This is a genomic window from Stenotrophomonas sp. SrG (assembly GCF_050031795.1).
Taxonomy (GTDB): Bacteria; Pseudomonadota; Gammaproteobacteria; order Xanthomonadales; family Xanthomonadaceae; genus Stenotrophomonas; species Stenotrophomonas rhizophila_A.
In genome coordinates this window covers 146,213-202,733 of the sequence record NZ_JBNBBE010000005.1, presented here as the reverse complement: position 1 = coordinate 202,733, position 56,521 = coordinate 146,213, and the positions used below count along the sequence as shown (strand labels likewise).

General features: G+C 65.2%; 51 protein-coding genes (1 of these 51 only partly in view). 28 read left to right on the top strand and 23 right to left on the bottom strand.

The genetic code is table 11. The annotated features are described in order from the left end of the window. Both ACQG3P_RS06860 and ACQG3P_RS06855 read right to left on the bottom strand, forming a co-directional pair. Positions 1-698 carry the 5' portion of a dipeptidase gene (locus ACQG3P_RS06860; protein WP_217537876.1) on the bottom strand. 538 nt of this gene lie to the left of the window's left edge, so the window shows 698 of its 1,236 coding nt (coding positions 1-698); its start codon is at positions 696-698; the stop codon falls past the left edge of the window. Between the two features lie 114 nt (positions 699-812). After that, a complete protein-coding gene (locus ACQG3P_RS06855) occupies positions 813-1,985 on the bottom strand; it encodes a class I SAM-dependent rRNA methyltransferase (protein WP_210132876.1) in 1,173 nt (390 codons plus the stop codon). A 277-nt stretch (positions 1,986-2,262) separates the two neighbouring features. Between ACQG3P_RS06855 and ACQG3P_RS06850 the strand changes: the two genes are divergently transcribed. Beyond that, positions 2,263-3,219 (top strand): TerC family protein, encoded by a 957-nt coding sequence (locus ACQG3P_RS06850; protein WP_184126365.1) that lies wholly within the window; start codon positions 2,263-2,265, stop codon positions 3,217-3,219. A gap of 99 nt (positions 3,220-3,318) precedes the next feature. Continuing rightward, a complete protein-coding gene (locus tag ACQG3P_RS06845; RefSeq protein ID WP_426804602.1) occupies positions 3,319-4,098 on the top strand; it encodes a rhomboid family intramembrane serine protease in 780 nt (259 codons plus the stop codon). Positions 4,099-4,250: 152 nt separating this feature from the next. Here the strand turns inward: ACQG3P_RS06845 and ACQG3P_RS06840 are convergent, their stop codons facing one another. From ACQG3P_RS06840 to rpmH, 6 genes are all read right to left on the bottom strand, one after another. Next, positions 4,251-5,288: a glycerophosphodiester phosphodiesterase gene (locus ACQG3P_RS06840; RefSeq protein ID WP_306990563.1), complete on the bottom strand. Its 1,038-nt coding sequence runs from the start codon at positions 5,286-5,288 to the stop codon at positions 4,251-4,253. A 154-nt stretch (positions 5,289-5,442) separates the two neighbouring features. Beyond that, on the bottom strand, positions 5,443-6,786 hold the full coding sequence (gene mnmE, locus ACQG3P_RS06835) for a tRNA uridine-5-carboxymethylaminomethyl(34) synthesis GTPase MnmE (protein ID WP_068848010.1): 1,344 nt from the start codon (positions 6,784-6,786) through the stop codon (positions 5,443-5,445). Positions 6,787-6,789: 3 nt separating this feature from the next. After that, positions 6,790-9,468, bottom strand: coding sequence for a polysaccharide deacetylase family protein (locus tag ACQG3P_RS06830; RefSeq protein ID WP_426804601.1), 2,679 nt, complete (start codon positions 9,466-9,468; stop codon positions 6,790-6,792). 90 nt (positions 9,469-9,558) lie between these two features. Beyond that, positions 9,559-11,250: a membrane protein insertase YidC gene (gene yidC, locus ACQG3P_RS06825; RefSeq protein WP_068848015.1), complete on the bottom strand. Its 1,692-nt coding sequence runs from the start codon at positions 11,248-11,250 to the stop codon at positions 9,559-9,561. Continuing rightward, positions 11,250-11,738, bottom strand: a complete 489-nt coding sequence (rnpA, locus tag ACQG3P_RS06820; protein ID WP_083214014.1) for a ribonuclease P protein component — start codon at positions 11,736-11,738, stop codon at positions 11,250-11,252. The genes yidC and rnpA overlap by 1 nt, the downstream gene beginning before the upstream one ends. Positions 11,739-11,743: 5 nt before the next feature. Continuing rightward, complete coding sequence (gene rpmH, locus ACQG3P_RS06815) at positions 11,744-11,884, bottom strand: 50S ribosomal protein L34 (protein ID WP_006404565.1); 141 nt, start codon at positions 11,882-11,884, stop codon at positions 11,744-11,746. A gap of 253 nt (positions 11,885-12,137) precedes the next feature. On the opposite strand from rpmH, the gene dnaA reads away from it, so the two are divergent. The 11 genes from dnaA (at position 12,138) to ACQG3P_RS06760 (ending at position 25,003) form a co-directional block, all read left to right on the top strand. Then, positions 12,138-13,472 carry a chromosomal replication initiator protein DnaA gene (dnaA, locus tag ACQG3P_RS06810; protein WP_068848017.1) on the top strand — a complete coding sequence of 445 codons (1,335 nt, stop codon included), beginning with the start codon at positions 12,138-12,140 and terminating at the stop codon, positions 13,470-13,472. A gap of 276 nt (positions 13,473-13,748) precedes the next feature. Continuing rightward, entirely contained in the window at positions 13,749-14,849 is a 1,101-nt protein-coding gene (gene dnaN, locus ACQG3P_RS06805; RefSeq protein WP_068848019.1) for a DNA polymerase III subunit beta, read from the top strand. A gap of 797 nt (positions 14,850-15,646) precedes the next feature. Then, complete coding sequence (gene recF / locus ACQG3P_RS06800; RefSeq protein ID WP_426804600.1) at positions 15,647-16,744, top strand: DNA replication/repair protein RecF; 1,098 nt, start codon at positions 15,647-15,649, stop codon at positions 16,742-16,744. Between the two features lie 110 nt (positions 16,745-16,854). After that, positions 16,855-19,314 (top strand): DNA topoisomerase (ATP-hydrolyzing) subunit B, encoded by a 2,460-nt coding sequence (gene gyrB / locus ACQG3P_RS06795; protein ID WP_093535451.1) that lies wholly within the window; start codon positions 16,855-16,857, stop codon positions 19,312-19,314. Positions 19,315-19,387: 73 nt separating this feature from the next. Then, complete coding sequence (locus tag ACQG3P_RS06790; RefSeq protein WP_426804599.1) at positions 19,388-20,227, top strand: CPBP family intramembrane glutamic endopeptidase; 840 nt, start codon at positions 19,388-19,390, stop codon at positions 20,225-20,227. A 68-nt stretch (positions 20,228-20,295) separates the two neighbouring features. Then, positions 20,296-21,102, top strand: coding sequence for a M48 family metallopeptidase (locus ACQG3P_RS06785; RefSeq protein ID WP_093535447.1), 807 nt, complete (start codon positions 20,296-20,298; stop codon positions 21,100-21,102). A 132-nt stretch (positions 21,103-21,234) separates the two neighbouring features. Further along, positions 21,235-22,440 (top strand): tetratricopeptide repeat protein, encoded by a 1,206-nt coding sequence (locus ACQG3P_RS06780; protein ID WP_093535445.1) that lies wholly within the window; start codon positions 21,235-21,237, stop codon positions 22,438-22,440. A gap of 145 nt (positions 22,441-22,585) precedes the next feature. Next, positions 22,586-23,254 carry an energy transducer TonB gene (locus ACQG3P_RS06775; RefSeq protein WP_068848031.1) on the top strand — a complete coding sequence of 223 codons (669 nt, stop codon included), beginning with the start codon at positions 22,586-22,588 and terminating at the stop codon, positions 23,252-23,254. An 84-nt stretch (positions 23,255-23,338) separates the two neighbouring features. Beyond that, on the top strand, positions 23,339-24,100 hold the full coding sequence (gene exbB, locus ACQG3P_RS06770) for a TonB-system energizer ExbB (RefSeq protein WP_068848033.1): 762 nt from the start codon (positions 23,339-23,341) through the stop codon (positions 24,098-24,100). A gap of 57 nt (positions 24,101-24,157) precedes the next feature. Further along, positions 24,158-24,583: an ExbD/TolR family protein gene (locus ACQG3P_RS06765; protein WP_068848035.1), complete on the top strand. Its 426-nt coding sequence runs from the start codon at positions 24,158-24,160 to the stop codon at positions 24,581-24,583. 3 nt (positions 24,584-24,586) lie between these two features. Next, positions 24,587-25,003, top strand: coding sequence for an ExbD/TolR family protein (locus tag ACQG3P_RS06760; RefSeq protein WP_068848037.1), 417 nt, complete (start codon positions 24,587-24,589; stop codon positions 25,001-25,003). 199 nt (positions 25,004-25,202) lie between these two features. Here the strand turns inward: ACQG3P_RS06760 and ACQG3P_RS06755 are convergent, their stop codons facing one another. Continuing rightward, a complete protein-coding gene (locus ACQG3P_RS06755) occupies positions 25,203-25,832 on the bottom strand; it encodes a hypothetical protein (RefSeq protein WP_426804598.1) in 630 nt (209 codons plus the stop codon). A 116-nt stretch (positions 25,833-25,948) separates the two neighbouring features. Here ACQG3P_RS06755 and cls point away from each other — a divergent pair, with 116 nt between their 5' ends. The 6 genes from cls (at position 25,949) to ACQG3P_RS06725 (ending at position 31,728) form a co-directional block, all read left to right on the top strand. Then, positions 25,949-27,418 (top strand): cardiolipin synthase, encoded by a 1,470-nt coding sequence (gene cls / locus ACQG3P_RS06750; RefSeq protein WP_095362392.1) that lies wholly within the window; start codon positions 25,949-25,951, stop codon positions 27,416-27,418. A 63-nt stretch (positions 27,419-27,481) separates the two neighbouring features. Beyond that, the gene (locus ACQG3P_RS06745; protein WP_184126359.1) at positions 27,482-27,766 is read left to right on the top strand and encodes a hypothetical protein; all 285 of its coding nucleotides are present in this window, start codon (positions 27,482-27,484) and stop codon (positions 27,764-27,766) included. Further along, positions 27,763-28,506, top strand: a complete 744-nt coding sequence (locus tag ACQG3P_RS06740) for a pyridoxine 5'-phosphate synthase (protein ID WP_426804597.1) — start codon at positions 27,763-27,765, stop codon at positions 28,504-28,506. The genes ACQG3P_RS06745 and ACQG3P_RS06740 overlap by 4 nt, the downstream gene beginning before the upstream one ends. Before the next feature lie 257 nt (positions 28,507-28,763). Continuing rightward, on the top strand, positions 28,764-29,855 hold the full coding sequence (locus tag ACQG3P_RS06735) for a PA0069 family radical SAM protein (protein WP_426804596.1): 1,092 nt from the start codon (positions 28,764-28,766) through the stop codon (positions 29,853-29,855). 940 nt (positions 29,856-30,795) lie between these two features. Further along, positions 30,796-31,053 carry a hypothetical protein gene (locus ACQG3P_RS06730; protein ID WP_426804595.1) on the top strand — a complete coding sequence of 86 codons (258 nt, stop codon included), beginning with the start codon at positions 30,796-30,798 and terminating at the stop codon, positions 31,051-31,053. 282 nt (positions 31,054-31,335) lie between these two features. Continuing rightward, on the top strand, positions 31,336-31,728 hold the full coding sequence (locus tag ACQG3P_RS06725; RefSeq protein WP_426804594.1) for a hypothetical protein: 393 nt from the start codon (positions 31,336-31,338) through the stop codon (positions 31,726-31,728). Here ACQG3P_RS06725 and ACQG3P_RS06720 read toward each other — a convergent pair. Further along, positions 31,715-32,272 (bottom strand): transglycosylase domain-containing protein, encoded by a 558-nt coding sequence (locus tag ACQG3P_RS06720; RefSeq protein ID WP_426804593.1) that lies wholly within the window; start codon positions 32,270-32,272, stop codon positions 31,715-31,717. The two genes, ACQG3P_RS06725 and ACQG3P_RS06720, sit on opposite strands and share 14 nt — an antisense overlap. Positions 32,273-32,469: 197 nt before the next feature. Between ACQG3P_RS06720 and ACQG3P_RS06715 the strand changes: the two genes are divergently transcribed. Together ACQG3P_RS06715 and ACQG3P_RS06710 are read left to right on the top strand one after the other, a co-directional pair. After that, positions 32,470-33,525: a hypothetical protein gene (locus ACQG3P_RS06715; protein ID WP_426804592.1), complete on the top strand. Its 1,056-nt coding sequence runs from the start codon at positions 32,470-32,472 to the stop codon at positions 33,523-33,525. A 196-nt stretch (positions 33,526-33,721) separates the two neighbouring features. Continuing rightward, positions 33,722-33,985, top strand: coding sequence for a hypothetical protein (locus ACQG3P_RS06710; RefSeq protein WP_426804591.1), 264 nt, complete (start codon positions 33,722-33,724; stop codon positions 33,983-33,985). Positions 33,986-34,003: 18 nt separating this feature from the next. Here ACQG3P_RS06710 and ACQG3P_RS06705 read toward each other — a convergent pair whose 3' ends face one another. After that, a complete protein-coding gene (locus ACQG3P_RS06705; protein ID WP_426804590.1) occupies positions 34,004-34,924 on the bottom strand; it encodes a polysaccharide deacetylase family protein in 921 nt (306 codons plus the stop codon). 185 nt (positions 34,925-35,109) lie between these two features. Here ACQG3P_RS06705 and ACQG3P_RS06700 point away from each other — a divergent pair, with 185 nt between their 5' ends. Then, positions 35,110-35,514, top strand: coding sequence for a hypothetical protein (locus ACQG3P_RS06700; RefSeq protein ID WP_426804589.1), 405 nt, complete (start codon positions 35,110-35,112; stop codon positions 35,512-35,514). A gap of 82 nt (positions 35,515-35,596) precedes the next feature. Then, a complete protein-coding gene (locus ACQG3P_RS06695; protein WP_426804588.1) occupies positions 35,597-35,863 on the top strand; it encodes a hypothetical protein in 267 nt (88 codons plus the stop codon). A 1-nt stretch (position 35,864) separates the two neighbouring features. Here ACQG3P_RS06695 and ACQG3P_RS06690 read toward each other — a convergent pair whose 3' ends face one another. From ACQG3P_RS06690 to ACQG3P_RS06655, 8 genes are all read right to left on the bottom strand, one after another. Next, positions 35,865-36,101: a hypothetical protein gene (locus ACQG3P_RS06690; protein ID WP_426804587.1), complete on the bottom strand. Its 237-nt coding sequence runs from the start codon at positions 36,099-36,101 to the stop codon at positions 35,865-35,867. Between the two features lie 65 nt (positions 36,102-36,166). Further along, positions 36,167-39,595, bottom strand: coding sequence for a response regulator (locus tag ACQG3P_RS06685; RefSeq protein ID WP_426804586.1), 3,429 nt, complete (start codon positions 39,593-39,595; stop codon positions 36,167-36,169). Positions 39,596-39,670: 75 nt separating this feature from the next. Further along, positions 39,671-40,072, bottom strand: a complete 402-nt coding sequence (locus ACQG3P_RS06680) for a GFA family protein (protein ID WP_426804585.1) — start codon at positions 40,070-40,072, stop codon at positions 39,671-39,673. Positions 40,073-40,210: 138 nt separating this feature from the next. Continuing rightward, positions 40,211-40,591 carry a tautomerase family protein gene (locus ACQG3P_RS06675; protein WP_426804584.1) on the bottom strand — a complete coding sequence of 127 codons (381 nt, stop codon included), beginning with the start codon at positions 40,589-40,591 and terminating at the stop codon, positions 40,211-40,213. A gap of 99 nt (positions 40,592-40,690) precedes the next feature. Further along, positions 40,691-41,011, bottom strand: a complete 321-nt coding sequence (locus tag ACQG3P_RS06670; protein WP_426804583.1) for a SymE family type I addiction module toxin — start codon at positions 41,009-41,011, stop codon at positions 40,691-40,693. 320 nt (positions 41,012-41,331) lie between these two features. Then, positions 41,332-42,042, bottom strand: coding sequence for a 2OG-Fe(II) oxygenase (locus tag ACQG3P_RS06665; RefSeq protein WP_068848069.1), 711 nt, complete (start codon positions 42,040-42,042; stop codon positions 41,332-41,334). Between the two features lie 101 nt (positions 42,043-42,143). Beyond that, positions 42,144-43,157: a class 1 fructose-bisphosphatase gene (locus ACQG3P_RS06660; RefSeq protein WP_426804582.1), complete on the bottom strand. Its 1,014-nt coding sequence runs from the start codon at positions 43,155-43,157 to the stop codon at positions 42,144-42,146. Between the two features lie 155 nt (positions 43,158-43,312). Next, positions 43,313-44,515, bottom strand: a complete 1,203-nt coding sequence (locus tag ACQG3P_RS06655) for an aromatic amino acid transaminase (RefSeq protein WP_068854474.1) — start codon at positions 44,513-44,515, stop codon at positions 43,313-43,315. Between the two features lie 149 nt (positions 44,516-44,664). Between ACQG3P_RS06655 and ACQG3P_RS06650 the strand changes: the two genes are divergently transcribed. Then, complete coding sequence (locus tag ACQG3P_RS06650) at positions 44,665-46,800, top strand: TonB-dependent receptor family protein (RefSeq protein ID WP_426804581.1); 2,136 nt, start codon at positions 44,665-44,667, stop codon at positions 46,798-46,800. 21 nt (positions 46,801-46,821) lie between these two features. On the opposite strand, the gene ACQG3P_RS06645 is transcribed toward ACQG3P_RS06650, so the two are convergent. Then, positions 46,822-47,163, bottom strand: a complete 342-nt coding sequence (locus ACQG3P_RS06645) for a hypothetical protein (protein WP_426804580.1) — start codon at positions 47,161-47,163, stop codon at positions 46,822-46,824. A 154-nt stretch (positions 47,164-47,317) separates the two neighbouring features. On the opposite strand from ACQG3P_RS06645, the gene ACQG3P_RS06640 reads away from it, so the two are divergent. The 3 genes from ACQG3P_RS06640 (at position 47,318) to ligD (ending at position 51,330) form a co-directional block, all read left to right on the top strand. Further along, entirely contained in the window at positions 47,318-47,716 is a 399-nt protein-coding gene (locus ACQG3P_RS06640) for a hypothetical protein (RefSeq protein ID WP_426804579.1), read from the top strand. Positions 47,717-47,812: 96 nt separating this feature from the next. Next, positions 47,813-48,769: a Ku protein gene (locus ACQG3P_RS06635; protein ID WP_426804578.1), complete on the top strand. Its 957-nt coding sequence runs from the start codon at positions 47,813-47,815 to the stop codon at positions 48,767-48,769. 5 nt (positions 48,770-48,774) lie between these two features. Then, positions 48,775-51,330, top strand: coding sequence for a DNA ligase D (gene ligD, locus ACQG3P_RS06630; RefSeq protein WP_426804577.1), 2,556 nt, complete (start codon positions 48,775-48,777; stop codon positions 51,328-51,330). 14 nt (positions 51,331-51,344) lie between these two features. On the opposite strand, the gene ACQG3P_RS06625 is transcribed toward ligD, so the two are convergent. The 3 genes from ACQG3P_RS06625 to ACQG3P_RS06615 are packed head-to-tail and all read right to left on the bottom strand — an operon-like array spanning position 51,345 to position 53,375. Further along, positions 51,345-51,728 (bottom strand): hypothetical protein, encoded by a 384-nt coding sequence (locus ACQG3P_RS06625; RefSeq protein WP_426804576.1) that lies wholly within the window; start codon positions 51,726-51,728, stop codon positions 51,345-51,347. 5 nt (positions 51,729-51,733) lie between these two features. After that, a complete protein-coding gene (eda, locus tag ACQG3P_RS06620) occupies positions 51,734-52,372 on the bottom strand; it encodes a bifunctional 4-hydroxy-2-oxoglutarate aldolase/2-dehydro-3-deoxy-phosphogluconate aldolase (RefSeq protein ID WP_068848083.1) in 639 nt (212 codons plus the stop codon). Next, positions 52,359-53,375 carry a sugar kinase gene (locus ACQG3P_RS06615; RefSeq protein ID WP_426804575.1) on the bottom strand — a complete coding sequence of 339 codons (1,017 nt, stop codon included), beginning with the start codon at positions 53,373-53,375 and terminating at the stop codon, positions 52,359-52,361. The genes eda and ACQG3P_RS06615 overlap by 14 nt, the downstream gene beginning before the upstream one ends. A 274-nt stretch (positions 53,376-53,649) precedes the next feature. On the opposite strand from ACQG3P_RS06615, the gene ACQG3P_RS06610 reads away from it, so the two are divergent. Further along, positions 53,650-56,409: a TonB-dependent receptor gene (locus ACQG3P_RS06610; RefSeq protein WP_426804574.1), complete on the top strand. Its 2,760-nt coding sequence runs from the start codon at positions 53,650-53,652 to the stop codon at positions 56,407-56,409. Positions 56,410-56,521 lie beyond the last annotated feature (112 nt).

Sequence of the window (56,521 nt, the reverse complement as noted above, 5' to 3'; positions counted from 1 at the left end):
CGCTGGATCAGGTCATCGAAGACCGCATCGGAGGCATGCGACTGGTCGATCACGATGCCGAGCCGTACCGCTTCGTCCACCAATGCCTTGCCGGCCGGGCTCAGGCCCTTCCATTCGGCGCCTTTGGTGTCGGTGGCCGAATCGGCGAACTCGTTGTTGGCGAAGTGCACCGTGCTGAGCAGGCGCAGGCCGGCCTGGTGGTAGAAGCTGAGCAACGTGGGGTCGTCGACCAGCGGACTGGCGTTTTCCATGCTGATGTACACCACGCGCTTGCCGGCCGCCTTGATCCGGGCGGCGTCGGCGGCGGTCAGTGCCAGCGCGAAGGTCTCCGGATGCGCAGCGAGCATCTCGCGGATTTCCATCAACCGCAGCAGGCCCGCATCGCGGTCGTGCTGGTGTGCGGCCGGGCTGCGGTCGCCCTGGTCGGTGTATATGGCCCAGAACCCGCCATCCAGCGCGCCGTCCACCATACGCGGCAGATCCACCTGCGACAGCGCGTTGTGGTCGTGTCGCTGCTGGATGTCGAAGCCTTCCCGGTGGAAGTTCGCCGGCGTGTCCAGATGGCTGTCGAGGGTAAGCAGTTTCTTCTGCAGGGTGGCAGCGCGCGCAAGCTCCTGCGCGCTGAACTCGATGGCGTGGGCCGACAGCGGCGCACACAGCGCCAGTGACACCAGCAGGGACAGGCTGCGCAACGTCATGACGCCTCTCTTCGGATGGGAATGCGTCAGACCATAGCAAAGCGTACCGACCAACGGTCGGTATCTACCCTGCCATTCCGCGATGGGTGCCGACCGTTGGTCGGCACGCGAAGGTCAATCGAGAACGCGGCAGAACACGGCCTTGAGGTAACGCGATTCCTGCACGTGGGCCATGAACGGATGATCCGGGCCGGCGCCGGCGACCTTCAGGATCTGGATGGTGCGCCCGGAGTAGAACGCCGCGCGACGCAGCATGTCCAGGAACTGGTCCTCGGCCACCAGGCCGGTGCACGAGAACGTGGCGAACAGGCCACCCGGCTTGACCACGCCCAGCGCCAGCTTGTTCATGTCCAGGTACTTCTTCAGCGCAGTGATCACCTGGTCGCGGTCGCGGGTCATCTTCGCCGGATCCAGGATCACCACGTCGAACTGCTCGCCGCGGTTGGCCGCGTCGCGCAGCCACGGGAAGATGTCGGACTGCACGAAGCGTGGGCGCACGTTGTTCAGGCGCGCATTGCCCTTGGCGATGGCGATCACGTCTTCGTCGATGTCGATGCCCAGCACATCAGAGGCACCGCGCGCGGCCGCGTACACCGCAAAGCCACCGGTGTTGCAGCACAGGTCCAGCACCGACTTGCCTTCCACTTCCTGGCTCAGCCACTGGCGGTTTTCGCGCTGGTCGGCGAAGAAGCCGGTCTTGTGCGCACCGGCCGGGTCGGCGCGGAACTTCACGCCGTACTCGGTGATCACCGCTGCTTCGGTGGTGGTGTTGCCGTGGAAGTCGAAGCTTTCCTGCTTCTGCACGTGTTCGTCGGCGAAGCTGTGGAAGCGGCAGCCTGGGAACTGCTCGCGCAGCGCCTCGTAGACCCATTCGCGGTGGCGGAACATGCCGGCGGCGAAGAACTCCACCACCACCAGGTCGCCGTAGCGGTCCACCACCAGGCCGGACAGGCCGTCGCCCTCGCTGTGCACCACGCGCCAGGCATCGGAAATCGTGTCCAGCTTCAGGACATCACGGCGCAGCGACACCGCCTGGGCGATCTTCCGCGAGAACCAGCCGGCATCGACGGGGACGCGCTGGTCGGTCTCGAGGATACGCACGGCGATGCGCGAATGACCGTTGTAGAAGCCACGCCCGATCCACTCCCCATCCACGCCGACCACGTCGACGATGGCGCCGGGTTTCGGGCGGACGGCGGGCTTTTCGACCAGTTTCTGGAAGATCCACGGGTGGCTGGAGCGCCAGGCGTTTTTAAGGCGGACAACGGGATTGGGGACGGTATTCATCTGCCTATTGTAGACGGGCCCCATGGCCCGGCAGGCCGCCGATTTGACGCCAACCCATTCAGCCCGCAGAATCGGCCCCAGAAGGGGAGTAGCTCCCAGACGTTGTCGCCGTCAATTCGAGCCCGCAGGCTCCGGTGCAACGGCAGTCCCACCCGGTGGGACTGCGAGCGAGACCTTCGCCGTATGGCGAAGCTCTGTCCCCGGATCCCCTCCGATCCTCCGTTGCAGATCCTCGCCGTCCGGCTTGAGGCATTTCATTCATTCAACGGACAAACTCATGCAGACGATCGGTAATTTGTGGTTATGGGGCGGCTTCGGCGCGGTGGTGATCATCGCGCTGCTGGTCGATCTGGTACTGATGCGACACGGCGGCCCGCACAAGGTGACCTTCAAGGAGGCCCTGTGGTGGTCGATCGGCTGGGTGGTGCTGGCCCTGGCCTTCAACGGTGGCCTCTGGTACTACCTGAACGAGACCGCCGGCCAGGTGGTGGCCAACAAGGTCGGCCTGGAGTTCCTGACCGGTTACCTGGTCGAGAAGGCCCTGGCGGTGGACAACATCTTCGTGTTCCTGATGATCATGGGTTACTTCGCGGTACCCGAGGAACAGCGGCAGAAGGTGCTGATCATCGGCATCCTGGGTGCGATCGTGCTGCGTACGATCATGATCTTCGCCGGCAGCGTGCTGCTCACCAAGTTCCATTGGCTGCTCTACGTGTTCGGCGCGTTCCTGCTCTTCACCGGCTGGAAGATGTGGTTCTCGGCCGGCCAGGAGCCTGACCTGGAGACCAACCCGGCCCTGCGCTGGATGCGCAAGCACTTGCGCCTGCTGCCCGATTACGCCGGCAATGCCATGAGCGTCATGCGCGACGGCAAGCGCTGGTACACCCCGCTGTTCGTGGTGCTGATCCTGATTGCCGTCACCGACGTGATTTTCGCGGTGGACAGCATCCCGGCGATCTTCGCCATCACCACCGACCCGTTCATCGTGCTCACCTCCAACGTGTTCGCGGTGCTGGGCCTGCGCGCCATGTTCTTCCTGCTGGCCGGCATGGCCGATCGCTTCCACCTGCTGCCGTACGGCCTGGCTCTGGTGCTGGCCTTCATCGGCGCCAAGATGATGCTGATCGACATCTTCAAGATCCCCACCCCGATCTCGCTGGGCGTAGTTGCGGTGATCATCGCCGCCACCGTGGTGCTGAGCCTGAAGAACCCGCCGAAGACCGGCGACGCGTAACCCCTGATCGCCGCCGGCGGGATTGTCCCGTCGGCGGCACCTCTGTCTCCCGTCGCGTTGCCCTTGTGTTCAGGCTGGCGCGACGCAATCCCTTTGGGTATGAACGCCAACCTGCCCCTGCCTGCCGGCGAGCCGCCGGTCTCTCCCCGCAACGACCGCGGCCGCGTGGTGCGGGCGTTCAACCTGAGCCTGGCCTTCGTGCTGGTGCTGGTGGCGGTATTCACCGCGCAGGGCCACTTCGATTGGCGCCCCTGGGCTGTGGCCCCGCTGGAAAGCGACGGCCTGCTGGGCATCCTCGGTGCGCCGCTGCTGCATGGTTCGGTCCAGCACTTGGCCGCCAATAGCTTTGCTCTATTAATTCTTGGCACTTTGGCAGGCAGCGTCTATCCAAAGGCGACCCTGCGGGCCTTCCCGCTGCTGTGGATCGGCTCCGGGCTGGGCGCCTGGCTGCTCGGCGATATCGGCAGCCGCCACCTGGGCGCCAGCGGCATCACCCACGGCCTGATGTTCCTGGTGTTCGTGCTGGGCCTGCTGCGTCGGGACCGCCCCGCCATTGCCGCCGGCCTGATCGCCTTCCTGTTCTACGGCAGCATGCTCATCACCATCCTCCCGCATGAGCCGGGTGTGTCCTGGCAGTCGCACATGGGTGGCGCCTTCGCCGGCATCATCAGCGCGCTGCTGTTCCGCCTGTCCGACCCGATGGCCCCGCGCAAGCGTTACAGCTGGGAAGAGGAAGACGAGGACGCGCTGGAGGCACAGCGCGACAGCGACCTCGAGCCGCCCTCCCCGCACCACGTGCCGGTGCTGTGGCAGCCGCGCGAAGGGCAGGATTTCGTCGTGTTGCCGTTCCGCCCGCGGGATTCGGATTCCTCCCGGTAGGCATCGCAAGGAACGGTAATGCCGTTCCTAACGTCGCTTGCGACGGCCCGAAGGGTGCCCGCCAACGGCGGGCATACCGTTGGTCGATGCGCTGCGTGCCGATCATTCTCCGTACCGACCAACGGTCGGTACCTACCTGCGCGGCGTCGTTTTTACGGGGTGCCATCCACCGCTTTGCGCCCCAATGCCGGATCATCGGTGAAAAACGCATCGATCCCGGTGGCCAGGTAGGCGCGCATCTCCGCCACCGACCCGTCGGGATTGCGCGTGTTGGGCTCACCCTTGCGGAATTCGGCGGCCATGAAGGCATTCTCCGGCCGGAACGTATACGGCACCACCATCAGGCCTACCGCGTGCGCATCGCGCACCAGTGACGTCGGTGGGCCGAGGCGACCGTTGGCATCCAGCGGAATCACCATGCGCAGGCTGGGTCCAATGCCATCGGCATAGCCGGCGATCTGGTCCAGCCCGGCGGGCGTGATCATGTCGACATAGCGCTGGCTGCCCTTGGCGGCGAGCACGTCGCCCGGCTGCTGCTTCGGGTCGCCCAGCAGTTGCAGCAGGCGGATGTTGCTGTCGCGGCCGAGCTTGGCGCGCAGATAGCGCAGGTTGCCCACCTCGAACGACTGGATCGTCACCGGGGCCACGCGGGTATATGGGTTGGCCTGGAGGGTTTTCACCAGCAGGTCTTCCATCGGCAGGCCGATGCCCTTGAAGTAGGTGCCGTGCTTGATCTCCGGCACCAGCCCGATCCCGCGCCCGGCGCGACCGGCCTGCTGGACCAGGAAGGTGACGATCTCGTCCAGCGTGGCAATGCGGAACTGGCCGTCGAAGGCAGTGCTGCGCAGCTGCGGCAGGCGCTCGCGGGCGTAAAGGGTCTTCAGCTCGGCCAGGGTGAAGTCTTCGGTGAACCAGCCTTCGATGCGTTCGCCATCGATGGTCTTGGTCGTTCTGCGGCTGGCGAACTCGGGATGGGTGGCCACATCGGTGGTGCCACTGATCTCGTTCTCGTGCCGCGAGACCAGCACGCCGTCCTTGGTCATCACCAGGTCCGGCTCGATGTAGTCGGCGCCATCGGCAATGGCCTGCGCGTACGCGGCCAGGGTGTGTTCGGGCAGCAGCGCGCTGGCGCCGCGATGGCCGTACACCGCCGCCTTGCGCGGCGCGGGTGGGGAAGATTCAGCGCTCATGGCCACCGATGGTGCCACGGCCAGCGAGAACAGCAACGCACAACCCCACAACGACTTCGACACTGCAAACCCCTGTTGGTACCGCCCCGCCGACGCGGCGGGGCCGGAGACGTGGCGCATTCTGCCAGCGCGGTGTTACAGCCGAAAGAAGACGTTACTTCCCGATACAGAAGCTCGAGAAAATCCGCCCCAGCAGGTCATCGGCGCTCATCCGTCCGGTGATCTCGCCCAGCGCCTCATGCGCCAGCCGCAGTTCCTCGGCGGCCAGCTCCAGGTGTTCATGCACCAGCTCTGCTTCGGCGCGCTCGGCGTGGCCGATCGCCAGGGTGATCGCTTCCACGTGGCGGGCGCGCGCGGAAAATTCGCCCTCCACGCTGTCGCCGGCGCTGCCGCTGGCCAGCTCGCGCAGGCGTGTGTGCAGGCGGTCGAGGCCCTGGCCGGTGGCGGCCGAGACGTGCACGACGTTGGCATCGATGTCGGCCGGCAGTGCCTCCAGCAGGTCACTCTTGTTGTGGATCCACAACTGCAGCGGCACCCCGGCGATGGCATCGGCCACGGCGGCATGGCCGGCCTGCGGGTCGCGCGCGTCGAGCACGATGATGGCCAGGTCGGTGCGCTGCATCTCCGCGCGCGCACGCCGCATGCCTTCGCGTTCAATGGCATCGCCGCCGTCGCGCAGGCCGGCGGTGTCGACCAGGGTCAGCTCGAGCCCATCAATGCGGATGGTTTCGCGCAGGGTGTCGCGGGTGGTACCGGCAATGTCGGTGACGATCGCGCGTTCGCTGCCAGCCAGTGCATTGAGCAGCGAGCTCTTGCCTGCGTTGGGCGGGCCGACCAGCACGGCGTGCAGGCCATCGCGCAGGCGGCGGCCGCGTTCGGCGTCGTCGCGCAGCGTCGCCAGCGCCAACTGCACTTCGCCCAGGCCCTGCCGAACCTGATCGCCTCCCAGCGTATCCAGCGGTTCGTCGGCGAAGTCGATCGCGGCTTCCACATGGATGCGCAGGCGCACCAGCTGCTCGCCGGCGTCTTCCACGCGGCGCGAGAACACGCCGTCCAGCGAGCGCCGCGCCGCGCGCGCGGCACGGGTATCGCTGGCCGCGATCAGGTCGGCGATGGCCTCGGCCTGGGCCAGGTCGAGCTTGCCGTTGAGGAAGGCACGTTCGCTGAACTCCCCTGGCCGTGCCTGTCGCGCGCCGAGCGCGATGCAGCGGCCGACCAGCTGCTGCAGTACCACCGGGCTGCCGTGGCCCTGCAGCTCCACCACGTCTTCGCCGGTGAAGCTGCGCGGATTCGGGAAGTACAGGGCGATGCCGTCATCCAGCACTTCGCCGGCGGCATCGCGGAAGCGCGCGTAGTGCGCGTGCCGCGGCTGCAGTTGCGGGCAGCCCAGATCCACGGCAATGCGCAGCGCCTGCGGGCCGGACACGCGCAGCATGCCCACGCCCCCGGCACCGGGCGCGGTGGCGATGGCAACGATGGTGTCGGTGGCGGCGTTCATGGCTCAGAGCTTCTCCAGCTGTGCGCGGGCCTGGGCAGCGCCGCTGCCTTGCGGCTGCAGCGCCAGGTAGGTGGTGTAAGCCTGCCTGGCCTTGGTCTTGTCGCCGGCGTGGAAGTAGGCATCGCCCAGGTTGAGGTGGGCTACCGCGCGTGACGGGTCGATCTTCAGCGTGTTTTCCAGCCAGCGTGCCGCTTCAGCGTAACGCTGCTGGCGGTAGTAGACGAAGCCGAGGTTGTTGGCCGCCTGGGCGAAGTCCGGTCGCAGCTTCAGCGCTTCGGTGAACTGGGCAACGGCCTCGTCATAGCGCTTCTCGCGGTACAGCTGCAGGCCCCGGTCGTTGGCCTGCTGCGCGCGCTGGCGGTCGGAGGTCGGCACGGCGGCCGGCACCACCAGCGTGCTCTTGCCGCCCTGCAGGTCGGCCACGGTCACCGGCGCCTCGCCAGCGGGCTTGGCGTCCTGCGCGGCATCCACCCGGTTGTTGAGCGCGATCGCGTCCGCCGAGAGCTGGCGGGTATCGGCAGTGAGGTATTCCTGGCTGTCGGGCACCTGGAACACGAACTCACCGCCCTGCGACCCGGGCAGGCTGCCGAACGCCGGGGTCTGCCGCGACACCGCCGATACCGCCGGCGCCACGTAGGCCGCCAGCTCGGTGCCGGTGATCAGGCCATCGCCATTGAGGTCGCCCTTGCCTGCAAGCGCCTGCAGCAGCACCCAAGTGAACACCGAATGGCCGTTCGGGCCGCTGTCGGCCACCTGCTGGTCGCTGCCACCGGCGGTGAGCATCTGCCGCGCGCTGCGCTTGGCGTTCTCGCGCAGGAAGGCCGACGACGAGGGGCCGCCACGGGTCAGGCCCAGGCCGCTGTAGCAGGCATCCATCACGAACATCACGTGCTTGGCCTGCATGCTTTCGGCGATGTTCTGGATGTCGGTCATCGCGATGGCATCGGTGGCGAACTCGTTGGGGTCCGAATCCACCGGGATGATGTAGCCCAGGTCGCGGCCCGACGCCAACCGCCGCGTGGCGCCATGGCCGGCGAAGAACACGAACACGCGGTCGTTGCGCCCGGTGCGGTCATCGGCCAGGCGGTCGTGGAAGGCGGCCAGGATGTTGTTGCGGGTGGCCTGTTTGTCCTTCAGCACGATCACCTGCGAGGACGGGAACCTGAACTGCCCGGTCAACGTATCGGCGATGGCCTGCGCATCGTGGCTGGCGTATTCCAGACGCGGCCACTTGGCGTACTCGTCGATGCCGATCACGATCGCCCACGACTTCTCGTAGCCGGTGGTCACGGTGGCTTCGCTGGCAGCCGCGCTGCGCGGGCGGCTGACGGTGAACTCGCGGCCATTCCAGCCGGCGAACTGGTAACCCTCTGCAATCAGCCGGTCCAGGATCTGCGGCAGTGCCTTCACCGCGCGGTCGTGGATGTCGTGGAACAGGATGATCCCGCGCTGTTCCTTCTGCACCTGGCCCAGCACGCGCTGCACGATCGATTCGGGCACCGGGTCGGCCCAGTCCATCGAATCGATGTTCCACATGATCGACTTCAGGCCGGCCTCGTTGAGCAGCTGCAGGCCTTCGGCATTGCGCGCGCCATAGGGGAAGCGGAACAGCGGCGCGCGGCGCTTGTCCACGTCCTTGAGCAGCGTGTCGGTCACCAGCACCTGCTGGCGCAGCGCCTCGCCGGTGGTGCGTGACAGCTGCGCGTGGGTCAGGCTGTGGTTGCCCACCGCGTAGCCCTGTTCCATCAGGTTGCGGCTGATGCCGGCCATCGGACCCAGCTTCACGCTGCCATCGGCATGCACTTCGCCCAGGTTGCGGCCCACTTCGAAGAACACGCCTGGCACGTCGTAGCGCTTTAGGATGGCCACCACTTCGTCGGTGTAGGCCTTGTGGGGGCCGTCATCGAAGGTGAGCACCACGGTCTTGGGCGGCAGGTCGCGGCCGAAGATCTCGCGGTCGCTGTCCTTCATCGACATCGGATAAGGCTCGATCACGCCGTAATCGCGCAGGATCGCCTCGCGGCTGTACTGCTTGTGCAGGTGGGCCAGGTAGTCGTCCCACCTCTCGCGCTTGAGGGTGATCGCGCGGGTGCGGTCGAAGCGGCTGAAGATGTTGGTGATTTCCTGGTTGTAGTTGCGCTCGATCTCATCGAGCGCGTCCAGGTCCTCGCCCACGCGCTGGTGCAGCTTCACCGCCGGCAGCGAGGAATCGGTGCCGATGCGCTCGTGCAGGTCGCGCAGCACTTCGCGGAACGCCAGGCGGTCGGCGTCGTACAGCTCCGGCGCCGATTCGATGTAGTCCAGCACCGTGCCCAGGGTGGCAAAGCGCTGCGGGCTGCCGTCGCGCAGCAACGCATCGAATTGGGTGGCAATGGCCTGGCGCTGGTCCAGCCCGTCGTGGAACAGCTGCTGGCCGATGCGGCTGGAGGTGTCACGGTCACGCGCGGACTGCTGCGCTTCGTCGGCCAGCAGCACGATGATGCGGCGGTGGCCGTCGAGCTGCTTCTGCAGGGCGGTGAGCAGCGGCGCGGCCGCTGGGTCGGCGGAGGCCGCAGCCTGCGCGCTGGGCTGCGTCGGGGTCGGCGTTGCCGGGGCGGCGGGGTCGTTGTTGCCGCAGCTGGCAACGGCAAGGGTCAGCAGCAGCAGGGACGGCAGGCGGAACAACGATGACGCACGGGGCATGGGGGGCTCGGTGAGGTGCTGCGGGTAGAATGCAGGCGATTGTATCGCCGGCAAAGAAAAACCCGCCGGAGGGCGGGTTTTTCAGGGGTTTTATTTTTTGGCGGTGGCCGGGACCGGGTCGCCGCCGTGGCGCTTGGTCATCCACCACTGCTGCAGCAGGCCCAGGCCGCCGTTGACCACCCAGTACAGGACCAGGCCGGACGGCATGAAGGCCATCATGACGCCGAAGATCAGCGGCATCATCTGCATCATCTTGGCCTGCATCGGGTCCATGCCCGGCGCCGGGGTCAGCTTCTGGGTGGCCCACATCACCGCCACGTTGATCACCGGCAGGATGAAGTAGGGGTCGCGTGCGGTCAGGTCCTGGATCCAGCCCAGCCACGGGGCCTGGCGCAGTTCCACCGATTCCACCAGCACCCAGTACAGGGCGAAGAAGATCGGCATCTGGATGAGGATCGGCAGGCAGCCGCCCATCGGATTGATCTTCTCTTTCTTGTACAGCTCCATCATCGCGGTCTGGAACTTCTGGCGGTCATCGCCATAGCGTTCCTTGAGCTGCGCGATGCGCGGCTGGAAGCGACGCATCTTGGCGCCGCTCTTGTACTGCACCGCCGACAGCGGGTACAGCACCAGCTTCAGCAGCACCACCAGGCCCACGATGGCCCAGCCCCAGTTGTTGACGACCTTGTGGACCTGGTTCAACACCCAGAACAGGCCCTGGCCGATCACGGCCATGATCGAGAAGCGGCTGTAATCGACAACGCGATCCAGGCCCGGCACATCTTCCTTGGCGATCTGGTTGACCAGCTTCGGGCCCACCCACAGGCGTGCCTCGCTGCTCACCTGCTGGCCCGGGGCCACGGTGAACGCCGGGCCGGTGGCCTGGATCTGGTCGCGGCCATCATGCTGGGACAGCGAGTAGTTCGCGGCCTGGTCCTTCTGCGGCACCCACGCGGTGAAGAAGTGGTGCTGCAGCATCGCCACCCAGCCACCGGTGACCTGCTGGTTCAGCGGGCCATCGTCCAGGTAATCCTTGAAAGCCCGGCGCTGGTACTTGCCGTCCTTGTCGAACCAGGTGGCGCCGTTGAAGCTGAACGAGTCCGGGTTGGTCATGCTGCGCGACAGGATCGTCGGCGTGCGGTCCAGGGTGCGGTACACGTAGCCGCTCCACGGGGCGGTGCCGGCGTTGATCACTTCGTCCTTGACCTTGACCGCGTATTCATTGCGGTTGACGGTGAAGGTGCGGCGGATGCTCACGCCATTCGGACCATTCCACACGAACGGGATCTGCAGTTCGTTCTGGCCCTTGGCCAGCACGAAGTCCTTGGCATCGCCCACCAGCGTGAAGCCGTTGGCTTCCGGCACCGGCATGCTCTTGTCCTGGCTGGTCCAGCCGGTCACCGCGCGGTACGGGTGGGCCGGGTCTTCGGTCAGCAGGCGCACCGGCGGGCTGCCGTCGTCCTTGGTCTGCGGGAACTGCAGCAGCTCCGCATCCAGCACGGAGCCGCCGTCGAGCACCAGTCGCAGCACGTCGGTGGTCACGGTCACGCGCGGCGCGCCGGCCTGGGCCTGCGCGGTCGGCTGGGTGGCCGGGGCGCTGCCCGGGGCCTGCGGCACGTTGGCAGCGGGCACGGCGCCCGTTGCACCCGGCACCGGTGCCTGGGTCTGGGCGGCCACCGGCGCGGTGGGCGCCGGCTGGGCCTTGTCGCTACCCCACTGCATCCACAGCAGGATGGCCACCATCAGCCAGGCAACAATCAGGAAAACGCGGGTCTGGTTCATCAGCGTGCAGGCTCGACGGGGCCGGCAGCAGGTGCCGGCTCGGACTGGGAAAGGGGTGCAACCCCGGGCGGCGGCATTGTGCCGTCCGCGCCCGGCATGGGCAATGCGCCCAGCCGGCGCAGCAGGCGCTCGAAGGCCTGGCGGATCTCGGAATTACTTGCGGTACGGGCGGAACTGCGGGCGACCACGACGTAATCGCCGGACGTCATCCACGGCCGTAGGTGGCGGGTGGCGTCGCGCAGCACTCGCTTGATACGGTTGCGACCCACGGCTCGGGGATCGACTTTGCGCGAAACGGCAAGACCCAGCCTGGCCGGCGTGTCGCTCTTCAGCCAGTGCAGGGTCATCAGCGGTTCGGACACACGGCGGGCGCCGTTGAAGACCGTTGTATATTCGGCACGCGTACGAACCCGCGCAGAGCGAGGAAATCGCTTGCGCGGGTCGGAACTGCTCACAGTCAGGATTGCGTCTGCCGCGGGAAGCGGCATTGCAATCAAGCGCTCAGGACTTTACGGCCCTTGGCGCGGCGACGCGACAGGATCTTGCGGCCGTCAGCGGTCTTCATACGGGCACGGAAGCCATGGTCGCGCTTACGCTTGAGGTTGCTGGGTTGGAAAGTGCGCTTGGTGGCCATGCGGGCCTCTATATGAAGGGGACGGAAAGAACCGGAAATTCTATAGACCTACCCCGGGGCGCGTCAAGCCCATGTCACTACGGGATTTCACCGGCCTGTGCAATAGCTGTGGATCATTTTGTGAATAACTTCGGGACAACCATTCCCGGCACCCCGCGTCGGTGGTAGGCTGCGCCATCCATTCTTTCCCCTTCCGGCCTGCGGCACGGCGGCTTTCTGCGCCCCAACCGCCGGCCCCAGACGATTATTGCCGATGGATGCCTGGTCCCGTTGTCTCGAACGCCTTGAGGCGGAGTTCCCGCCCGAAGATGTTCACACCTGGTTGAAGCCGCTGCAGGCCGATCTGCGCGCGGACAGCCTGGTGCTTTATGCGCCAAACGCCTTCATCGTCGACCAGGTGCGCGAGCTGTACCTGGCGCGGATCAAGGAACTGCTGGCGCACTTCGCCGGTTTTGGCGACGTTTTTCTTGAAATCGGCTCGCGTCCGCGGGCCGTGGAGGCGCAGATCGCGCCGATTCCGGGCCATTCGGCGCCCGCTGCGCCGGTTGAGCCGCTGGTGCCGTTCGCCGGCAACCTGGATTCGCACTACACCTTCACCAACTTCGTGGAAGGCCGCAGCAACCAGCTGGGCCTGGCCGCAGCGTTCCAGGCCGCCCAGAAACCGGGCGACCGGGCGCACAACCCGCTGCTGCTGTACGGCGGCACCGGCCTGGGCAAGACCCACCTGATGTTCGCCGCCGGCAACGCCATGCGCCAGGCCAATCCGGCCGCCAAGGTGCTGTACCTGCGCTCGGAACAGTTCTTCAGCGCCATGATCCGTGCGTTGCAGGAAAAGACCATGGATCAGTTCAAGCGCCAGTTCCAGCAGGTGGACGCGCTGCTGATCGATGACATCCAGTTCTTCGCCGGCAAGGACCGAACCCAGGAAGAGTTCTTCCACACGTTCAACGCCCTGTTCGACGGCAAGCAGCAGATCATCCTCACCTGCGACCGGTACCCGCGCGAAGTCGAAGGGTTGGAAGCGCGCCTGAAGTCGCGACTTGCCTGGGGCCTGTCGGTGGCCATCGAGCCGCCGGACTTCGAAACGCGCGCCGCGATCGTGCTGGCCAAGGCCCGCGAACGCGGTGCTGAGATTCCCGACGATGTGGCGTTTCTGATTGCCAAGAAGATGCGCTCCAATGTCCGCGACCTCGAAGGTGCGCTCAATACCCTGACCGCCCGTGCCAACTTCACCGGCCGCGCGATCACCACCGACTTCGCCCAGGAAACACTGCGCGACCTGCTGCGTGCCCAGCAGCAGGCCATCAGCATTCCCAACATCCAGAAAACCGTGGCCGACTACTACGGGCTGCAGATCAAGGATCTGTTGTCCAAGCGCCGGACCCGCTCACTGGCCCGTCCGCGACAGGTCGCCATGGCCCTGACCAAGGAGCTGACCGAGCACAGCCTGCCGGAAATCGGCGATGCCTTTGCCGGTCGCGACCACACCACGGTGCTGCATGCGTGCCGGCAGATCCGGACGTTGATGGAGACCGACGGCAAGTTGCGGGAAGACTGGGACAAGCTGATCCGGAAGTTGAGCGAATGATGCATGTACGCCGCATAGGCGTCATCGCATAAAACGGTGCAAAATCCGGGTGTAAGCGAGGGACAGGCTGTGGATAAAAAACCGGTTTGAGTTGGCGGGATTTTTATCCACAGGCTTCCCCACCCCTTGGGGGGTAGTAGTGCAGAGGGTTTCGAGGCCATAAAAGCCTTTATTTACAAATACTTAGATGTGTTTTCCCGCAATTCTGGCTCTACCATCACCACCAAGCTTTTGATTTATTCCACATCTTTTTAAAGCATAGGGGCACGGAACCACATGCGTTTCACACTGCAGCGCGAAGCCTTTCTCAAGCCGTTGGCACAAGTCGTCAACGTGGTCGAACGCCGCCAGACCTTGCCGGTTCTGGCTAATTTCCTGGTCCAGGTCCAGAACGGGCAGCTGTCGCTGACCGGTACCGACCTGGAAGTGGAGATGGTGTCGCGGATCGCGGTGGATGATGCCCAGGACGGCGAGACCACCATCCCGGCACGCAAACTGTTCGAGATCATCCGCGCCCTGCCCGACGGCAGCCGGATCACCGTCTCGCAGACCGGTGACAAGATCACCGTGCAGGCCGGCCGCAGCCGCTTCACCCTGGCAACGCTGCCGGCCAACGACTTCCCGTCTGTGGACGAAGTGGAAGCCACCGAGCGCGTGGCGATCGGCGAAGCCACCCTGAAGGAGCTGATCGAACGCACCGCGTTCGCGATGGCCCAGCAGGACGTTCGCTACTACCTCAACGGCCTCCTGTTCGACCTGCGCGGCGATGCGCTGCGCACCGTTGCCACCGACGGCCACCGCCTGGCGCTGTGCGAAACCGATCTGGAAAAGGCCAGCGGCGCCAAGCGCCAGATCATCGTGCCGCGCAAGGGCGTAACCGAACTGCAGCGCCTGCTGGAAAGCGGGGATCGTGAGATCGAGCTGGAAGTCGGCCGCAGCCACGTGCGCGTCAAGCGCGACGATGTGACCTTCACCTCCAAGTTGATCGATGGCCGCTTCCCGGATTACGAGGCCGTGATTCCGATCGGCGCCGACCGTGAAGTGAAGGTGGATCGCGAAGCCCTGCGTGCCTCCTTGCAGCGTGCCGCGATTCTGTCCAACGAGAAGTACCGCGGCATCCGCGTGGAAGTCTCGCCGGGCAACCTGAAGATCAGCGCGCACAACCCGGAGCAGGAAGAAGCCCAGGAAGAGATCGAAGCGGATACCACCGTGAGCGATCTGGCCATTGGCTTCAACGTGAACTACCTGCTGGATGCCCTGTCCGCACTGCGCGACGAGCACGTGGTCATCCAGCTGCGCGACTCCAACTCCTCGGCCTTGGTTCGCGAAGCCAGCAGCGAGAAGTCGCGCCACGTGGTGATGCCGCTGCGTCTCTGACCGCATGCTTGGTTCCACGTGGAACCGCGGTAACCAGGAAGCCCGGCCAAGCGCCGGGTTTCTTTTTGCCCAGACGTTCCACGTGGATCATCAGGCAAGCAGCACGAGGAGAGCCACGCCGTGCGTGGCTGCTTGTGATCTTGCTTCTTGCCGCTGCGGTTGTACAACCGAACCTTCTCGCGGCAGGGGACGTTCGAATCTCACGACAAGATCGGCCAAGCAGGTCATGGTTCACCAGATTCGCACAAAGTGTGGGTTTGCCCCCTGATTCCCAGCTCTAAGCTTTTAAAAACTGTATATAAATCTAAAGCTAGGTGGTGGTGGTAGGGCCAGATTTGGTTGAAAAGTACCTTATCTGATTGAATTTAAAGGGAAATGCGGTACTGAAACCCCCGGTAAAACAGGGTCTGAGCCTGGGGTTCAACCTGTGGATATCTTTCAGAGGTACCCAAGGTGCCTTTTTTATCCACAGATTGCGCAGAGATTGTGCATAAGTCATACAGACCCCCTGTGGATAGCCAGAAATGGAAGACATCAATCTCGCGAGATCTGAGAACGCCTACCCTGCCCCGCGTTTCAGATTTCAAAGAATCGAGCGGGTAATCGCATCGGGCCCTCGGGCACCCCATCCCGACAGCGCGCCAATTTCTTGAAATTTGCACGGCTTCACCCTTGACGCTCTCTCAGATTTCAAAGAATTCACGGCGTCTCGAACGTGCGGCGAATCCACCCCGATGCAGTAAGCTGATCGATTCCCCCAGCCCCTCTTGCCGCATCTGCGGCGCAGATTCGATCGCATGCACATCCGTCGTCTGTCCCTGCACCAGATCCGCCGCTTCGACAGCGTGGAACTGGCCCCGCAACCGGGCATCAACCTGATCACTGGCGACAATGGCGCAGGCAAGACCAGCGTGCTGGAAGCGCTGCACGTGATGGCCTACGGGCGCAGTTTCCGCGGTCGGGTGCGGGATGGGCTGGTGCGCCAGGGCCAGGACGCGCTGGATGTCTTCGTTGAATGGGACGAACAGCGTTCCGGGGCGGAATCGGCAACGCGCCGCAAGGCCGGGCTGCGCCACAGCGGGCAGGAATGGAAGGGACGGCTGGATGGCGAAGACGTTGCGCAGCTGGGCAACCTTTGCGCGGCCTTGGCCGTGGTCACGTTTGAGCCGGGGAGTCACGCGCTGGTCAGTGGTGGCGGCGAGCCGCGTCGCCGGTTTCTGGATTGGGGTTTGTTCCACGTGGAACCAGACTTCCTCGCCCTCTGGCGGCGGTACTCGCGGGCGCTGAAGCAGCGCAATGCCCTTCTCAAGCAAGGCGGGCACCCGAATGCACTGGATGCATGGGACCGCGAGCTGGCGGAAGCCGGCGAACCGCTCACCACCCGGCGCCAGCACTACCTGGACCGCCTGCAGGACCGAACCATTGGCCTGGCGCAGGATCTGGCCCCGAACCTGGGCATTCAGTCACTGACCCTGAGCCCCGGCTGGCGCAAACACGAGCTTTCCCTGTCCGACGCCCTCCTGTTGGCCCGGGAACGTGACCGGTTGGCGGGCTACACCTCCGTGGGCCCGCACCGGGCCGACTGGAGCGTGGGGTTTGCCAGCATTCCCGGCCGCGACGCGCTCTCGCGCGGGCAGGCCAAACTCACCGCCCTCACCTGCCTGTTGGCCCAGGCGGAAGATTACGCAGAACAGCGCGGCGAATGGCCGGTAATCGCGCTGGATGACCTCGCGTCCGAGCTGGATCGGACCCATCAAGCGCGGGTACTGGATCGTCTGCGCGCAGGCCCGGCGCAGATATTCATCACCGCCACCGAAACGCCCGCCGCGCTGCAGGACCGCACCGATATCACCCGGTTCCACGTGGAACATGGCCACGTCCAGCTTGTGCCATAGTGCCGGCAGGGGCCGAAGCGCCCGGCTGGTATAATTGCTGTTGCAACCCCTTATCCATCGGCGCCCCGCTTCCCGCGGCGGCCCGAACTGCGGAGCCTATGGCAAGCGCAATGACTGAAGAACAGAACACTCCGGCACCTACCGGCAATTACGACGCCAACAGCATTACCGCCCTGGAAGGCCTGGAGGCGGTCCGCAAGCGGCCCGGCATGTACATCGGCGACGTCCATGACGGCACCGGTCTGCACCACATGGTGTTCGAAGTCGTCGACAACTCCATCGACGAAGCGCTGGCAGGCCACGCCGACCACGTGGCGGTGACGATCCACGCCGACGGCTCGGTCTCCGTGTCCGACAACGGCCGAGGCATTCCCACCGGCAAGCACGGACAGATGAGCCAGAAGCTCGGCCGCGACGTGTCCGCTGCCGAAGTGGTCATGACCGTGCTGCACGCGGGCGGCAAGTTCGACGACAACAGCTACAAGGTTTCCGGCGGTCTGCACGGCGTCGGCGTCAGCGTGGTCAACGCGCTGTCGCAGAAGCTCACCCTGGATATCTTCCAGAGCGGCTTCCACTTCCACCAGGAATACGCCGATGGCGCGGCGGTAAGCCCGCTGGACCAGGTCGAAGCCAGCACCAAGCGCGGTACCACCCTGCGCTTCTGGCCGTCGGTGGTCGCGTTCCACGACAACGTCGAGTTCCACTACGAGATCCTGGCGCGGCGCCTGCGCGAACTCTCGTTCCTGAACTCCGGGGTCAAGATCGTCCTGGTCGATGAGCGTGGCGATGGCCGTCGTGACGACTTCCACTACGAAGGCGGCATCCGCAGCTTCGTGGAGCATCTGGCGCAGTTGAAGACCCCGCTGCACCCGAACGTGATCTCGGTCACCGGCGAATCCAACGGCATCACCGTCGACGTGGCGCTGCAGTGGACCGATTCCTACCAGGAAACGATGTACTGCTTCACCAACAACATCCCGCAGAAGGACGGTGGTACCCACCTTGCCGGCTTCCGCGGCGCGCTGACCCGTGTGCTCAATAACTACATCGAGCAGAACGGCATTGCCAAGCAGGCCAAGATCAACCTGACCGGCGACGACATGCGCGAAGGCATGATCGCCGTGCTCTCGGTGAAGGTGCCCGACCCCAGCTTCTCCAGCCAGACCAAGGAAAAGCTGGTCAGCTCGGATGTGCGTCCGGCCGTGGAAAGCGCGTTCGGCCAGCGCCTGGAAGAGTTCCTGCAGGAAAACCCGAACGAAGCCAAGGCCATCGCCGGCAAGATCGTCGATGCCGCCCGCGCCCGCGAAGCCGCGCGCAAGGCGCGCGACCTGACCCGTCGCAAGGGCGCGTTGGATATCGCCGGCCTGCCCGGGAAGCTGGCCGACTGCCAGGAGAAAGACCCGGCGCTGTCCGAACTGTTCATCGTCGAGGGTGACTCCGCAGGTGGTTCGGCCAAGCAGGGCCGCAACCGCAAGAACCAGGCCGTGCTGCCGTTGCGCGGCAAGATCCTCAACGTGGAACGTGCCCGCTTCGACCGGATGCTGGCCTCCGACCAGGTCGGTACGCTGATCACCGCGCTGGGCACCGGCATCGGCCGCGACGAGTACAACCCGGACAAGCTGCGCTACCACCGCATCATCATCATGACCGACGCCGACGTCGACGGCGCGCACATCCGCACCCTGCTGCTCACCTTCTTCTACCGGCAGATGCCGGAGCTGATCGAGCGTGGCCACGTCTACATCGGCCTGCCGCCGCTGTACAAGATCAAGCAGGGCAAGCAGGAGCTGTACCTGAAGGACGACCCCGCGCTGGACGCCTACCTGGCCAGCAACGCGGTCGAAAACGCCTCGCTGATTCCGGCCGAGAACGAGCCGGCCATCGAAGGCGTCGCCCTGGAAAAGCTGCTGCTGGCCTACGCCTCGGCGCAGGAAGCGATCGGCCGCAATGCCCATCGCTACGACCGCCAGGTGCTTGAAGCCCTGGTCGATTTCACTCCGATGGACCTGGAGCACCTGCGCAAGGCAGGCGCCGACGAAGGCCTGGCCGCACTGGCCAAGCGCCTCAACCAGGGCAGCCTGGGCTCGCCGCGCTTCAGCCTGGAATTGCAGGAACCCACCGAAGAGCGTCCGGCTGCGCTGCTGGTCACCCGTCGCCACATGGGCGAACAGCTGATCCAGGTGCTGCCGCTGTCGGCCTTCGAAACCGGTGAACTGCGTGCCCTGCACCAGTCCTCGCTGCTGCTGCACGGGCTGGTACGTGAAGGTGCCAAGATCGTCCGCGGTGCCAAGTCGTCGGAGATCGGTGGTTTCGCCGATGCCCGCAACTGGCTGCTGGACGAAGCCAAGAAGGGTCGCCAGATCCAGCGCTTCAAGGGCCTGGGCGAAATGAATCCCGAACAGCTGTGGGACACCACCGTGAACCCCGATACGCGCCGGCTCCTGCAGGTGCGCATCGAGGACGCCGTGGCGGCCGACCAGATCTTCAGCACCCTGATGGGTGACGTGGTGGAACCGCGCCGCGATTTCATCGAAGACAACGCGCTGCGGGTCGCCAACCTGGATATCTGACACAATCGGCTCAGGGCCGGCCGGTTGCGACCTGCAACCGGCCTGGCCACCGCCTATTGCTGCCAGGAACCCGATGTCCGCTACCGCCCCGGCGTCCACCACGCCTCCGCTGCCGCCCGCCCTGCCCAAGGCGCCCCAACGGAAACCAGGCTCCCCGATCGCGGGATTCCTGATCGATCTCGGTATCGCCACGCTCTCGCTGCTCGCCTTGAGCATGGCCAGCGGCCTGCTATGGGGCCTCTACCGTGCCGTGATCGTGGTCCGCGACACCGGCGCGCAAGCGGCCGATGCGCTGGCCCAGCAGATGGGCCAACCTGGCGCGCTCGCGCAGATCCTGATGGCCGTGTTCGCCACCGGCGGCGCTGCGATTTTCCTGTACTTCCTCAGGCGCCGTGCCGACGCCACCGAGCGCCGCGCCTCCTTTGAGGCGGCCCGCCGGCCGTCCACCTGGGGCTGGACCGCGTTGGTTGCGCTGGGCGTGATCATCGGCAGCAATGGCATCGCCTGGCTGGCCCGGCAGGCGGGCATTGAACCGGTACCCACCAACCTGGCCCTGATGGAACAGGCGCTGGCCCGCTTCCCGTGGTTCCTGGCCCTGTTCGCGATCGTGCTGGCCCCGGCCTACGAAGAACTGCTGTTCCGCCGCGTGCTGTTCGGCCGCCTGTGGCAGGCCGGTCGCCCATGGCTGGGCATGCTCCTCAGCAGCCTGGCGTTCGCGCTGGTCCACGAAGTGCCCGGCACCAGCGCCAACGGCCCGTGGGAAATCGCCCAACTGTGGCTGGTGTACGGCGGCATGGGCGCCGCGTTCGCGTGGCTGTACCAGCGCACCGGCACCTTGTGGGCCCCGATCGTGGCGCATGCGTTGAACAACGCCATCGCCCTGGCCGCGCTGGTATTCCTGGGCTTGCACTGACCCGACGGTTTGACAAAACCTTACATTCGGCCCGCCACACTGCAGACATGAACACGGGAGTCCCCGCCTTGAAACCCTTGCTGCTCGGACTTGTCATCACCTTGGCGCTCAGCGCCTGCGCCACCACCACCTCGCCCACCGGGCGCAAGCAGATGGTGGGCGGTGTATCGCAGGCCGAGCTGGACCAGCTTGGCGCGCAGGCCTTCGCCGAAACCAAACAGAAGCAGAAGATCAGCAGCGACGGCCGCCAGAACGGCTACGTGCAGTGCGTGGTCAATGCGCTGGTCGCGCAGCTGCCGCCTCAGTACCGTGGCGTACGGTGGGAGACCGCGGTATTCGTCGATGCCGAGCCGAACGCCTTCGCCTTGCCCGGCGGCAAGGTCGGCGTGAACACCGGCATCTTCACCGTGGCCAAGAACCAGGACCAGCTCGCCGCCGTGATCGGGCATGAGATCGGCCATGTCATCTCGCGCCACCACGAAGAGCGCCTCACCCGCCAGATGGGCGCGCAGACCGGCTTGGCCGTGCTTGGTGCGCTGGCCGGCGCGGCATACGGCGACGGCGCGGCCAGCACGGTCAACCAGCTCGGCGGTGCCGGCGCACAGGCCGCCTTCCTGTTGCCCGGGTCGCGCACCCAGGAAAGCGAAGCCGACGTGGTCGGCCAGCGGCTGATGGCCGAGGCAGGGTTCGACCCGGCCCAGGCGGTCAACCTGTGGCAGAACATGATGGCCGCCAGCGGCGGGCGTTCCCCGCAATGGCTGTCCACCCACCCGGACCCGGCCAACCGGATCCGGGAGCTGCAACGCGATGCCCCCGCCCTGACCGGTGTTTTCCAGCAGGCCCAGGCCGCTGGACGGCGCCCGAAGTGCGGGTGATTCGACTAAAGGATGCTGTATTGCAGCATCGGAAACGATTTCTCACGCCATCGGTTTCTGATACGTTTGGCGGCTCAGATTTTTCTGACAGTCCGTTTTGATGCCGCCGCGGCGGTTCGATCGAGGTGAAAGATGATTTTCCGCAACCACAAGCAAGCCGTGCTTTCCGTCCTCATCGCGACCGCCATTGGTGGCGTTGTGGTCACTGACGCCGTCGCCCAGACCCGCTCCACCGATCGCAGCGCCGATCGCCGTGGTGGCAAGAAGGACCAGGCCAAGGCTGAAGCGCTGTACCCGCAGGCCACCCGCGCCGAGCCGGACATCAAGGCATCGCCGAAGCTGGGCAAGCAGCTGCAGAAGATGATCGACAGCTACAACGATCAGAAGTTCCCCGAGACGCTGGCCGCGGCCAATGAAATCCTGGGCAACAGCGCCGCCAATGCGTACGACAAGTCGCTGGCCGCGCAGCTCGCCTCGCAGGCTGCCTACAACACCGACGACAACGCCGCTGCCAAGAAGTACCTGCTGCAGGTGCTGGAATTCAACGGCCTGGACAACAACGGCCACTTCCAGTCGATGCTGATGCTGGGCCAGCTGCAGATCCAGGACGACCAGCTTGCCGAAGGCCTGGCCACCCTGGACAAGTACTTCGCTGAAACCAAGTCGACCAAGCCGGAAGAGCTGATCATCAAGGGCCAGGCCCTGTACCAGCTCGAGCGCTACCAGGAAGCAGTGCCGGTGATCCAGCAGGCCATCGCCGGTGCCACCGAGCCGAAGGACAACTGGAACCAGCTGCTGATGGCCGCCCTGTCCGAGTCCGGCCAGACCGGTGAAGCAGTGAAGCAGGCTGAAGCCCTTGCCGCCAAGAACCCGGCCGACAAGAAGGCCCAGATGAACCTGGCCAGCATGTACCTGCAGGCCGACCAGATGGACAAGGCTGGCGCGGTCATGGACAAGCTCTTCAAGGGCGGCCAGCTGACCGAGGAGCGCGAGTACAAGCAGGCGTACTCGATCTACGCCAACTCGGACAAGAAGGAAGCCGAGGTCATTGCCGTGATCAACGACGGCCTGCAGAAGGGCATCCTGAAGCCGGATTACCAGGTCTATCTGGCCCAGGCCCAGGCGTACTACTACTCGGAACCGCCGCAGGTCGAAAAGGCGATCGAAGCGTGGCAGAAGGCCGCCCCGCTTTCCAAGGACGGTGAAACCTACTTGAACCTGGCACGTGTCTTGCATTCGGAAGGTCGCATTCCGGAGGCCAAGACGGCCGCCCAGCAGGCGCTGGCGAAGGGTGTGAAGAATCAGGCCGATGCCAAGAAAATCATCAACCTGAAGTAAGTAGGAATAACGCCTGAACGCCTGCGTGAGTGATGCGCAGGCGCTCAGGATTGGTATAAGCTTGGAGGTTCCTGCGGTGTCATGCACCGCTGATCATGGGCTATCTGTCCCCAGGTACCCGGCCCCACTAATGAGCTCTTGGCGCATGACGGAACAACTAGTCGTTCACAGGTACGAACAACGCGATGACACCGGCCTCAGCTGGCCGCGCATCGTGGGTATCGCCTTTGTAATCGCATTGCATCTCGCCGCCTTGATGCTGCTCCTCATCCCCGCCGTGGCCCCCAAGGCCGTGACGGAGAAGGAACGCAACATCATGGTGACCCTGGTCGACGCTCCGCCGCCGCCCCCACCGCCGCCGCCGCCGCCGCCGCCGACTGAAACGCCGCCGCCGCCGGTCAAGAACCTGTCGCCGCCCAAGCCCTCGCCGGTGCCGCCGCCGCCGCAGGCGCCGGTGATCGACGTGCCGGAACCGCGTCCGAACGACATCGTCACGCCGCCGAGTCCGCCGAGCCCGCCGCAGCCGCCGAGTTCCATCGAGGCCAGCGTCGATATCTCGTCCAAGGCCATGAATCCCCCGCGTTACCCGCCGGCCGCGTTCCGCGCAGGTATCCAGGGTGAAGTGATCCTGATCATTGATGTCGATGCCAACGGCAACGTCACCAATGTGTCGGTCGAAAAGTCCAGCCGTAACCGCGATCTGGACCGTGCAGCGATGGAAGCCGCCCGTAAATGGCGCTTCAACGCAGCCGAATCGGGCGGGAAGAAAGCTGCAGGTCGCGTCCGCGTCCCGGTCAACTTTGCGCTGAATTGATGGGCCGGGTGGCCTGCCGGCCACCCTCCTGTCACTTGAACCTAGCTACAACATTCATCACCACACACAACAAAGGTAAGCGTCATGCTGCAGGAACTCTTCATCGCCGCTGCTGCCGGGGGCAACCCGTCGAATGCCCTCTCGCAGATGGGCTTCGAGCATCTGATCCACGAAATGACCTCCAAGCCGGGCGACTTCGCCGTCTCCTGGGTCGTGCTTCTGACCCTGGTGATCATGTCGGCCATGTCCTGGTACTGGACCGTCATCAACATCTTCCGTGCTACCCGCCTGAAGAGCGCTGCTGACAAGGTCGTGAGCCTGTTCTGGGATACCCCGAACGCACAGGACGCCATCCGCGCCATGGAAGAACAGCCGGCTTCGGAGCCGTTCTCCAAGATCGCCCTGGACGCAGCCCAGGCTGCTGCCCACCACCAGCGTGCCGAAGGTGGCGCCACCGGTGGCCTGGGTGAAAACCTGAGCCGTTCGGAGTTCGTCGACCGCGCCCTGCGTCAGGCCGTGACCCGCGAAAGCAACAACCTGCAGTCGGGCATGACCCTGCTGGCCACCGTCGGTGCAACCGCTCCGTTCGTCGGTCTGCTCGGCACCGTGTGGGGCATCTACGGCGCGCTGATCAAGATCGGTGCAACCGGTTCGGCCTCCATCGACGCCGTTGCCGGCCCGGTGGGTGAAGCTCTGATCATGACCGCCATCGGTCTGTTCGTGGCAATCCCGGCCGTGTTCGCCTTCAACTTCTTCAGCAAGATCAACAGCGCCACGATCAGCAAGTTCGATACGTTCGCTCACGACCTGCACGACTTCTTCGCCACCGGTTCGCGCGTCCGCTAATTGCGACGCGCTGTACCCAGCGAGAACGTAGTCAACACGATCTAGACGGAGCCCGTTATGGCTTTCAGTAGTGGTAACAGCGGCGGCCCCATGGCCGACATCAACGTTACGCCCCTCGTGGACGTGATGCTGGTGCTGCTGATCATCTTCATCATCACGGCGCCCCTGATGTCCCATAAGGTCAAGGTCGACCTGCCTGAGGCCAACCTGGTGCAGAAGCCGGAAGATGCGGCTGATCGCAAGGGCCCCATCACCCTGGCGGTGAAGGAAGACGGCTCGATTTACTGGAACGACGAAGAGATCGACAAGCAGACTCTCGAGTCCCGCCTGGCGACCGCCGCCCAGCAGACCCCCCAGCCCCCGCTCAATCTGCGTGGTGACCGCACCACCAAGATGCGCGTCATCAACGAGATGACGAAGGTCGCGCAGGAGCAGGGCATGCTCGACGTTGGCTTCGTGGCCACCAAAGAGAAGGGGCAGTAAGCCATGGCATTCAGTTCTGGTGGTGGCAAGGGCCCAATGGCCGACATCAACGTTACGCCCCTCGTGGACGTGATGCTGGTGCTGTTGATCATCTTCATCGTTACCGCGCCGATCATGACGTACCCGATCGCCGTGGACCTGCCGCAGCGCGTGCTCAACCCACCGCCGCAGCTGGTCGAACCGCCGCCGCCGATCGAGCTGCGGATCGACGCCAGCAACCAGGTGTTCTGGAACAACAGCCCGGTTGCAACGGCTGAGCTCCAGCAGCGTATGGAACAGGAAGTGCAGCGTGACCCGACCAATCAGCCCGAGCTGCGCATCGACGCCAGCCCGGACTCCGAGTACGACGTGATGGCCAAGGTTCTGGCCGCCGCGAAGAACGCGCAGATGAAGAAGATCGGGTTCCAGCAGCAGCAGTAAGACGCAACACCAAGTCATGACGCGACTGGAAAGCGCCCCTGGAAACAGGGGCGCTTTTTTTGTTGGCGCGTTCGGCCATTGACATCAATCCGGGGCCGTTCCACCATGGTTACGCGCAAGCAACACATAGCCGAGCCATTGCGCATCCCACCTGGTCACCAGGTCCCGGCCGGCCCGGGTATATCCAAGGGAATCGGACTCACGGAGCCTCGCCCAGCATCGCTGGCCGGGGCTTTCGTTCTTGAGGCGCCTCCAGTACATCCGCGAATCGTCTTGGATCGGGTTCATCGTCCTGCTTTGCGCGTCCCCGCAGGATCTCTCCCAATAAAAGATTGAAGGAATAGCGTCCCTTGCCGGGATGCGGCTTGCGCGGATCAAGCGGATACGCGGATTGCACCAGCAGCAGCACACTGTTCGAGCCGTGCCGCTTCCACCGTTTAAGATTGAAGAAGACGCCATAGCGTTCGCCGCTGTCCAGCCGCACGGCAACATAGTTGTCCGCTGCGGTGCGCTCGCAGGATTGTCGCCCTTCGATCACGTGGCGAATGATCTCCGGAAGCCGCTTCGACAACGTGTATCGAACACCATCAAATGCGCGGCACTCGCGATTGTCGGAAATCATGTCGTCATCAGCGCCACGACGCTGCACAGAGAAGCAATGAAGCCCAAAGCCGACATACAGGACGACTTCCCGGCCGGGGTGCCCCTTAGCGGCAAGCAGGGCGTAGTTGAGACGAAAGGGATGCAGGTGATTCAAGGGGAAGGCCTTGCCCTGCCTGTCCCTGTGGGGCATCCAGCGGATTAGACCGCCTGACCAGTTGACCGCCATCCCTTGCTCCATGACACCCTGTTGTGCGTCAAGAGACTCGGGCTACAGGCGCCCCGACTTCAAGGCCAAAACAGTCACGCATGCGTCGGACACCCGCGTCCGGCTATGATCCGCGGATGCTTGCCACCTACCCCGCGCTTGCCGACTGGCTCCACTGGCTGGATGCCTTTCCGCACCTGCGCCCGCTGCTCATCGCCGCCTACGTGCTTTACCTGCTGTGGTTGATCGGCTGGATCATGCTGCAGAAGCGCGAGCCGGTGGCCACGCTCAGCTGGATCCTTTCGCTGGCCGCCCTGCCCTACCTGGGCCTGTTCGTGTACTACCTGCTCGGGCCGCAGAAGGTGAAACGGCAGCGCCTGCGCCGTGGCCGCGCGCGTTCCGGCATGGAGCACTACAGCAGCGTGTGCCCGCCCGACGCGGACTGCACCGAACTGGCGAAGATCGCCCAGGCCACCACCGGCCTGGCGCCCAGCTCGGCCACCGAAGTGGAGTGGCTGGTGGACGGCGCGCAGACCTATGCCGCGCTGTTGAAGGCCGTGGCCCAGGCGCGCGACCACCTGCACGTGGAGTACTACATCTTCAATCCCGACCACGCCGGTACCGCGCTGCGCGATGCCCTGGTCGAACGCGCCAAGGCAGGCGTGCGCGTGCGCCTGCTGCTGGATGCGGTGGGCTCGTCCGGCATCCGCACGCGGTTCCTCAAGCCGCTGCGTGATGCGGGCGCCGAAGTGGCCTGGTTCCACCCACGCCAGCTGCTCAAACCGTTCAAGCGGCCGTGGATGAACATGCGCACCCACCGCAAGCTGGTGGTGATCGATGGCCGCGTCGCCTTCACCGGTGGCATCAACATCACCGACGAAGAAGACGAAAGCCGCCGGCCCGATGCCTACCGCGACCTGCACATGCGCCTGACCGGCCACGTGGTGCGCAGCCTGCAGCTGGTGTTCGTCGAAGACTGGATCTACGCCACCGGCGAGCCCAAGGAGCGCTTCAACATCGCCCAGCTGTGGCCCACCGACATGCCGGGGCGCCAGGACGGCGCCATCAACGCCCAGGTGCTGGTCTCGGGCCCGGACTCGGGCTGGGAAACCATCCACCGCCTGCAGGTGGCCGCCATCCACGAAGCGCGCGAACGCGTGTGGCTGGTCACGCCCTATTTCGTGCCGGGCGAAGCCGCGCGCATGGCGCTCACCTCGGCCGCACTGGGCGGGCTGGACGTGCGCCTGCTGGTACCGAAGATGAGCGATTCCTGGTTCGTCACCCAGGCCGCGCGCTCTTACTTCGACGAGCTGCTGCAGGCCGGGGTGAAGATCTACGAGTACGGACCGCGCATGCTGCACACCAAGGCGTTCATCGCCGACCACGACGTCTGCATCGCCGGCAGCGCCAATTTCGACCACCGCAGCTTCCGGCTCAACTTCGAACTGTCGATGATGATCAGCAGCCCCGAGTGCGTAGCGGAACTGGAGAAAATCCTCATCGCGGAGTTCGCCGCTTCCACGCCCGTGCGCAACGACCGCCAGCGCTCGCTGTGGCTGCACCGGGTGCCCGAGGCGTTCGCCCGCCTGGCCTCCCCGCTGCTGTAGCCGCCACGTGGAACCGCCCCCCACCCCGGCGCTACACTGCGCAGGTCAACGGGGAGAATGACAATGTATTGGCTGTTCCTGCTGCTGTCGCTGGGCTGTTTCACCTTTGCCATCAAGACACCGTCCACCGGCATGATGATGTTGTGGCTGGCCGGTGCACTGGTGTTCCTGCTGGCCTGGATCCGCGGCCGCTACCTGGCCAGCTTTGGCGGCAGCCAGCGGGATGCGGCCGGGTCGCACGACATCTACAACGCGATCGACCCTGCCGAGCTGCGCCGGCTGCGCGAGCAGGCCCAGGCCCGCCGTGACGCCGACCGCGACCCGAATGACCTTCCCCCGAGCCTATGACCCACCTCAGCGTCAACGTGAACAAGATCGCCGTCCTGCGCAATTCCCGCGGCGGCCAGGACCCTGATGTACTGCAGGCGGCCACCGCCTGCCTGGACGCCGGTGCCCACGGCATTACCGTGCACCCGCGCCCGGATCGCCGGCATATCCACGCCGAGGACGTGCTCGCCCTCTCGGCGCTGACCACCGCGCGCGGCGTCGAATTCAACATCGAAGGCAACCCGTTCGCCCCGCCGCGCCCGGGTTACCCGGGCCTGCTGCCGCTGTGCGCGCAGACCCGCCCGGCCCAGGCCACGCTGGTGCCCGACAGCGACGGCCAGCTCACCTCCGACCACGGCTTCGACTTCAGCCGCGACGCCGACCGGCTGCGCCCGTTGATCGCCGAACTGAAAAGCTACGGCTGCCGAGTCAGCCTGTTCGTGGATGCCGGCAACCCGGACTTGGCCCAGGCCGCCGACATTGGCGCTGACCGCATCGAGCTCTACACCGGCCCCTATGCCGAGGCGCACGCCGCAGGCGACGCCACCGTCATGCTCGCCTTGTTCGCCGACGCCGCCCGCCGCGCCCAGGCCGCCGGCCTCGGGGTCAACGCCGGCCACGATCTCTCCCAGGATAACCTCCGGGATTTCCTGCAAACTGTCCCGAACGTCCTCGAAGTCTCGATCGGCCACGCGCTGATCAGCGAAGCCCTCTACGCCGGCCTGGACGCAACGGTAAAGGGCTACCTCGCCCTCCTTTGATGGATCCCGCGCAAACCGCGGCTCCGGGCCCTGCCCGGATGCTCTTCGCTGGGACCCAAGTGCGCTGAAGAATCCCCTGTGGATAACCCTGGGGAACAAACCCCAACCATTCAGCCCAAACCCAACAGGGGCGCGGATGGTGCTTCCCTACGACCCTGTGGTTAGTAATACTGCTAACCCATGCGCACCCCGCCGCACTCCGCCACGCTCCACCTCACGTCTCAGCCCGTGAGACGTCTCGCCGGTAGCCTCTGAAGATGGGCATCGCAATCAAAGGCCGTGGTTCCACCACGCACCTCGCCGGACGTTTCGAAGTCACGGTCAGCGAAACCATGGACGACGGCTGGGAACCGGAAACCAGCGAAGAATTCGCCACCCCGCGCCTGCGCACCGAAGTGCGCGCCGAACCCGCGCGGAGCATCATCAGCCGCAACAAATCCCCCGATGTAGGTTTCAGCCAATCGGTGAATCCCTACCGCGGCTGCGAGCACGGCTGCTCGTACTGCTTCGCGCGCCCCTCGCACGCCTTCCTCAATCTGTCTCCCGGCCTGGACTTCGAAACCAAGCTGTTTGCCAAGACCAACGCGCCGCAGCTGCTGCGCAAGGAACTCTCGCGGCCCGCCTACACCCCGCAGCCGATCGCCCTGGGCATCAACACCGACGCCTACCAGCCGATAGAACGCAAGCTCAAACTCACCCGCCAGCTGATCGAGGTGATGCTGGAAACCCAGCACCCGTTCTCGCTCATTACCAAGAACGCCCTCGTCGAGCGCGACATCGACCTGCTCGCCCCACTGGCGGAAAAGAACCTGGTCAGCGTGCATTTCTCGGTGACCTCGCTGGACCCGCACCTGTCGGCCCGCCTTGAGCCGCGCGCATCGGCCCCGCACGCGCGCCTGCGCGCCATGCGCCGCCTGCACGACGCCGGCATTCCCGTGGGCGTGATGGTGGCCCCGGTGATTCCCTGGATCAACGACTCCGAGCTGGAAGCGGTGCTCGAAGCATCACGCGACGCCGGCGCCGGCACCGCCGGCTATGTGCTGCTGCGCCTGCCGCTGGAAGTGGCCCCGCTGTTCCGCGACTGGCTCGATACGCATCACCCGGACCGCGCCGCGCACGTGATGAGCACCATCAACCAGCTGCGTGGCGGCAAGGACTACAACAGCGAATTCGGCACCCGCATGCGCGGCGAAGGCGTCTACGCCGACCTGCTCTCCAGCCGTTTCAAGCTTGCCCGCAAGCGCCTGGGCTTCGATGCGCAGAACAGCCATTGGCCGAAGCTGGACTGCACGAAGTTTGTTCGGCCGCTGCCGCCGAGGGAAGAGTCGCCGCAGGGGTCGTTGTTCTGACTGTTGCTCAGAGACTGACGGTGTCGGGCGGGTCGGCGCGCGACGCTCATCGTGCCTAAAGCCGCAAACGGGATGCACATCAAAGATCGGAACGGTACTCTCCATCCTTCCTGTGGTGAGCCTCATTTTTCAGGCGCATGCGCTATAGCGCGTTCAATCATCTTAAGATCTACGACGAAGCCGCTAAGAGAACGGAAGCGGCCAAGACCAGCGCTGGAGGTGAGGGCTGTGGCTGCACAAACTAAACCTATTCTCCATCTTGCTGCAGTTCTTTTGTTGGCAGGTTGCAATAGCACGTCAGTAAATTTGAGAACAGGGGAAATTCCTAATGCGACCAACTGCCGTCCGACCTCTGCAATCGCCGATGAAATAGCTGGATCACAGATGGCATGCCATCAAGGAGTTGCGGGAGATGGAGTTCAAGTGCTTATTTCGAACACAAATAGGCGCGTGTCCGTGCGCAGTGACACGGCTGAAAGAGAGATGACATCGATCTTTATTCGGCCGGCTAGCGCAATAGGCGAGGCAGGCCCTGTCAGGTTCGATGCGTTCTATTCGCAGGGCTTGTTTGACCTGAGGGGAAAAACTGGCTGCGTAGGCGTGTTGGAAGATGGAACAGCGGAGATCAAGAAGTCGGCAAATACAACTACCCTGCACTACAAACTCCAGTTTCGGCTTGTGAGTCCGCTTGGTTGGCCGGAGGACTGCAAAGAACCCCATCGCATAGCTGGAGCTGTTGAGCTGTAGAAGCCGCGGGCAAACACCGGCACCGCTTGGCACCAACGCAGGGCAATTTGATGGTACCTTCCCGGCTCTGGTACAACGGATTCGGGGACTACGACGCCAGTGTCGGCAGGCACATTCAGAGCGACCCAATTGGGCTGAGTGGAGAAGGATCGAGCTGGTAAGGTTCCAAGCGGACTTTCGTCGAGAAATGTAAATGAAGATGAGTGGTCAGGCCAAAAGATGGACACTTCTTGGAGCGCGCACGATCTCCTTGGTCGCTTTCTTCTATGCGCAGTTCAAGGCAGTCAGCACATACAAGCAACTACGCGAGTGCGTGGAACAAGTAGCGCAGCCGGTGGTAATCGAGCTCTGCCAGAATTATCCGGTTTCGATTGAGGGCTACATCTATCTCATCATTGCATCTGTTCTTGTCCTCTTCATTGCTTCTCACCTTCTTGACAAGCAGATCTGAAGTTCGCCTCCTGACCCCAGGTGAATCGTGTAGCCATCTGGATGGTGAGTCCTCTGCCCTGTAACCTCCACCAAGACAGTGAGCCGGCCCGCTTTCCGACAGAGGTGTCAGCTCCGTCGCCCGTCGCGGCCGCCGCGTGAGGATTCGCCGCAGGGGCAGTTGTCCTAAAGCGTCACACGCCGATACCATTCCGCAGGAGCTGCTCATGGAAGGCAAGAGGACAATCGCACCACCGCTCTCCCCGAAAGAAAGAACACGCCTCTGGGTCGGTTTCCTCCTCTCATGGATCGCGTTGCCTGGGTGCTGGACACCGGCACCGACCTGGTCACGTTTTCAACGGAGCGCGTGATGGACATCGAGAGCTACCTCGCACTCATGCACTTTCACCCCAAGTGGAAAGAGTACGGGCTGGTGCCGGCGGACCAGCTGCAACTGCTGATGGAGAGCTACGAACCTGGCATGGAGGATGCTTCCGAACACGACCGCAATGGCGTCTTCCATTGGTGGTTGAAGCAGTCTCCATCGAAGGACGTGCTGGTGAAGCTGGTCGAGCTCTCCTACCTGGACGCTGACCAGCTGATGGCCGACGACGTCAGACGACACATCACCAAGAGTGAGCGCTTTGACGGAGAAGTCGCGCAAGCCATCGCCCACGGCGCCATCAGAGAGCGTTGAGCTGTGTGCTGCGCGCCCGGGAAAGCAGGATGTCCGTACGCGCCCGCAACCGCTCCGGATGATGGGCATAGAGGCCAGGTGCCCATGTGTAGGCAACCACTATCGCAGCCTCTTCGTCCGACAGCGCATCCAATGGCTTGGTGAACAAGCGCTGCGAAAAGGAGTTCAACCCCTGCCCCTTTCCGTTGTAGGCAAGGCTCGCATAGAGTCCCAACACCTCGTCCTGTGACAGGTGCAGGGAGACAAGCCGCTCCCACAGGAAGCTTCGCACGTGCCAGTCAAGCATGCCTATGCGGGGCAGCCAGCGGGAGTGCAACTGACGCGCCACCACTGCGGACGGCAACGCGCCATCATGCTGTGCGCGGATGTAGGCGCGAACCTTTGCAGGCGGCGAACGATCCAGCGGATCTGCATTCTCCAGGACGGTTCGCATGTGATCGCGATGCGGCCAGAACACCAATGCGTCATAGATCAGGAATGCCACGGCGGGCGCCAGCATCAAGGTGCACACGATGGCGATCAGTACTTTTGCGCGGCGCTTCATGTGCCCTCCTATCCCTGAATGACAGATCCATGGCCTGGCTGTACAACCTCGCCACCGCGACCGCCACACAGCATATCGCCCTGGCGCCCGCCCGCGCATGCAGGAAGTGAAGACGCAGGTCTCACCGATTTCACCTGCCTTCGCGCAGCCTCTGGGTGCCAGCTGCACACGCAGCATCCAGACGGAGCGAAGTACCAATGAACACCCGAGTTGACTACCCCGATCGAGGCGCTCTAGGCCCCGACGTCGCCGTTGTAACTGAAACATCCGTCATCGAACCCGCGCCCGAAAGCGCGGTGTCATGGGGCGCGATCCTGGCTGGTGCCGTCGCCGCCGCAGCACTGTCGCTGGTCCTGCTGATCCTCGGCGTGGGGCTGGGCCTGTCCTCGGTATCGCCGTGGGCGTTTGATGGCGTCTCGAAGGAAACCTTTGGCTGGGTCAGCATCGTCTGGCTGACCTTTACCGCACTCGCAGCCTCCGGGTTGGGCGGCTATCTGGCCGGCCGTCTGCGCACCAAGTGGACCCGCCTGCACGGCGATGAAACCTACTTCCGCGACACCGCCCATGGCTTTGTCTCCTGGGCCGTCGCCACCCTCCTCACCGCCGGCCTGTTGACCTCGGCCATTGGTGGCGTGCTCGGCACCGGCGTCAAAGCTGTCGGCGCAACTGCAGGCGCTGCAGCTTCCACCGCCGGTGTTGCGGCCGCAGGCGCAGGTACCGCCGTCGCGGGCTCAGATCAGGGCGACCTGAACTACTGGGTGGACTCGCTGTTCCGCAGTGGCAGCATGCCCGCACCCATGCCCGGCCAGACGCCCGCTGATCCGGCCGCACCGTTCGATCCGTCGGCGATGGTTCCCGCGGTGGGTCCTGCAAACGCTGCACCGCCGCGCCCGCTGCCGCCGCAGGGCCCGCGACCGGGCGGCGACCGCCGTGAAGTGCGTGCCGAGGTGAACCGCATCATCGTCACCAGCCTGCAGTCCGAAGGCCTCAACCCGGCAGACAAGCAGTACCTGGCGCAGGTGATTGCCCGCGAGACCGGCATGAGCCAGGCCGAGGCCGAGGCCCGGGTTACCGAAACCCAGACCCGCATGCGTGCTGCACTGGAAGAAGCCAAGAACACCGCCAAGCAGGTGGCCGACGATGCGCGCAAGGCTACCGCCTACGCGGCACTGTGGCTCTTCATCACCCTGTTGATCGGCGCCTTCTTTGCCAGCCTCAGTGCCACCTGGGGCGGCCGTCGCCGCGACCTGTAACTTCCCAATCGAACAAGGAGACTTCCCATGAAGACCCTGCTGCTCTGGGCACTCGGCGTGCCGATCCCGCTGTTGATCCTCTACGCGATTTTCTTCTGAGCATCGCAACCTTTAGACCATCAGGCCGCCCATCGGGCGGCCTGATGCATTGCACAGTAAACTTGCCCTGGAAGTAAAACCCTGCAGCGCAAATGGAATGCGTCATGACCAATACCCAAGGGAAGCCGCATCAGCGCGGCGCAACCATCAAGATCCTCACGACGCGGACGGCGAACTGGGTGAGAGTTACACCGCAACCCTTAGTGACAACGCAGCGGCGGTGCGCAAAGCTGCAAACCTCGGCACGGCGGGTGGGCGCACGACTGCGATGGGGGAGCTCATGCTGGGCAAGGGCCTAGCGCCGCATCTGACCTGCACGGTTGCGGGCACGTACGATGAAAGCGACTATCAGGAAAACTGATCGATTTGCCGGGCTCAACTACTCGCCATCCCGCCCGGCAAGCTTCATGACCCAGCCAGGCACCGTGGGCTCGCCCGCGTAGAAGGACTTCGGCACCTTTTCGGCCATCGCCCAGCGCTGGATCCAGCTCATGCCGCTGCCGCCGTTGTAGCCGTCGGCGTGCTGGTAGGCAGGATCCTGCAGCGCAGCGTCCAGCGAGATGAAGCGGTAGCCGCGCCGACGGGTGGCGGCTACCAGCTCGCCCAGGGAATCGGCATTGAGCGCATTGGCATGCATCAGCCAGACCTGTGCCGGCAGCCGGCCGAGTAGTTCCTGCGAGCGCTGTTCGTAGTAGTCGAGCTTGTTGAGCATGTACGGCACGTAGCCACGGCGCAGCTGCTGCATCAGCGCATCCCGCTTGGCCGGATCGCTTTCGGTGTCGCGCACGTGGTCGTACGCAAAGGCCCAGATCCATTCGCTGTTGTCGATCGTGACCGGGGCGATCTCATAGCCGTGCTGCCGCAGGAACGCGCCAAGATCAGCGCGCACCTGAGGCGACTGCCCGGCATGCAGGTAGGGATGCCGGAACCAGCGCGGCACCTGCCCGGTTTCGGCCAGCAGTGGGCGCAGGGTGGCTTCACCGCGGAGGATGTCCTGCTCGTAAGCCTGCAGCGGCATCGCATGCAGGTCGACGTGCCCGAAGGTGTGGTTGCCCAGCTCGAACCCGGCATCACGCCAGTCGCGCAGCATCTGCACGCGCGCAGGTTGCACCTGGCCGCCGACCTCAAGCTTGGCTTCATTGACGAAGCCCACCACCGGGACGTTGGCGTGCTTCAGCGCGGCAAGCAACCTGGCGTGTTGGGCGGCGAGCTCCGGCTCGGTACGTTCGCCCAGCCGCTGCCAGGGAAGATCGTCGATGGTCAGCGCGATGCGCCGATCCGGCTCGGCCGCATGGGCCATACCCGAAATGCACGCGAGTGCCAGAACGACACACCAAGCCCATCCACTTCGCACCCGCAGCTCCCATCTTGATAGCCGGTCCAGCATAGCGCCGTCTCCGGTCACCCTCAAACGCTGGGCTCAGCATGCCGCTACCTGTCGTGCCCTCGCCGGGGGTATGGTTGCGAGAACTTCCGGAGGTACCCATGAAGACTCCCGGCAAACCAGCCTCCCAGACGCACCATTTGGAATCGGGGACGCCCTCGGCGTTGTTCGTCGCATTGCGCGATCTGCTGCTGGCCCACAAGCAGGCGCTGGCGGTCGTGCACGATACCGACACCCACTTCTACGCCAACTGCAAAGACGCTGACAGCAAAGGCAAGGCGCAGTTCTTCGGGGCGGTGAAAGTCTCTGCCAGAAAGCACGCCTTCCACTTCATGCCGGTCTACGACTTTCCCGAGCTGCTGCAGAGCTTCAGCCCTGGCCTGAAGAAGCGCATGCAGGGGAAATCATGCTTCAACTTCGACGTCATGGATCCCACGCTGCTGCAGGAGCTCCAGCAGCTGATCGAACAGGGCGTCTCGCGTTACAAGGCAGCTGGCAAACTCTGAAGCAACGGTCAGACCAGCAGGACTTCGCAGGCAACCCTCCCCGTCGCAGCATTTGAGAGGCGGAACGCTGAAGCTCTCGCCCATGCTACCGCCCGACTTCCGATGGATAAAACCCGCCGCTACCGCCTACGACGAAACGGTGATCGCCCATGGCGACACGTGGGTGGTCCACATCTATCAACCCGAGCGAGGCAGGGAATGGGTGGCCATGCTTGATGCGCATCGGGAGCCGGAAGCCCGGCGGCATCGGCGCTGCACCGCCTTTGCCAATGGCAAAACCGGCGCCGAGCTATGGGTGCAGCGGGAGCAGGCGCGGCTTCGGTTGGAGGTACAGCAGCGCCCGGGATGACTCAGCTGCCATCACCACGGATCCGCCGTGCCTTTGCCCGGCGGAACCACAGCCACCCAACAACACCTACCAGGGCGGCGGCGATCAGGTACGGGCCGAAGGTTCCAATAAACCACCCTACGTACCAACCCAGCTTGTAACCGACGCTATAGCCGGCGTCGTGGGAAGCGGTATCGGCCGCCGCAGCCAATGGAACAAGTACCGAGAGCATGGTCAAACGTTTAAATGCCTTTTTCATGAAGCTCCTTTGTTGTCCACGTTGATCAAGCGCAGCTTACATGGTGCTGCGTTTCCCAGTGCCGCTCACGCCATCAGCCACACCCGGATCAGCGACACCAGTTTGTCCACGTCCAGCGGCTTGGCCACGTAGTCGTTGGCGCCGGCCTGGATGCATTGCTGCTGGTCATCGGGCATCGCCTTGGCGGTGAGGGCGATGATCGGCAGCTTGCCGAAGCGCCCGTCCTGGCGGATCTCACGGGTGGCGGTAAGGCCATCCTTGACCGGCATCATGATGTCCATCAGTACCAGTTCGATGGGCGACGGGCCGCCGACGGCCGCCGTCAGCACGTCAATGGCTTCCTGGCCGTTGCGCGCGATGGTGACCTTGCACCCGTGGGGCTCCAGCACGTTCATCAGCGCATAGATGTTGCGCACATCATCCTCGACCACCAGCACGCGGCGGCCTTCCAGCGCGGTGTCGCGGTGCTGCGCAGAACGGATCATGCCCTGCTGTGATTCGGGCAGGTCGCTCACTACCTTGTGCAGGAACAGCGTCACTTCATCGAGCAGCCTCTCGGGTGAGCGCGCGCCCTTGATGATGATCGAACTCGAGTACCGTCCCAGCCGCACCTCTTCGGCAGGCGACAGCACCCGGCCGGTGTAGACGATGATCGGCGGCAGCGCATGCGGGCTCTGCTCGCTGAGCAGCTCGAGCAGCTCGAAGCCGGAGGCATCGGGCAGGCTCAGGTCCAGCACCATGCAGTCGAATGTATGCTGGGCCAGCGCCTGCAGGCACTCCGAGGCCGAGCGCGCGCCGATGGTTTCCACATCGGCCAGCGCCAGCAGCTGGCGCACCGCGTCCAGCTGCACATCGTCATCTTCCACCACCAGCACCAGGCGCGGCCGCTGCGACAGCCTGCGCTCCAGCGAGAGCAGCACGTTGCCCAGCTCCTCGCGGGTGGCCGGCTTGCCGAGATAACCCACCGCACCCAGCGCCAGCGCCTTGCGCGAATGGTCCGTCGCCGACACCACATGGATGGGAATGTGCCGCGTGCGGATGTCGTGCTTGAGCACGTCCAGCACCGACAGGCCGGATTGGTCGGGCAGGCCGATGTCCAGCACGATGGCGTGCGGAAGCTCCGTGCGCGCAGCGGCCAGGGCCTCTGCCGCCGTCTGCGCCACCTGTGCACGGAAGCCCATCTCCACTGCCAGGTCGCTGACGATCTGGCCGAAGGCCGGGTCATCCTCGATGATCAGGATCAGGCCGCGGCCGTTGCTGCTGGCCTTGCTGCCTGGGGCGACCACAGGGCGCGAGTCCAGCGCCATGGCCACACCACCCGCTGCAAATGGCGCGCGTGCAGGCACCGCGGCCGGCAGCGCTTCAGGCGCGGCAGGGCGCTCGGTGGTTGCCAGCCGTGTGGCCACCACCAGCCGGAAGCAGCTGCCCTTGCCGGGCTCGCTTTCCACCGTGATGTCGCCGCCCAGCAGGCGTGCAAGTTCCTGGGAAATGGACAGCCCCAGTCCCGTGCCGCCATAGCGCCGGCTGATCGAACCATCGGCCTGCTGGAAGGCATCGAAAATACGCGCCTGCTGCTCCGGCGCAATGCCGATGCCGCTGTCGCTCACCGCGAACGCCACCTTGCCGTTCCCGGCCGACGAAACCGACACCGTGACCCCGCCGGTTTCGGTGAACTTCAGTGCGTTCGACAGCAGGTTCTTCAGGATCTGCTCGATGCGCTGGCGATCGGAGTCGATCACCACCGGGCAATCGGCCGTCATCGACACGTCCAGCGCAAGGCCCTTCTCGCTGGCCACCGGACCCAGCAGCGACGAGATGTCGGTCAGCAGCTTTTCCACGCCGAAGCGTTCGGCGTGCACTTCAATGTGCCCGGCCTCGATCTTGGACAGGTCCAGGATCTCGTTGATGAGGTTGAGCAGGTCGGTGCCGGACGAATGGATGGTGCGCGCGAACTTCACCTGCTCCGCGCTCAGGTTGCCGTCGCGATTGTCGCCCAGCAACTTGGAAAGAATGAGCGCAGAGTTCAGCGGCGTGCGCAGCTCGTGCGACATGTTGGCCAGGAACTCGGACTTGTACTGGCTCGCGCGCTGCACCTTGTCCGCCTCGGCCACGATGGCCGCGTTGGCCCGCGCCAGCTTGTCGCGCTCGTTTTCCAACTGCTGCGACTGGTCGAACAGCTGGTTGTTGGTCTGCTCCAGCTCGGCCTGCTGCTCTTCCAGCTCGTGCTGGGAGCCGCGCAGCGCCCGGCTCTGCTCCTCCAGTTCCTCGTTGGAAACCCGCAGTTCCTCACTCTGCACCTGCAGCGCTTCGGTCTGCCGCTGGGTCTGTGCCAACAGCTCGGAAAGCTTGGCGCGGTAGGCCGCCGACCGCAGCGCCACCGCCATGTCGCCCGATGCCAGCTGGAGGAGCTCCACCACTTCGGTTGGCACCGCGCTGAAGAAGCCCAGCTCGATCACCCCGCTCACTTCGCCCTCGTGGATGCTGGGAGCGATGACCAGGTGGCGCGGCTGTGCCTGCCCCAACCCGGAGCCGACCGTGAAGTAGCCCTGCGGCACGTCCGACACCACCAGCACGCGCTTCTCGTTCACCGCGCGGCCGAGCAGGCTGCCGCTGTCGCGCAGCTGGTCGGTGCCGTCCGGGGCGGAGGCTGTGCCCACCGCACCGATCTGCCGGAAGCCGTTATCCTCCGGCACGAACAGCATGCCGGCCTGTGCGCCGGTGAAGCCGGCCAGGAAGCCCAGGCTGGCCCGTGCCAGCGAACCGCTGTCCAGGTCGCCACCGGTGGCGGTGGTGAGCTGCAGCCGACCCCGCTGCAGCCACGCATCGCGCTCGCGGGCGCGGGTATGGCGGCGCAGCAGGATGGCGATGAAGATCGTCAGCAGGATGCCCAGCACCGCGCTGGCGGCGCCGGAGCTCAGCGCCGCGTTGTAGGCCGATTCCATCTCTTCAAGGCGCTTGGCGCGCTTGTCCAGTTCGATGGCCCCCATCGAGGCCAGGCGCGCACGGATGTCGTCCATGGCTGCCTTGCCGCGGTTGGAACCGACCACCGCCAGGGTGGGCTCCAATCCTTGGGTGCGGCGCACCTCGATGGTTTCATGCAGTTCGTCCAGCTTGTCTTGGACCCGCCGTGCCAGCAGCTTGAGCCGGTCGACCTGGGCCGGGTCATCGGCCAAGGACTTTTCCACTGTCTCCAGCCGGGTGCTGGCTACCCCCAGGGCGGTGCGATAGGGCTCCAGGTAGCTGTCATCGCCAGTGAGCAGATAGCCGCGCTGGCCGGTCTCGGCGTCCTGTACCGCAGAGAGCACATCGCCCAGCGCGGTCATCGTCTCCTGGGAGCGGATCACCAGCGCGTTGCCCTCGCGGATGGTGTGGATGTTCTTGCCGGCCAGGAACCCGCTGCCGAGGAAGAACAGCATGACCGCCAGTAGGGGCCAAAGCGTGCGGAAGCCGGTTCCGGCCTGGGTGGCAACGCGGGGTTTGGGCGTGGTGGGCATGGGTTGGCAGGTGGGTGGGTGCAACCCATCAGATTATCACGCGCGCAGGCTGCGGAACCCCTGCCGGACTGTTTGTCAGCCTGTTCTGTCTGCCGGATGGTGAACTCCATCCTCCACTGGAACGTAGGGTATGGCGAAGGGGTTGATGCCTTCCAGGCACCCGACGTTGAAGCCGTACTGATGAGGGTTCGAGCGGCGTTGGTGGTGGGTATAGATTCCGCAGATGCCGCAGAAGTAGTGCTTGGCGGTGTGGGTGTTGAACTCGTAGCGCTTGAGGTGCTCTACCCCCTTCACGACACGAAGCCCGGAGAGAGGCACCGAAGCCACCACCGCGCCTTTGCGCCGACAGATCGAGCAGTCACACCGGCGTGGGCTCTCGATGCCGTTGGGAAGATCAAGCTCCAGTTCCACGGCGCCGCAGTGGCACGTGGCGCGGTGCTTGGGTTGGATGGGGACGCCGCCAACTTCCTTCAGCATGTGCAGTTACCTTCGCTCTAACCAAATCCAATCTGGTGCGCGGACCGAATCCACGTCGTATCCACTGGGCCATTGAACCCCACCACGGCATCCACTCCGCAACGCGGGCAGAGCGCGGTCTGATCTTCGGTGGGAGGCTCACATCGCATACTGCGCCACGCCATTGCCGAACGACCAGTTCTCGCGCTTCACCTCCACCAGATTGATGAAGACATCCTCAAGACGAATGCCCACCGCGTCGTGCAGGCCATGGGCGACGGCGCTGTAGAAGGCTTTCTTCTGCTCCATCGTGCGGCCCTCGTTCCAGGTGACCTGGATGCAGATGAAGTCATCGGTGCGCGCAATACCCAGGTAGCCGGGGTCGTAGACGAGCCCATCCCGTTCGTGCTCCTGGATGATCTGGAAGCGATCATCCTTGGGCACCCCGATGCTGAGCATGGCGTCATACACCACCTGGCCAACCTGCTGGCGGTAGGCGGCGGTCTTGCCTTTGCGGAGGTCAATGCGGGCCAGGGGCATGGCGGACTCCTCACGGATCTGTGTGCCTGGCAATGGAAGCACATGGGCGGGTGCGGTGCCACTACATGGCGCTGCGTGGGGCCCGCCCAGCCTCGGTCCTCAGCGGTCCTTTACTTGCGCGCGCCACGTGATGGGCTTGTCTGCCGCAGTGCCCTGGCCTTCGAACTGGCCGTCGTTCCACAGCGGCCTGACGGTGATCTGGCCGTGGACCACTTCAATCCTGATATGGACACCCACTTCAAAGCCGAACCTGCGCAGCCAGGTGCCGCGCAGCATCACAAAGGGAACGGGGCCAACGTGGTCGCGGTCGCGCTCGGAGATCTGCGGAACCGCACGTACGTTGTTGATCTGGCTGTACTGCATCCACCGCTCGCGCGGGACGCGTTGGTCTTCAGTCGGCTGGGCCGGGTCGCTCTTCATGGTTTGCCTCCAAACGGGGAATGGCCCTCGCCGGTGAGGGCGAGGGCGTCGGGAGGTCAAAAACCGTGCATAACCAGACGGCGGGCGTATTCCCCGGTGAAGGGTCTTGTATTAACCACCCTCCCGACATGGGGCATCCACTATTTTCGGTTATGCGGAGTTTTTGAGCTCCGGCACTCACCATGCAGACGTCGGCTGCGGAGCACAAAACGATTGTTTCTGTTGAATTTTCGATTTCAGTAGGCACAGCCTACTGATTGACGCGTCCAGCCCGTTGCAGCATCCCGAATGGTGTTTCTATGTGAATCAGCCCACAGATATCACCCACCCCCGTACAGCTTCTCCGCGCTCTGGAACAGGATCCAGCTTGTCGCAATGAACTTGTCCCCGCCCTGCGGGCGGTTGCCCCGGTGGGTGTGGGTGAATGCGGTAGGCGCAATCAGCAGGCTGCCGGTGCGCGGGGCGATCTTCCGGTCCTGGAACAGGAACTCGGTTTCGCCGGCGTCGAACTCGTCGTTGAGGTACAGCGTCCACAGCAGGTGCCGGTGCAGGGTCTCCGCACCGGGGTCGCGCGGGTACAGCTCGCAGTGCCAATAGGGGTAACCGCCCTCGCCCGCCGCGTACCACTGCAGGTTGATGGCGCCCGGGCGCAGGCACGTACGGGCCAGTTCGGACAGCGCGTTGTCGTCCATGCCGGGGAAATCTTCAGCCTTCAGGCGGCGCGCGGTGCCATCGTTGTCTTGTACCTGCAACATCAGCGGGGAGATCAACGCCTGTGGATAACGGCGTAGATAAGTCAAAACCCCGCTGAATACTGCTTGTTGCAGCTGGATTTCGACCTGGCGCCACTCGGGACGCCCACTTATGCGCAGATCCTTGCTGTGCTTGAGTTCCGGGAACACGCCGCTGCCTACTTCGCCAGGCTTCAGCTGTGCGCTGGCGCGCATCTGGGCCTGTATGGCGGCGCAGGTCTCAACGGGGATGGCGTTGTGGATTACTTCGATGAAGTCGAGCGGGGTATCGGCCGGCATGGGGTCATCCGTGGGCGTTTCAGCCCGATGGTGACCTGTGTTGGTGCAGGTGTCACCCCGTTGCCATGATTGGGAACGGGGTCACAAAGGGTCGCGCTACGTCAGGCCCGGGCGTCGTGCTCGCGGTGGTAGCGGGTGGCTTCGGCCACTTCGTTGCGCGAGCCGAGGAACACCGGCACGCGCTGGTGCAGGTGGTCGGGCTGGATGTCCAGGATGCGCTCGCGGCCGGTGGTGGCGGCGCCGCCGGCCTGTTCCACCAGCAGGCCCATGGGGTTGGCTTCGTACATCAGGCGCAGCTTGCCGGCCTTGCTGGGGTCCTTCTTATCCCACGGGTAGATGAAGATGCCGCCGCGGGTAAGGATGCGGTGCACGTCGGCCACCATGCTGGCGATCCAGCGCATGTTGAAGTTCTTGCCGCGCGCGCCTTCCTTGCCGGCCAGCAGGTCCTGCACGTAGCCCTGCATCGGGGCTTCCCAATGGCGCTGGTTGGACATGTTGATGGCGAATTCCTGGGTGTCCTCTGGAATGCGCATGTCACGCTGGGTGAGCACGAATTCGCCGGTTTCACGGTCCAGGGTGAACGAATGGGTGCCGTGGTTGGTGGTGAGCACCATCTGCGTGCTGGGGCCGTAGATGCAGTAGCCCGCCGCGATCTGGGCAGTGCCCGGCTGCAGGAAGCTCTCGTCGGTGGGCTGTTCGGTGCCCGCCGGGCTGCGCAGCACCGAGAAAATGGTACCGACCGAGACGTTCACATCGATGTTGGAGCTGCCATCGAGGGGATCGAACAGCAGCAGGAAGTCGCCGCGCGGGTAGGTGTCCGGCACGGGCTGGCAGTGGTCCATTTCCTCGGAGGCACAGGCCGCCAGGTGGCCGCCCCAGGCGTTGGCCTCGAGCAGGATCTCGTTGCTGATCACATCGAGCTTCTTCTGCGCCTCGCCCTGCACGTTGCCGGTACCGGCGTCGCCGAGCACGCCGCCCAGCGCGCCCTTGCTGACCGCGATGGAGATGTTGGTGCAGGCGCGGCCAACCACTGCGATGAGCTGGCGCAGGTCGGCATTGATGCGGCCTGCGTGCTGCTCTTCAATCAGGTACCGGGTAAGCGACGTACGGGACATGGAATGGCTGCCAAAGACATTTCGGGGGCCGTATTGTGGCCCGTTCGGCAGGGCATTACGAGGCAACCGGGACACGTAACCGGTTTCAACCTGCCTGCACGAAAAGAAAAACGGCCGCACGTGGCGGCCGTCCTTCATTTCACCGTTGCAGCAGCTCAGCCCTTGGCGACGGTCGACACAGCCTTGGCCACGTATTCCAGGTTGCCCTGGTTCAGCGCGGCCACGCAGATGCGGCCGGTGCCGACGGCGTAGATGCCGTACTCGTCGCGCAGGCGGTCCACCTGCGCGCGGCTCAGGCCCGAATACGAGAACATGCCGGCCTGGTCGTTGATGAAGGCGAACTCCGGCGCACCGGCGGCCACCAGCTTGTCCACCAGGCCGTGGCGCAGGGCGTGGATGCGCTCGCGCATCTCGGTCAGTTCCTGCTCCCACAGCTGGCGCAGCTCGGGGCTGGTCAGCACGCCGGCCACCAGGGCCGCGCCGTGGGTGGAGGGGCTGGAGTAGATGGTGCGGATGATGCGCTTGACCTGCGACTGCACGGCCTTGGCGGCGTTCGCATCCGGGGCCACCACCGACAGCGCGCCCACGCGTTCGCCATACAGCGAGAACGACTTGGAGTACGAGTTGGCGACCACGAAGCTGTCGATGCCGGCCTCGGCGATGATGCGCACGGCGGCGCCATCTTCGTCGATGCCCTTGTCGAAGCCCTGGTAGGCCATGTCGATGAACGGGAACAGCTGGCGTTCCTTCAGCAGCTCGGCCACCTGCTTCCACTGGGCCACGGTGAGGTCGGCGCCGGTGGGGTTGTGGCAGCAGGCGTGCAGCAGCACCACGGTGCCCGGCTGCAGCTTGTTCAGGTCAGCCAGCATGCCGGCGAAATCCACGCCGTGGGTGGCCGGGTCGAAGTAGGCGTACTCGACCACTTCAAAGCCGGCCGCGCCGAACACCGCGCGATGGTTCTCCCAGCTCGGGTTGCTGATGGCGATGGTGGCGTGCGGCAGCAGGCGGTGCAGCAGGTCCGCGCCCACGCGCAGGGCACCGCTGCCACCGATGGTCTGCGAGGTGGCCACGCGGCCGGCGGCCAGCAGCGGCGAATCTTTGCCGAAGACCAGTTCGCGGGTGGCCTGGGTGTAGGCAGGCAGGCCGTCGATCGGCAGGTAGCCGCGCGGTTTGGCTTCGCCAGCCAGCTGCTGCTCGATCTGCTTCACGGCGCGAAGCAGCGGAATGCGGCCGCTTTCGTCGTAATAGATGCCCACGCCCAGGTTGACCTTGGTGGGGCGGCTGTCGGCGTTGTATGCCTCGGTCAGGCCCAGGATCGGGTCGCCCGGGACCAGTTCCACATTTGCAAAGAAGGACACGGCGGTACTCATTCGGATGACGGATGGGGGAGGTTGGCGCGAAACTACCTCATCGTAACAAAGCCTCGGCGTGGGCGCGGCGGCTGCCGTCACGCTTGGGACCGTACCCTGTCGTGCGGTGCTCATTTTCTGGAGATTCCCCTCTGCGCATGTTCCGTCCTACCCCCCTCGCGTACTGGTGTGCGCTGCTTTCGGCCACCGCCCTGCCGAACCTGGCACAGGCCCAGGCTGCCCCGGTTTCCGCTGCCCCGATCGAGCGGCTGCCCACGGTTCAGGTGCAGGCCGCACGGGGCCAGCAGGTGGCCGATGTGGATCTGCCGGCCTCGCTCAGCACGGTGTGGCTGGATGACGATGCCAACGGCACCCTGGCCCAGATCGCTGACGCATTGAGCGGGGTGCCCGGCGTGGTCGCACGCGACCGCCAGAACCTGGCCCAGGACACCCAGCTTTCCATCCGGGGCTTCGGCGCGCGTTCCACCTTCGGGGTGCGCGGGGTGCGGGTGCTGGTGGACGGGGTGCCGGCCACCATGCCCGATGGGCAGGGTCAGCTCTCGCACGCCAGCATGCTTTCCGCCCAGCGCGTGGAGGTGCTGCGCGGGCCGTTCTCGGCGCTGTACGGCAACTCGTCCGGCGGCGTGGTGCAGGTGTGGAGCGCCGATGGCCAGGCCGGCGATCCCTGGCGGCTGCGGGTGGCCGGCGGCAGCGACGGCACGCTCAGCGCCGGGGCGCAGCTGCGCGGCGAGCAGGGCCCGGTGCGTTACAACGTGGCGGCCAACCACTTCCGCACCGATGGCTGGCGCGAGCACAGCGCAGCGCGCCGCGAATCGGTGAACGCGCGGCTGGGCACCGACGTGGGCGGCGGCCAGCTGGACCTGGTGCTGAACTACTTCGATTCGCCCGACGCGCAGGACCCGCTGGGCCTCACCCGCGAGCAGGTGCGGCAGGACCCGCGCCAGGCCACGGCGGTGGCCACCCAGTACAACACCCGGAAATCGGTGCGCCAGGCACAGGCCGGCCTGGTGTTCACCCGCACCCAAGGGGCCCAGACCTGGCGCGCGATGGGCTATGCCGGGCAGCGCAGCGTGGAGCAGTTCCTGGCCATTCCGCCGGGGCCGCAGGCCAACCCGCTGCATGCCGGCGGGGTGATCGACCTGGACGGCGGCTATGGCGGGCTGGACCTGCGTTGGGCCTGGCAGGGCGACTGGGCCGGGCGGCCGCTGGAAGTGGTGATCGGCGCCAATGCCGACCAGCAGCAGCAGGATCGACGCGGTTATGAGAATTTTGTCGGCGATACGCTGGGTGTGCGCGGCGCACTGCGGCGCGACCAGGCCGACCGGGTCCGCAACGTGGACCAGTTCGCGCAGGCGTTCTGGCAGTGGGCGCCGCGCTGGTCGCTGCTGCTGGGCGTGCGCCACAGCGAGGTGCGGTTCCGCTCCAACGACCACTACATCACCGCGCGCAACCCGGACGACAGCGGCGCGCGCGACTACGCGGCCACCACGCCGGTGGCCGGGGTGGTGTTCCACGCCAGCGATGCTTGGCGGGTGTATGCCTCGGCCGGACGCGGGTTTGAAACGCCCACCTTCAACGAACTGGGCTACCGGTCAGATGGCGCGGCCGGGTTGGCGCTGAACCTCTCGGCCGCACGCAGCCGGAACCTGGAGCTGGGCGGCAAGTGGCGCGGTGCCGGTGGCGCGTCCTTCGATGCGGCGGTGTTCCGCGCCGATACCGATGACGAGCTGGCCGTTGCCAGCAACACCAACGGGCGCAGCACCTACCGCAACATCGGCAAGACCCGCCGGCAGGGCGTGGAAGCCAGCCTGCAGCTGCCGATCACCGCAGCGCTGGAGGCCAGCCTGGCCTATACCTACGTGGAAGCCACGGTGCGGGAGCCGTATCTGGTGTGCGCGGGCACGGGCTGCGCCGTCCCCAACACGGTGGTGGCGGCCGGCTCACGGCTGCCCGGCGTGCCGGAGCAGCAGTGGTTCGGGCGGCTGCAGTACCAGCCCGGCGCGTGGCAGTGGGCCGGCGAGGTGGTGGCCTCAAGCGACACGGTGGTGAACGACCTGGCCACCGACCAGGCGCCGGGGTATGCCCTGTTCAACCTGGAAGCGGCCCGCAAATGGACCACCGCGCAGGGCGCGCTGCGGGTGTTCGCGAGGGTGGACAACGTGCTGGACCAGCGTTACATCGGCTCGGTGATCGTCAACGACGGCAACCAGCGGTTCTTCGAACCGGGGCCGGACCGACGCTACAGCGTGGGCGTGCAGTGGGCGTGGCAATGATCCACACCCACCCTGCCCCATTCACTTGGGAATCTTGGCCGGCACGAACGGCGACGTAGGGTCACTGGCGGGGAACGTCTCCTCCAATGCCTCGTCCTGGTTGTCGCTCTCGTGCGCCTTGCGCGCGGCGCGGTGGTGCTCATGCTCTTCCCCGCCCGGGTGCGGCGCGGCGGCCGGGTCCTTACGGTCGCGGGAGGGGTGTACCTCACCGGCGTGGACCGGGTCGATGCCGGTGCGCATGTGCTCGGGCGCTCCGGAGGGCGACATGCCGGCGCCGCGGTCTTCTTCGTTCTGCAGGTCGTGCTTGGCGCGCTGTTCGCCCGGTACCGGGGCGGTGGCTTCGCGCAGGGGATCGCGATGCATGGTGGTGGTCTCCGTGGAGGGTTGGCTGGACTGTACGCACCCCCGAGGGGAGGCCGACGTGAAGCGCAGCGCGCCGATCTCAACGGATCTGTCACGGCTGGATAACGGCGGCGGGGCTATTCCTGCCAACCCCCACCGCTGCCGGAGACGTGCCATGCCCCGCCTGGATCGCCGTACCGCACCCGCGCTGTTCAACGCCTACCTGCAGCCGGACCGGAACGCGCGCCGCGGCCGTCGTCCGCGCGCCGAAGAGCCGGAGGCCGTTGCGCAGGACTATCTGCAGTACATGCGCAGCGATTACGAACGCCGCCGCAGTCAGGGAAGGCGCAGCTGGAAGGATCTGTACCCGGCGTATGCCTTCGCGCTGACCACCCACTACGCAGACTGGCCGCGTGGCAGCGACGACGACACCGACGGCGAGCTGGCCGAGCACTGGGAACAGATGCGCGGCCAGTCACGGCTGGGCTGGCAGCAGGCGCGCGCGATCGTCGAAGACGCCTGGATGGCGCTGGACCACATGCCCGCCGCCGCAGTGCACGGCCGGCTGCAGTAAGCGGCGCTTGCAGCCGGCCTTTACGGGCCGGACACGGGCGTTTCACGCCCTGCGCGGTACAGCTGGCCTCCCGCCTTGCACTGGAGTGGCGCCGCCATGGCCCGACCGATCTGGACTGGAACCCTGTCATTCGGGCTGCTGAATGTGCCGGTGTCGCTGATGTCGGGCGAGCGCAAGACCGACCTCAGCTTCCGCATGCTCGATTCACGCGACCGCAAGCCGATCCGCTTCGAGCGGGTCAACGCCGACACCGGCGAAGAAGTGCCGTGGAAGGACATCGTCAAGGCTTACGAATACGACAAGGGCAGTTATGTCGTGCTGGATGAGGCCGATATCAAATCGGCCGCGCCGGAAAGCCACGAAACCGTGGAAGTGGAAAGCTTCGTCGACGCCAGCCAGATCGACCCGCGCTACTTCGAAAAGCCCTACCTGCTGGTACCGGGCAAAAAGGCCGAGAAGGGCTACGTGCTGCTGCGCGAGACCCTGCGCAGCACCGGCAAGGTGGGGATTGCCCGCGTGGTGGTGCGCACCCGCGAATACCTCTGCGCGGTGATGCCGCACGAGCATGCGCTGGTGCTGCTGATCCTGCGCTACCCGCAGGAGCTGGTGGATCCGGAAGAACACAAGCTGCCTACCGGCTCGCTGGCCGACTACCGGATAAGCAGCAAGGAAACGGCGATGGCCGAGCAGCTGATCGAATCGATGTCCGGTGAATGGATGCCGGACGACTACCACGACGAATTCCGCGAACGCCTGCAGGCAGTGCTGACCAAGCGCATCAAGCAGAAGGGCGGCACCACCGCCGTGGAAGACGAGCCGGCCGCGCCGCATGACGCCACCACCAACGTGGTGGACTTCATGTCGCTGCTGCAGAAGAGCCTGGATGCGAAGAAACGCACCCCGGCCAAGAAGACGGCGGTGTCGAAAGTGGTGAAGAAGGCGGCACCTGCGAAGAAGGCAGCCAAGACCACCAAGGCGGCAACCAAGGCGACCAAAGCCACGAAGGCGACGAAGAAGACTGCCAAGAGCGCGCCGACGCGCAAGGCCGGGTAAGCGCCATGTCGTTGCAGGAGTACCGGCGCAAGCGCCGCTTCGGTGAAACCCCCGAACCCGACGACGAGCGCCGGGGCGCCGTCGCACGCCGCCCGATCTTCGTAGTGCAGCTGCATCACGCCAGTGCACGTCACTACGATTTCCGGTTGGAAGCCGATGGCGTGCTGAAGAGCTGGGCGGTGCCGAAGGGACCGTCGCTGCGCGTGGGCGAGAAGCGGCTGGCGGTGGAGGTGGAAGACCACCCGCTGTCCTACGCCACGTTCGAGGGCGATATTCCCGAAGGCCACTACGGCGCCGGGCATGTGGATGTCTACGACCACGGCACGTGGGCCTGTGATGGCGACCCGCTGGAGGCGATCGCCGCCGGCAAAGTCGATTTCGTGCTGCATGGGAGCCGGCTCAAGGGCGGCTGGAAGCTGGTGCGCACCAACATGAAAGGGAAGCAGCATCAGTGGCTGCTGATCAAGCGTGATGACGAAGAGGCGCGCGATACCGACGCGGACGCGCTGCTGGAGGAGGCTGTGCCACCGAAGCGAACGTCTACGAAGACCGTGAAGACCATCAAGTCCACCACGACCACAAAGACAAGCTCCAGCCGCTCTTCCAGGACGACAAGGACAATCAAGCCGGTTGCGCGCCGCAATGCCGACGCGCGCTGGGCAAAACGCGCGCTGTCGCTGCAGCATGCACGCGACAAGCCTTACCCCCACGACTTCAAACCCCTGCTTACCGACCACCGCGACACTGCACCCGACGGCGAAACCTGGCTGCACGAGATCAAGTGGGATGGCTACCGCCTGCTGGCCGATGTGCGCGACGGCGCAGTAGCGCTGCGCTCACGCAACGGCTTGAACTGGACCGAAGATTTCCCGGAAGTGGTGCAGGCCATTCAGGCACTGCCGGTCACCGACCTGCGCCTGGATGGCGAACTGGTGGTGCTGGATGCGCAGGGCCGCAGCGATTTCACCGGCCTGCAGAAAGTGATTGACGGCACCGCCAGGCAGCCGCTGCGCTACGTGGTGTTCGACATGCCCGGCGTGGCCGGTGTGGACATCAGCCGCGCGCCGCTGCTGGAACGCAAGACACTGCTGAAGGACCTGCTGGGTGACACGCCCGGCACACTGGCTTACAGCGACCACGTGCTCGATCACGGGCCGGCGGTTTTCGAGGCGAGCGGCAAGGCCGGCTTCGAAGGCATCATCAGCAAGCGGGTGGATGCGCCATACGTCAACGCGCGCTCGCCCAGCTGGGTGAAGGTGAAGCACGAGAACACCGATGAGTTCCTGGTGGTGGGATACACCGACCCGAAGGGATCGCGCAGTGGCTTCGGCTCTCTGTTGATGGCTGCGCCCGACAAAGGTGGGCTGCGCTACGTGGGCCGCGTGGGTACCGGCTTCGATGATGCCAAGCTGGCTGCGATGCACCGCCAGCTGAAGGCATTGGATACCGACAAGGCCGCCGTGGAACTGCCCTCGCACGTGCCGTTCAAGGCGAGCAGCGTGCATTGGGTCAAACCCACGCTGGTAGCCGAAGTCGCCTTCCGTGGCTGGGCCAAGGAAGGGCTGCTGCGGCAGGCCAGCTTCAAGCGCCTGCGCGAAGACAAGACGGCCAAGGAGCTGGGTGCGGCGGCCACTGAGGTACCTGCCAAGGCCGCGAAGGCCACCAAGGCACCCGCAAAGGCGAAAGCGCCTGATCGCTACGCCGACGGCGTGACCATCTCGCACCCCGAACGTGTGGTGTTCGCCAACGCCAGATTGACCAAGGGGGACGTCGCCGACTATTACCGGCAGATGGCGCGCTGGATCCTGCCCGAGGTCGCCCGCCGCCCGCTGTCACTGCTGCGCTGCCCCGATGGCGTGGACAAGCCGTGCTTCTTCCAGAAGCACCACGGCACCGGGCTGGGCGATGCGGTGGAAGCCATCCCGCTGGAGCAGAAGAGCGGCCGCGAGGACTACCTCTATATCGAAGACACCGAAGGCCTGCTGCAGCTGGTGCAGATGAACACCCTGGAGCTGCACCCGTGGGGCGCCAGCGTGGACGACCCCGAGCATCCTGACCGGTTGGTGTTCGACCTGGATCCCGGTGAGGGCGTGACCTGGACAGCGATCAAGGCTGCGGCACGCGATGTGCGCGACCGCCTGCAGGAGATCGGGCTGGAGAGCTTCGTACGCCTGTCCGGCGGCAAGGGCATCCACGTGGTGGTGCCACTCACGCCCAAGGCGGATTGGGCGCAGGCCAAGGATTTCTGCGAATCGTTCGCCCAGGCGATGGCCGAGCATGCACCGGATCGCTACGTGGCCACGATGAGCAAGGCCAAGCGCACCGGCGTGATCTTCATTGATTGGCTGCGCAATGCGCGCGGCGCCACAAGCGTGTGTTCGTGGTCGCTGCGTGCCAGGCCATCAGCCGGCGTGGCAGTGCCGCTGCGCTGGGAAGAGCTGGGACGTGTCACCGCCGCCGATGCGTTTCCGTTGCCCAAGGCGCTGCAGCGTGCGCAGAAGCTGAAGAAAGATCCCTGGGAAGGGATCGATCAGGTCAAGCAGGTGTTGCCTGCGCTGTGATCGGGGGCGCGGACTCACCGAGGCCGATATCGCGCCCCCAACCAGATTCCAATCGCCTGCACCGGCAACGACACCAACAATGTCACCACGAACCAGTACGGGTAATCGCTGCCCATGTCCCACGCGGCAAACACTGACGCGGCGGCAATCAACACCCACACCACGCCGCCATGTACGTACGGCCACATCGGCGCATAGCGCGCCGCAAATGCCGTAGCGGCAATGCCACCCAGGATCGTCCAGCCCAGGTCCCACGCCAGCCGCACCTCGCCCTCGCCCAAGCCCAGCCAAGGCGCGACCCATCCACCGGCACCGCTCACCATGCCCAGCACGAACAGCGCCACGACGACGCAGAGCACCGAGAGCACTACGGTCTTCCCGGTGGACAGTGCGGACATCGCGCTCAGCCCACCAGCGCCGCCGATGCCCGCGCCAGTTCCTCGATCCCCGCCCAATCGCGCGCCTGCAGCAGCGCCCGCGTGGTCAACCAGGACCCACCGACGCACAGCACATTGGGCAAGTGCAGGAAATCGCGCGCGGTCTGCGCGCTGATTCCGCCGGTCGGGCAGAACCGCACATCGCCGAACGGGCCGTTCCATGCCGACAGCATTGCCGTGCCACCGGCCTGCACCGCAGGGAAGAACTTGAACGTATCCAGCCCGTGCTCCAGCCCCAGCATCAGCTCGGACGAGGTGGCCACGCCCGGCAGGAACGGCAGGTCGGTATCGCGCGCGGCGGCGTACAGCCGTTCGGTCGCACCGGGCGCCACCGCAAAGCGGCCACCTGCGGCCTTGACCCGCTCCATCTGGGTGGCGGTCAGCACGGTACCGGCACCGACCACCGCATCGGGCACGGCTTCCACCATTGCCTGGATCGCCTCCATCGCAATGGCGGTACGCAGGGTCACCTCGATCACCGGCAGCCCACCGTTGAACAGCGCCTGGGCGACATGCACCGCCTCGTCCACGCTTTCAGGGGTGTACACCGGAATCACCGGGGCCAGTTTCAGGACTGCGCGTACGCGCGGATCAGCGCCGGACATCGAATCGCTCCTCGCCCGTCAGGGCCAGTACGTCAGCTTCACTGACGGGGTTGAAATCACCGGGGATGGAATGCTTCAGGCTGGCCGCGGCCAGGCCGAAACGCACGATCATGTCCGGTTCGAACCCTTGCATCATGCCATGCAGGATGCCGGCAGCGAATGCATCGCCGCCGCCAATGCGGTCGACGATGCCGATCAATTCGCGCGCGGGCGCCACCGCGCGGGTGCCGTCGCGGCCCAGCAGCATCGCGCCGAGCGTGTGGTGATCCACGCTGACCGGTGTGCGCTGCGTGCATGCCATCCACTGCAGGCGCGGGAAGGCGGCGAAGGCCTGTATCGCAGCGGCGTCCACGCGGTCGGCCAGCGCGGGCTGCTCGAACTGCCCGCCCAGCACCACGCCGATATCGCGGTAGTCGGCAAAAGCCACCGTGGCGCAGCCGAACAGCTCACGCAGGATGCGCGGTGCATCGCCTTCCCAGCGCGCCCACAGCGACGGGCGGAAGTTGCCGTCGAAGGAGACCTTGACCCCGCGCTCGCACGCCGCGCGCGCTGCGACCAGGGTTGCCTCGGCCATCGCCGGGTTCAGCGCCGGGCTCACCCCGGACAGGTGCAGCCACTGCGCGCCGCGCAGCAGCGCATCCCAGTCGTAGTCGGCCGCCGTGCCCAGCGAGAATGCAGAGTCCACGCGGTCGTAGACCACTTCGCTGGCGCGTTGCACCGCCCCGGTGGTGAGGAAGTACAGTCCCATGCGGCCCGGACGGGTCTGCACATTGGAGGTGCCCACGCCATGCTTTCGCAGTTCCCCGGCCACGAACTGGCCCAGCGGGTTGGCCGGGAGCGTGCTGACCATCTGCACGGTGTGCCCGAAGTGGGCCAGCGAAACCCCCACGTTCGCCTCCGCGCCGCCGGCATGCACGGCCAGCTGCGGCGTCTGCAGCAGCAGCTCACGGCCCGGCGCGCTCATGCGCAGCAACAACTCCCCGAAACAGACAACACGACTCATGGCGATGGATCCCTTCGTGGTGGGCATGACCTGCGGGTCAGGGCCCGGACAGTAATGGCTAGCGGTGTCATTCTAGCGGTGCGGCGGCCTTCGTCTACCCGGCCGGTTTGTCGGAACCCATGTCCCGCAAGCGTCTACGGGACATTGAAAGTCTGTTGCGGTGCAAGATGCCCGATCCCCAACGGACTGTTAACGTCCGCCCTGACCAGCGGTGTCATTGCACTGACATGTCGCCGGATAGCTGTTTCATGTAGCACCTTGGGAGAGGGAAAACATGCAATATCGAAACATCCATAAAAAGACACCGGTTACCTTGCTCGCCCTGTCCATCGGCCTGGCGCTGAGCGGTACCACCCTGGCGCAGGATCCTGCCCCGGCCACAGCCACCGACCTGGATACCGTCACCGTCACCGGCTACCGCGCCAGCGTCGAGAAGGCGCTGGACATCAAGCGCAGCGAATCGGGCGTGGTCGACGCCATCGTTGCCGAGGATATCGGCAAGTTCCCCGATCTGAACCTGGCCGAGTCGCTGCAGCGCGTGCCGGGCGTGGTCATCACCCGTGAAGCCGGTGAAGGCCGCAACATCTCGGTGCGCGGCCTGGGTCCGGATTTCACCCGCGTCCGCATCAACGGCATGGAAGCGCTGACCACGGTAGGCGCGGGCGACCAGAGCGGCGGCACCAACCGCGGCCGTGGCTTCGACTTCAACGTGTTCGCCTCGGACCTGTTCTCGCAGCTGATCGTGCGCAAGACCGCGTCGGCCGACGTGGAAGAAGGCTCGCTGGGCGCCACGGTCGACCTGCGCACCGCGCGCCCGTTCGATTACGACGGCTACACCTTCGCCGCCAGCGGCCAGGCCAGCTACAACGCCATGGCCGAGAAGGCCGACCCGCGCGTCGCCGCGCTGATCTCCAACACCTGGGCCGATGGCACCTTCGGCGGCCTGCTGTCGGTGGCCTATTCCGAGCGCCAGGCGCTGGAAGAAGGTTCCAACACCGGCCGCTGGGCCAACGGCCCGAGCAACGGCAACTTCAGCGCGTCTTCGCCGTTCGCCGCCGCGCGTTCGGCCAACGTCTACCACCCGCGCTTCCCGCGCTACGTGCAGATGGAACACGAGCAGAAGCGCCTGGGCGTGACCGGCACCCTGCAGTGGAAGCCGACCGACGCCACTGAAATCTCGCTGGATGCGCTGTACTCGAAGATCGACGCCGAGCGCGACGAGCACTACATCGAAGCCATTTCCTTCAGCCGCGGCACCAGCAGCACCCCGCGCCTGGTCGGCAAGCCGAACATGATCGTCAAGGATGGCGTGATCGAGAACAACGCGCTGGTCTACGGTGAATTCGACAACGTCGACATCCGCACCGAAAACCGCCACGACGAGTGGAGCACCGAGTTCAAGCAGATCGCGTTGAACGGCCAGCACCGCTTCGGCGATGACTTCACCTTGTCCGGCAAGGTCGGCATCTCGCGCTCAAAGCACGAGAACCCGATCCAGACCACCATCATCATGGACAAGTACGATGTGGATGGTTACAGCTACGACTACCGGGGCAACAGCCGGTTCCCGAAGCTGAACTACGGCATCGACCCGACCAACCCGGCGGGCTGGGAACTGGCGGAAATCCGCCTGCGCCCGCAGTACGTCGACAATGACTTCGACACCGGCCAGGTCGATTTCAACTGGAACATCAGCCCCGGCTTCCGCCTGAAGGGCGGCATCCTGGCCAAGAACTACACCTTCAGCACCGTGGAACTGCGCCGCGCCAGCGAACTGGCCGTGCCCAACTTCCCCAACGGCACCAAGATCGTGCCGGTGGACATGACCGAGCAGGCCGGCCTGAAGGGCATCACCGGTACGCCCGACCAGTGGGTCGTGCCGAACCTGGACGCCATTGCCGGCCAGTTCGACATCTACAGCAACTCGGGCATCTTCGCCGTCGCGCCGCGCGCCAACAACGTGCGCAGCGTGGATGAGGAAGACCGCGGCGGTTACCTGATGGGCGAATTCTCCACCGACCTGGGCAGCATTCCGTTCTCCGGCAACTTCGGTGTGCGCTACGTCAAGACCAAGCAGAGCTCCACCGGTCTTTCCACGCTGGCCACCGGCACCGTGTCCACCACGGTGGACCGCAGCTACGACGACACCCTGCCTTCGTTCAACGTGGTGGCCGAAGTGGCGCCGGACTTCCTGATCCGCCTGGGTGCGGCCAAGGTGATGAGCCGCCCGGGCCTGGGCAGCCTGACTCCGGGCGCCACGGTGGCCGTGGCCGGCGGTGCGCGCACGATCTCCAGCGGCAATCCGAACCTCGACCCGATCCGGGCCACCAACGTGGACCTGGGCTTCGAGTGGTACTTCAGCGAAGGCGCCATGGCCGGTATCGGCCTGTTCTACAAGGACATCGAAAGCTTCGTGCAGACCACCCGCGAAGTTGCGCCGTACAGCGCCAGCGGCCTTCCAGCCGAGCTGCTGATCGGTACCGGCGCGTCGCCGGCCGATGACTTCACCTACACCAAGCCGGTCAACACCCCCGGTGGCGAGCTGCACGGTGTGGAAGCGAACTACACCCAGCCCTTCACCTTCCTGCCGGGCAACTGGTCCAACCTGGGCATCCAGTTGAACTACACCTGGGTTGAATCGCAGATCCAGTACATCAACTCCAGCGGCCAGCCGGTGATGAAGGCCGACCTGACCGGTCTGTCCAAGTCGAGCTGGAATGCCACGCTGTTCTACGAAGGCAAGGTGTTCTCCGGCCGCGTTTCGGCCACCAACCGCGACGATTACCTGACCCAGGTGCCGGGCACCGAAGCAGGCTTCAACGTGGACGGTACCCACGGCATGACAGGCACCACCTTCATCGACGCCTCGATCCGCTACGCGATCAGCGACAAGCTGGAGCTGAGCCTGGAAGGCATGAACCTGACCAACGAAGCCAGCGACGAGTGGGTGTACTCGCCGGCCACCGGTCGCCTGCCGCTTCAGTACACCGAAACCGGCCGGCAGTTCATGCTGGGCGCGCGCTACAAGTTCTGATCCATCGCAGACCCGGCGGGGGGGGGGGGGGGGGGGGGCCCCCCCCCGGCCCCCCCCCACCGGTGGGTGGGCGCCCGCGGAGGGGGAGGGGTGGAATAAAAAAACAAAAACA

Bases quoted from the DNA above. Each gene is read 5' to 3' on its own strand.
- ACQG3P_RS06685 (WP_426804586.1), bottom strand. From the start codon at position 39,595: ATGCCCACCACGCCCAAACCCCGCGTTGCCACCCAGGCCGGAACCGGC.
- ACQG3P_RS06830 (WP_426804601.1), bottom strand. From the start codon at position 9,468: ATGCCCCGTGCGTCATCGTTGTTCCGCCTGCCGTCCCTGCTGCTGCTG.
- ACQG3P_RS06840 (WP_306990563.1), bottom strand. From the start codon at position 5,288: ATGAGCGCTGAATCTTCCCCACCCGCGCCGCGCAAGGCGGCGGTGTAC.
- ACQG3P_RS06660 (WP_426804582.1), bottom strand. From the start codon at position 43,157: ATGTCCCGTACGTCGCTTACCCGGTACCTGATTGAAGAGCAGCACGCA.
- ACQG3P_RS06695 (WP_426804588.1), top strand. From the start codon at position 35,597: ATGCTACCGCCCGACTTCCGATGGATAAAACCCGCCGCTACCGCCTAC.
- ACQG3P_RS06625 (WP_426804576.1), bottom strand. From the start codon at position 51,728: ATGTCCGCACTGTCCACCGGGAAGACCGTAGTGCTCTCGGTGCTCTGC.
- exbB (WP_068848033.1), top strand. From the start codon at position 23,339: ATGCTGCAGGAACTCTTCATCGCCGCTGCTGCCGGGGGCAACCCGTCG.
- ACQG3P_RS06705 (WP_426804590.1), bottom strand. From the start codon at position 34,924: ATGGCCCATGCGGCCGAGCCGGATCGGCGCATCGCGCTGACCATCGAC.
- cls (WP_095362392.1), top strand. From the start codon at position 25,949: ATGCTTGCCACCTACCCCGCGCTTGCCGACTGGCTCCACTGGCTGGAT.
- dnaN (WP_068848019.1), top strand. From the start codon at position 13,749: ATGCGTTTCACACTGCAGCGCGAAGCCTTTCTCAAGCCGTTGGCACAA.
- ACQG3P_RS06755 (WP_426804598.1), bottom strand. From the start codon at position 25,832: ATGGCGGTCAACTGGTCAGGCGGTCTAATCCGCTGGATGCCCCACAGG.
- ACQG3P_RS06700 (WP_426804589.1), top strand. From the start codon at position 35,110: ATGAAGACTCCCGGCAAACCAGCCTCCCAGACGCACCATTTGGAATCG.
- ACQG3P_RS06790 (WP_426804599.1), top strand. From the start codon at position 19,388: ATGTCCGCTACCGCCCCGGCGTCCACCACGCCTCCGCTGCCGCCCGCC.
- ACQG3P_RS06640 (WP_426804579.1), top strand. From the start codon at position 47,318: ATGCCCCGCCTGGATCGCCGTACCGCACCCGCGCTGTTCAACGCCTAC.
- ACQG3P_RS06745 (WP_184126359.1), top strand. From the start codon at position 27,482: ATGTATTGGCTGTTCCTGCTGCTGTCGCTGGGCTGTTTCACCTTTGCC.
- gyrB (WP_093535451.1), top strand. From the start codon at position 16,855: ATGACTGAAGAACAGAACACTCCGGCACCTACCGGCAATTACGACGCC.
- ACQG3P_RS06740 (WP_426804597.1), top strand. From the start codon at position 27,763: ATGACCCACCTCAGCGTCAACGTGAACAAGATCGCCGTCCTGCGCAAT.
- ligD (WP_426804577.1), top strand. From the start codon at position 48,775: ATGTCGTTGCAGGAGTACCGGCGCAAGCGCCGCTTCGGTGAAACCCCC.
- ACQG3P_RS06710 (WP_426804591.1), top strand. From the start codon at position 33,722: ATGCGTCATGACCAATACCCAAGGGAAGCCGCATCAGCGCGGCGCAAC.
- ACQG3P_RS06845 (WP_426804602.1), top strand. From the start codon at position 3,319: ATGAACGCCAACCTGCCCCTGCCTGCCGGCGAGCCGCCGGTCTCTCCC.
- ACQG3P_RS06775 (WP_068848031.1), top strand. From the start codon at position 22,586: ATGACGGAACAACTAGTCGTTCACAGGTACGAACAACGCGATGACACC.
- ACQG3P_RS06850 (WP_184126365.1), top strand. From the start codon at position 2,263: ATGCAGACGATCGGTAATTTGTGGTTATGGGGCGGCTTCGGCGCGGTG.
- ACQG3P_RS06715 (WP_426804592.1), top strand. From the start codon at position 32,470: ATGAACACCCGAGTTGACTACCCCGATCGAGGCGCTCTAGGCCCCGAC.
- ACQG3P_RS06690 (WP_426804587.1), bottom strand. From the start codon at position 36,101: ATGAAAAAGGCATTTAAACGTTTGACCATGCTCTCGGTACTTGTTCCA.
- ACQG3P_RS06725 (WP_426804594.1), top strand. From the start codon at position 31,336: ATGGATCGCGTTGCCTGGGTGCTGGACACCGGCACCGACCTGGTCACG.
- ACQG3P_RS06735 (WP_426804596.1), top strand. From the start codon at position 28,764: ATGGGCATCGCAATCAAAGGCCGTGGTTCCACCACGCACCTCGCCGGA.
- mnmE (WP_068848010.1), bottom strand. From the start codon at position 6,786: ATGAACGCCGCCACCGACACCATCGTTGCCATCGCCACCGCGCCCGGT.
- ACQG3P_RS06855 (WP_210132876.1), bottom strand. From the start codon at position 1,985: ATGAATACCGTCCCCAATCCCGTTGTCCGCCTTAAAAACGCCTGGCGC.
- yidC (WP_068848015.1), bottom strand. From the start codon at position 11,250: ATGAACCAGACCCGCGTTTTCCTGATTGTTGCCTGGCTGATGGTGGCC.
- ACQG3P_RS06635 (WP_426804578.1), top strand. From the start codon at position 47,813: ATGGCCCGACCGATCTGGACTGGAACCCTGTCATTCGGGCTGCTGAAT.
- ACQG3P_RS06730 (WP_426804595.1), top strand. From the start codon at position 30,796: ATGAAGATGAGTGGTCAGGCCAAAAGATGGACACTTCTTGGAGCGCGC.
- ACQG3P_RS06650 (WP_426804581.1), top strand. From the start codon at position 44,665: ATGTTCCGTCCTACCCCCCTCGCGTACTGGTGTGCGCTGCTTTCGGCC.
- dnaA (WP_068848017.1), top strand. From the start codon at position 12,138: ATGGATGCCTGGTCCCGTTGTCTCGAACGCCTTGAGGCGGAGTTCCCG.
- ACQG3P_RS06720 (WP_426804593.1), bottom strand. From the start codon at position 32,272: ATGAAGCGCCGCGCAAAAGTACTGATCGCCATCGTGTGCACCTTGATG.
- eda (WP_068848083.1), bottom strand. From the start codon at position 52,372: ATGTCCGGCGCTGATCCGCGCGTACGCGCAGTCCTGAAACTGGCCCCG.
- ACQG3P_RS06645 (WP_426804580.1), bottom strand. From the start codon at position 47,163: ATGCATCGCGATCCCCTGCGCGAAGCCACCGCCCCGGTACCGGGCGAA.
- ACQG3P_RS06765 (WP_068848035.1), top strand. From the start codon at position 24,158: ATGGCTTTCAGTAGTGGTAACAGCGGCGGCCCCATGGCCGACATCAAC.
- ACQG3P_RS06680 (WP_426804585.1), bottom strand. From the start codon at position 40,072: ATGCTGAAGGAAGTTGGCGGCGTCCCCATCCAACCCAAGCACCGCGCC.
- ACQG3P_RS06615 (WP_426804575.1), bottom strand. From the start codon at position 53,375: ATGAGTCGTGTTGTCTGTTTCGGGGAGTTGTTGCTGCGCATGAGCGCG.
- ACQG3P_RS06670 (WP_426804583.1), bottom strand. From the start codon at position 41,011: ATGAAGAGCGACCCGGCCCAGCCGACTGAAGACCAACGCGTCCCGCGC.
- ACQG3P_RS06610 (WP_426804574.1), top strand. From the start codon at position 53,650: ATGCAATATCGAAACATCCATAAAAAGACACCGGTTACCTTGCTCGCC.
- ACQG3P_RS06760 (WP_068848037.1), top strand. From the start codon at position 24,587: ATGGCATTCAGTTCTGGTGGTGGCAAGGGCCCAATGGCCGACATCAAC.
- ACQG3P_RS06780 (WP_093535445.1), top strand. From the start codon at position 21,235: ATGATTTTCCGCAACCACAAGCAAGCCGTGCTTTCCGTCCTCATCGCG.
- ACQG3P_RS06675 (WP_426804584.1), bottom strand. From the start codon at position 40,591: ATGCCCCTGGCCCGCATTGACCTCCGCAAAGGCAAGACCGCCGCCTAC.
- rpmH (WP_006404565.1), bottom strand. From the start codon at position 11,884: ATGGCCACCAAGCGCACTTTCCAACCCAGCAACCTCAAGCGTAAGCGC.
- rnpA (WP_083214014.1), bottom strand. From the start codon at position 11,738: ATGCCGCTTCCCGCGGCAGACGCAATCCTGACTGTGAGCAGTTCCGAC.
- recF (WP_426804600.1), top strand. From the start codon at position 15,647: ATGCACATCCGTCGTCTGTCCCTGCACCAGATCCGCCGCTTCGACAGC.
- ACQG3P_RS06665 (WP_068848069.1), bottom strand. From the start codon at position 42,042: ATGCCGGCCGATACCCCGCTCGACTTCATCGAAGTAATCCACAACGCC.